Here is a 57,054-nt window from a genome sequence, read left to right as displayed (position 1 = left end):
TTGTTTATTATTGGCTCAATCCGATAAATCCGATTGAGCCGCGCTACCTGCGCAACGAAGATACGACTTGTGCTGTTTGTTTGAACTTCTGGGGTCGTACCGTCCATGCGCTATCGCATTTTCCTTCTCTTTTTTTTCGCTTTGTTGCCGACGTCTTTGGTGTGGGCGGCACCAGCGCAACGGGCATTTTCCGACTGGCAGGTCACCTGTAATAATCAAAATTTCTGTGTGGCGCGCAATACGGGCAATCATAATGGACTGGTGATGACCCTGAGCCGCAGCGCCGGGGCGCATACCGATGCCGTTTTACGTATTGAGCGCGGCGGGTTGAAGTCGCCGGGTGCGTCGGAAGGGGAGATAGCGCCACGGCTGCTGTTAGATGGCGAGCCGTTGGCGTTGAGTGGTAACACGTGGCGGATTTCACCATGGTTATTAGTAACCGATGATACGACAACCATCACCGCGTTTTTGCAGATGATTCAGGAAGGGAAAGCGATCACCTTACGCGACGGCGATCAGACCATTTCACTGAGTGGCTTAAAAGCAGCGTTGTTGTTTATTGATGCCCAGCAAAAGCGCCTCGGCAGTGAAACCGCGTGGATCAAGAAAGGGGACGAACCGCCGCTCAGCGTACCGCCAGCGCCTGCGCTAAAAGAGGTCGCCGTAGTGAACCCGACGCCGACCCCGCTTTCTCGTGAAGAACGTAACGATTTGCTGGATTACGGTAACTGGCGGATGAATGGTCTGCGCTGTTCGCTTGATCCGTTGCGTCGTGAAGTGAATGTGACTGCGCTGACCGACGATAAAGCGTTGATGATGATTAGCTGTGAAGCAGGCGCGTATAACACCATTGATCTTGCGTGGATTGTGTCGCGTAAAAAGCCACTGGCCTCGCGCCCGGTACGGTTGCGTTTACCGTTCAACAACGGTCAGGAGACCAATGAACTCGAACTGATGAACGCAACATTCGATGAAAAATCGCGTGAACTGGTGACCTTAGCGAAAGGGCGAGGATTAAGCGATTGTGGCATTCAGGCGCGCTGGCGCTTTGACGGTCAGCGTTTTCGCCTGGTGCGTTACGCTGCAGAACCTACCTGCGATAACTGGCATGGACCAGACGCCTGGCCCACGTTGTGGATCACCCGTTAAACATAATAGCGGGAACATGTCAGCCTGATAAGACGCGTCAGGCCGGATAAGACGCGGTAGGCCGGATAAGACGCGTCAGCGTCGCATCCGGCAATCAGCATCCGGCAATCAGCATCCGGCAATCAGCATCCGGCGATCACCATCAGGCACCTTTCACTCCCAGTACCTTATGCGCTTTTGCCACAATATTCTCGGCGGTAAAGCCAAAGAACGGGAACAGCTTATCCGCAGGAGCAGATTCCCCATAACCCGTCATCCCGACAATTGCCCCTTTCAGACCAACATATTTGTACCAGTAATCGGCGATGCCTGCTTCCACCGCCACGCGAGCCGCAACGTTAGAAGGCAACACAGACTCCCGATATTCCTCATCCTGGGCGTCGAAAATATCGGTCGAGGGCAGGGAAACTACGCGTACATTGCGACCTTCTCCCGCTAATTTCTCCGCTGCTTGCAAGGTGATTTCCATCTCTGAACCAGTGGCAATCAAAATAATATCCGGCTTGCCGCCGCTGTCTTTCAACACATAACCACCGCGGGCAATCTCTTTTACCTGATCTGGCGTACGTTCCACCTGGGCCAGATTCTGTCTTGAGAGGATCAGCGCCGTCGGCCCGTTGTGACGCTCGACCGCCAGCTTCCAGCCCACCGCAGCTTCCACCTGATCACACGGTCGCCAGGTGCTGAAATTCGGCGTTAAGCGCAGACTTGCAAGTTGTTCAACCGCCTGGTGCGTCGGACCATCCTCCCCCAGACCAATTGAGTCGTGGGTATAAACCATAATTTGCCGCGCTTTCATCAGTGCCGCCATCCGCGCGGCGTTACGGGCGTATTCAACAAACATCAGGAACGTCGCGGTATACGGCACAAAGCCGCCGTGGTGCGCGATGCCGTTGGCGATGGCGGTCATGCCAAATTCACGTACCCCGTAGTGAATATAATTCCCCGCTGGATCTTCCTTCAGCGACACAGAACCTTTCCAGATGGTGAGGTTGCTGGGAGCCAGATCCGCCGAACCGCCAAGCAGTTCAGGCAGCATGGGCCCGTAAGCGTTAAGCGTATTTTGCGAAGCCTTACGAGTAGCGATTTTCGCCGGATTCGCCTGCAACTCATTGATATATTTCTGCGTCGTTTTTTCCCAGTCTTTTGGTAAACCACCGCTCATCCGGCGAGTAAACTCTTCTGCCAGTTGCGGATGAGCCTTTTTATACGCGGCAAACTTCTCATTCCAGCTCTGCTGTGCTTTTTCGCCTTTTTCGCGAGCGTCCCAGGCGTGATAAATCTCTTTGGGGATCTCAAATGGCGGATGATGCCAGCCCAGTTTTTGCCGTGCCAATGCCACTTCTTCTTCCCCCAGTGGTGCGCCATGCGCCTCTTCCTTACCTGCTTTATTCGGCGAACCAAAGCCAATCACCGTACGGCAGATAATCAACGACGGCTTATCTTTTACGCTTTGCGCTTCAAGAATCGCTTCCTTCACCGCCTGCGGATCGTGACCGTCGATTTCATGGATCACATGCCAGTGATAGGCTTCAAAACGTTTTGCCGTATCGTCGGTAAACCAGCCTTCGGTTTCACCGTCGATGGAAATACCATTGTGATCGTAAAAACCAATCAGCTTGCCCAGCCCCAGCGTGCCCGCCAGCGAACAGACTTCGTGAGAAATACCTTCCATCAGGCAGCCGTCGCCCATAAACACATAGGTGAAGTGATCGATAATTTCATGATCCGGCTGGTTAAACTGCGCCGCTAGTGTACGTTCTGCTATCGCCAGTCCGACCGCGTTCGCCAAACCTTGTCCAAGTGGACCGGTGGTGGTTTCAACACCAGGCGTATAGCCAATCTCCGGGTGACCAGGGGTTTTCGAATGCAACTGACGGAAGTTCTTCAGCTCTTCCAGCGGCAGGTCGTAACCGGTCAGATGAAGCAAACTGTAGAGCAGCATCGACGCGTGACCGTTGGAGAGAATAAAGCGGTCGCGATCATACCAGGTTGGATCGGTGGGGTTATGTTTAAGAAAATCGTTCCACAGCACTTCGGCAATATCAGCCATGCCCATCGGCGCGCCGGGATGACCAGAATTGGCTTTTTGTACCGCATCCATACTGAGCGCGCGAATCGCATTGGCAAGGTCTTTTCGGGACATATAACACTCCGTGGCTGGTTTATAGTTTGACGGCAAGAAGATCTTCCAGTTTGCGTTGATCAACGGCGAACAGGCGGATGCCTTCAGAGAGTTTTTCTACCGCCATTGCATCCTGATTGTGCTCCCAACGGAACTCCGCTTCGCTCATCGGGGCTGGGCGTGGGAACGTCTGAGAAGGCGGGATTAATTTACGCACTACTGGAGAAACTTTTTCCTGCAGCTCCTTCAGCAAATTCGGCGCAATAGTCAGTCGATCGCAGCCGGTTAAGGCGAGGATTTGTTCGGTGCGACGGAAGCTCGCGCCCATTACAATGGTTTCGTAGTGGTGTTGCTTATAGTAGTCGTAGATATTGCGCACTGACTTAACGCCCGGATCTTCTTCCACCACATACGGGTCCATCGGCTTACGCGCCTGATACCAGTCATAAATACGCCCGACAAACGGCGAAATCAGAAAAACGCCTGCTTCTGCACAGGCCCGCGCCTGAGCAAAAGAAAACAGTAGCGTCAGGTTGCAGTTAATACCTTCTTTTTCCAGTTCTTCTGCCGCGCGAATTCCTTCCCAGGTTGAAGCCAGCTTGATCAGAATACGTGATTTCTCAACGCCTTGTTGCTGATACAAGTCCACCAAATGGCGCGCCTTCTCAATACTTTTTTCTTTATCAAAAGAGAGGCGTGCATCAACTTCTGTTGACACGCGACCGGGTACGATTTTGAGAATTTCAGTACCGAAATTGACCGCCAGTTTGTCACATGCAGCGACCACCTGTTGTTCCTGGGTCTTGCCATTTTTTTTACCCCAGGCGATAGCATCGTCTATTAAATGCTCATATTGTGATAATCCGGCAGCCTTGAGTAACAGCGAAGGATTGGTGGTGGCATCCTGGGGATGATAATGGCGAATGGATTCAATATCGCCGCTGTCTGCCACGACAGTGGTGAACTGTTTGATGCCGTCTAACTCGTTCATAGGAAATACTCCTTGAAAAGTAAAGTGTTAGATGAGTGCGTTAATTCACACTTCTGAGAAATTTCGCTAAACGCATCAAAAAAGCATAGCAGACAGGCATGGTATTGCTGGATTAAGCAGGTAACATCAGTGTTATAGGATTATTACCAAAACATTATGTTAATGGTGAGAGTTTGGACTTGCTCAAAGTCTGTAGACTCCGGCAAGGTAATAATGTGCGCCACGTTGTGGGCAGGGGCTGTTGCCCACACACTTTATTTGTGAACGTTACGTGAAAGGAACAACCAAATGGATGACCAGTTAAAACAAAGTGCACTTGATTTCCATGAATTTCCAGTTCCAGGGAAAATCCAGGTTTCTCCAACCAAGCCTCTGGCAACGCAGCGCGATCTGGCGCTGGCCTACTCACCAGGCGTTGCCGCACCTTGTCTTGAAATCGAAAAAGACCCGTTAAAAGCCTACAAATATACCGCTCGTGGTAACCTGGTGGCGGTGATCTCTAACGGTACGGCGGTGCTGGGGTTAGGCAACATTGGCGCGCTGGCAGGCAAACCGGTGATGGAAGGCAAGGGCGTTCTGTTTAAGAAATTCGCCGGGATTGATGTATTTGACATTGAAGTTGATGAACTTGACCCGGACAAATTTATTGAAGTTGTCGCTGCGCTCGAACCGACCTTCGGCGGCATCAACCTCGAAGACATTAAAGCGCCAGAATGTTTCTATATTGAACAGAAACTGCGCGAGCGGATGAATATTCCAGTATTCCACGACGATCAGCACGGCACGGCAATTATCAGCACTGCAGCCATCCTCAACGGATTGCGCGTGGTGGAGAAAAACATCTCCGACGTGCGGATGGTGGTTTCCGGCGCGGGTGCAGCAGCAATTGCCTGTATGAACCTGCTGGTGGCGCTGGGGCTGCAAAAACATAACATCGTGGTTTGTGATTCAAAAGGCGTTATCTATCAGGGCCGTGAGCCAAATATGGCGGAAACCAAAGCCGCATATGCGGTGGTAGATGACGGCAAACGTACCCTCGATGATGTAATTGAAGGCGCGGATATTTTCCTGGGCTGTTCCGGCCCGAAAGTGCTGACCCAGGAAATGGTTAAGAAAATGGCTCGTGCGCCGATGATCCTGGCGCTTGCGAACCCGGAACCAGAAATTCTGCCGCCGCTGGCGAAAGAAGTGCGTCCGGATGCCATCATCTGTACCGGCCGTTCCGACTACCCGAACCAGGTTAATAACGTGCTTTGCTTCCCATTCATCTTCCGTGGCGCGTTGGACGTTGGTGCAACTGCCATCAACGAGGAAATGAAACTGGCGGCGGTACGCGCGATTGCAGAACTGGCCCATGCGGAACAGAGCGAAGTCGTTGCTTCGGCGTATGGCGATCAAGATCTGAGCTTCGGCCCGGAATACATCATTCCAAAACCGTTTGATCCGCGTTTGATCGTTAAGATCGCTCCTGCGGTCGCTAAAGCGGCGATGGAGTCGGGTGTGGCGACGCGTCCGATTGCTGATTTCGACGTCTACATCGACAAGCTGACTGAGTTCGTTTACAAAACCAACCTGTTTATGAAGCCGATTTTCTCCCAGGCCCGCAAAGCGCCGAAGCGCGTTGTTTTACCGGAAGGGGAAGAGGCACGCGTTCTGCATGCTACTCAGGAACTGGTGACTCTGGGACTGGCGAAACCGATCCTTATCGGTCGTCCGAACGTGATCGAAATGCGCATTCAAAAACTGGGCTTGCAGATCAAAGCGGGCGTTGATTTTGAGATCGTCAATAACGAATCCGATCCGCGTTTTAAAGAATACTGGACCGAATACTTCCAGATCATGAAGCGCCGTGGTGTAACTCAGGAGCAGGCGCAGCGGGCACTGATCAGTAACCCGACAGTGATCGGCGCGATCATGGTTCAGCGTGGCGAAGCCGATGCAATGATTTGCGGTACGGTGGGCGATTATCATGAACACTTCAGCGTGGTGAAAAATGTCTTTGGTTATCGCGATGGCGTTCACACCGCAGGCGCAATGAACGCGCTGCTATTGCCGAGTGGTAACACTTTTATTGCCGATACCTACGTCAATGACGAGCCAGACGCAGAAGAGTTGGCGGAGATCACCTTGATGGCGGCAGAAACTGTTCGTCGTTTTGGTATTGAGCCGCGTGTGGCTCTGTTGTCACACTCCAACTTTGGTTCTTCTGACTGCCCGTCGTCGAGCAAAATGCGTCAAGCGCTGGAACTGGTCAGAGAGCGTGCGCCAGAACTGATGATTGATGGTGAAATGCACGGCGATGCAGCGCTGGTGGAAGCGATTCGCAGCGATCGTATGCCGGACAGCCCTTTGAAAGGTTCCGCCAATATTCTGGTGATGCCGAACATGGAAGCTGCCCGTATTAGTTACAACTTACTGCGCGTTTCCAGCTCGGAAGGTGTGACTGTCGGTCCGGTGCTGATGGGTGTGGCGAAACCGGTTCACGTGTTAACACCAATCGCATCCGTACGTCGTATCGTCAACATGGTGGCGCTGGCCGTGGTTGAAGCGCAAACCCAACCGCTGTAATTCATTCTTAACTCTCACGCTTACCCTGAATATTCAGGGTAAGCGGTTTTACTGCAATATATTAGTAAAGCTTATTACTAAGTTTTCGAGTAATAAAAAAGCAGCATATAAACTATCTCGATATTATTTTATTTATATTCATGCGTCGCATATGAAAGTTTATTCATAACAGTAAATATCTCTCCATTCTTAGTGATCTATCTCACCTTTTAAACGCGCTTGCCGAATTTTGTTATTTACTCTGACGAAAAATTGTCACGATACACGAAAGTTTTTCACAGGCGGCGACTCATGGATAAAGAACGCATCATTCAGGAATTTGTGCCCGGCAAACAGGTCACGCTGGCGCATCTCATCGCGCATCCCGGCGAGGAACTGGCGAAGAAAATCGGCGTTCCGGATGCGGGCGCAATCGGCATTATGACGCTAACTCCCGGCGAAACGGCGATGATCGCCGGTGATTTAGCGCTGAAAGCTGCCGATGTGCATATCGGTTTCCTCGACCGTTTTAGCGGCGCACTGGTGATTTATGGTTCGGTGGGCGCAGTAGAAGAAGCGTTATCACAAACCGTCAGCGGTTTAGGACGCTTATTAAATTATACGCTGTGTGAAATGACCAAAAGTTAATACGAGGCATTCATGAAACGAATTGCGTTTGTGGGTGCCGTCGGGGCAGGAAAAACAACGTTATTTAATGCGTTGCAGGGGAATTATACCCTCGCCAGAAAAACACAGGCCGTGGAATTTAATGATAAGGGCGATATTGATACGCCGGGTGAATATTTTAGCCATCCCCGCTGGTATCACGCCTTAATTACCACGCTACAGGATGTGGACATGCTGATTTATGTCCACGGCGCGAATGACCCGGAAAGCCGATTGCCTGCCGGGTTGCTGGATATTGGTGCCAGCAAACGGCAAATCGCCGTCATCAGTAAAACGGACATGCCGGATGCTGACGTCGCAGCAACGCGAAAGTTATTGCTTGAAACTGGTTTTGAAGAGCCGATTTTCGAGCTAAACAGCCACGACCCGCAAAGCGTGCAGCAACTGGTGAATTATCTGGCATCTCTCACCGAACAGGAGGAAGCAGGTGAAAAAACTCATCACAGCGAATGATATTCGTGAAGCACATGCGCGCGGCGAACAGGCAATGTCTGTGGTTCTGCGCGCCAGCATTATTACCCCGGAAGCCCGCGAAGTGGCGGACTTGCTGGGGTTTACCATCACCGAATGCACTGAATCGACGCCAGTAGCGGCATCTGTTCCCGTCAGCGTGCCTGCCGATAAAACTGAAAGCCAGCGTATCCGCGAAACCATCATCGCCCAGCTGCCGGAAGGCCAGTTTACCGAAAGCCTGGTCGCGCAGCTGATGGAAAAAGTGATGAAGGAAAAACAGTCGCTGGAGCAGGGGGCAATGCAGCCGAGTTTTAAATCGGTGACCGGCAAAGGCGGCATCAAAGTTATTGATGGCAGCAGCGTGAAGTTTGGTCGTTTCGATGGCGCGGAACCGCACTGCGTAGGCTTGACTGATCTCGTGACCGGAGACGACGGCAGCAGCATGGCCGCCGGTTTTATGCAGTGGGAGAACGCCTTCTTCCCGTGGACCCTGAACTACGACGAAATCGACATGGTACTGGAAGGGGAGCTTCATGTTCGCCATGAAGGCGAAACCATGATCGCCAAAGCGGGCGACGTGATGTTTATCCCGAAAGGCTCCAGCATCGAATTTGGTACGACATCCAGCGTGAAATTCCTGTATGTCGCCTGGCCGGCTAACTGGCAATCCCTATGAAAGATTTCATCACCGAAGCATGGCTAAGAGCGAACCATACGCTCAGCGAAGGCGCAGAGATCCATCTCCCTGCGGACAGTCGCCTGACGCCCTCTGCCCGGGAGTTACTGGAAAGCCGCCATCTGCGCATCAAGTTTATTGACGAGCAGGGCCGCCTGTTTGTTGACGATGAACAGCAGCAGCTACAGCCCGTTCACGTGCTGACCAGTAGTGATGAACATCCGCAGGCGTGCTGCGAACTGTGTCACCAGCCAGTGGCGAAAAAGCCGGACACGCTGACTCACCTGTCGGCGGAAAAAATGGTCGCCAAAAGCGATCCGCGCCTGGGTTTTCGCGCTGTTCTCGACAGCACCATTGCGCTGGTAGTGTGGCTGCAAATTGAACTGACAGAACCGTGGCAGCCGTGGCTGGCGGATATCCGTTCGCGTCTTGGCAACATTATGCGTGCCGATGTGTTGGGCGAACCGCTGGGCTGCCAGGCGATTGTCGGGTTTTCTGACGAAGATCTGCATCGACTTTCTCACCAGCCACTACGTTATCTCGACCACGATCATCTGGTGCCGGAAGCCAGCCACGGACGTGATGCGGCGTTGCTGAATCTGCTACGCACCAAAGTGCGGGAAACCGAAACCGTAGCGGCGCAGGTGTTTATCACCCGCAGTTTTGAAGTATTACGCCCGGACATCTTACAGGCGCTGAACCGCCTTTCCAGCACGGTCTACGTGATGATGATTTTGAGCGTAACGAAGCAGCCGCTAACGGTGAAACAGATCCAACAACGACTGGGAGAGACGCAATGATTATTGAACGTTGTCGTGAACTGGCGTTGCGAGCGCCCGCCAGAGTAGTTTTTCCGGATGCGTTAGATCAACGTGTGCTGAAAGCTGCGCAATATTTACATCAACAAGGTCTGGCAACGCCCATTCTGGTCGCCAATCCGTTTGAACTTCGTCAGTTTGCGCTCAGCCACGGCGTGGCGATGGACGGGCTACTGGTGATTGATCCTCATAGCAACCTCGCAATGCGGGAAGAATTTGCTCATCGCTGGCTGGCCCGCGCGGGCGAAAAAACGCCGCCGGATGCGCTGGAAAAACTTACCGATCCGCTGATGTTCGCCGCCGCAATGGTCAGCGCCGGTAAAGCGGATGTCTGTATCGCGGGCAACCTCTCTTCCACGGCGAATGTGCTGCGTGCCGGATTACGCATTATCGGCTTGCAGCAAGGCTGTAAAACGCTCTCCTCCATTTTCCTGATGCTGCCACAGTACAGCGGTCCAGCGTTGGGCTTTGCCGATTGCAGCGTAGTGCCACAGCCGACGGCGGCACAACTGGCGGATATCGCGCTTGCCAGCGCCGAAACCTGGCGAGCCATCACCGGAGAAGAGCCGCGGGTGGCGATGTTGTCGTTCTCCAGTAACGGCAGCGCCCGTCACCCCTGCGTTGCCAACGTCCAGCAAGCGACAGAAATCGTCCGTGAGCGCGCACCGCAGCTGGTCGTCGATGGCGAGTTGCAGTTTGACGCCGCCTTTGTGCCAGAAGTGGCGGCGCAAAAAGCGCCAGCCAGCCCGCTACAGGGCAAAGCCAATGTGATGGTTTTTCCGTCGCTGGAGGCGGGAAATATTGGCTACAAAATCGCACAACGACTTGGCGGATATCGTGCCGTCGGGCCATTGATACAAGGACTTGCCGCGCCGATGCACGATCTTTCTCGTGGTTGTAGCGTGCAGGAAATTATCGAGCTGGCGCTGGTGGCAGCTGTGCCGCGTCAGACAAAAGTGAACCGCGAAAGCAGTTTACAAACACTGGTTGAATGAACGGTCCCGTTCTGGACCCCTATAAAGAGGAAAACACAATGGAAGCATTAGGAATGATCGAAACCCGGGGCCTGGTTGCACTGATTGAGGCTTCTGACGCGATGGTGAAAGCTGCGCGCGTCAAGCTGGTTGGTGTTAAGCAGATTGGCGGCGGCCTGTGTACTGCCATGGTTCGTGGTGATGTTGCAGCCTGTAAAGCCGCAACCGATGCCGGTGCCGCAGCGGCACAGCGTATCGGTGAACTGGTATCCGTACATGTTATTCCGCGTCCGCACGGCGATCTGGAAGAGGTCTTCCCGATCGGCCTGAAAGGCGATAGCAGCAACCTGTAATCACCCTGTGTGACGTCGATCCGGGCGTCACGCTCTCTCCTTTTTCAGTTTACCTTCCGCGGAGGGTAGGGGGAGCTTTTACCTGAAATACGCCACGGAGGCGGGTATGAAACTGGCAGTCGTCACTGGACAAATTGTTTGTACCGTACGCCATCACGGACTGGCGCATGACAAATTGCTGATGGTGGAAATGATTGATCCACAAGGTAATCCTGACGGGCAATGCGCCGTCGCCATCGACAATATTGGCGCGGGAACCGGGGAGTGGGTGTTGCTGGTGAGTGGCAGTTCCGCCCGCCAGGCGCATAAAAGCGAAACGTCACCGGTCGATCTGTGCGTAATTGGCATTGTCGATGAGGTGGTCTCTGGCGGTCAGGTAATTTTCCACAAATAAGGCAGAACATCATGAATCAACAGGATATTGAACAGGTGGTGAAAGCGGTACTGCTGAAAATGCAAAGCAGTGACACGCCGCCCGCCGCCGTTCATGAGATGGGCGTTTTTGCTTCCCTGGATGACGCCGTTGCGGCAGCCAAAATTGCCCAGCAAGGGTTAAAGAGCGTGGCAATGCGCCAGTTAGCCATTGCCGCTATTCGTGAAGCAGGCGAAAAACACGCCAGAGATTTAGCGGAACTTGCCGTCAGTGAAACGGGTATGGGCCGCGTAGAAGATAAATTTGCCAAAAACGTCGCTCAGGCACGCGGTACGCCAGGCGTTGAGTGCCTCTCTCCACAGGTGCTGACCGGTGACAACGGCCTGACTTTAATTGAAAACGCGCCCTGGGGCGTGGTGGCTTCGGTGACGCCTTCCACTAACCCGGCGGCAACCGTAATTAATAACGCCATCAGCCTGATTGCCGCGGGCAACAGCGTCATTTTTGCCCCGCATCCGGCGGCGAAAAAAGTCTCTCAACGGGCTATTACGCTGCTCAACCAGGCGATTGTTGCCGCAGGCGGGCCGGAAAACTTACTGGTTACTGTGGCCAATCCGGATATCGAAACCGCGCAACGTTTGTTCAAGTTCCCGGGTATCGGCCTGCTGGTGGTGACCGGCGGCGAAGCGGTAGTGGAAGCGGCGCGTAAACACACCAATAAACGTCTGATTGCCGCAGGCGCTGGCAACCCACCGGTAGTGGTGGATGAAACCGCCGACCTCGCCCGTGCCGCTCAGTCTATCGTCAAAGGCGCTTCTTTCGATAACAACATCATTTGTGCCGATGAAAAGGTGCTGATTGTTGTTGATAGCGTAGCCGATGAACTAATGCGTCTGATGGAAGGCCAGCATGCGGTGAAACTGACCGCAGAACAGGCACAGCAGTTACAACCGGTGTTGCTGAAAAATATCGATGAGCGCGGAAAAGGCACCGTCAGCCGTGACTGGGTGGGTCGCGATGCGGCGAAAATCGCGGCGGCAATCGGCCTGAACGTGCCGCAAGAAACGCGCTTGCTGTTTGTAGAAACCCCCGCAGAACATCCGTTTGCCGTGACCGAACTGATGATGCCAGTGCTGCCGGTCGTGCGCGTCGCCAACGTGGCGGATGCCATTGCGCTGGCGGTGAAACTGGAAGGCGGTTGCCACCACACGGCGGCAATGCACTCGCGCAATATCGAGAACATGAACCAAATGGCGAACGCCATTGATACCAGTATTTTCGTTAAGAACGGACCGTGCATTGCCGGGCTGGGGCTGGGCGGGGAAGGCTGGACCACGATGACCATCACCACGCCAACCGGTGAAGGGGTAACCAGCGCGCGTACGTTTGTCCGTCTGCGTCGCTGTGTATTAGTCGATGCGTTTCGCATTGTTTAAGGAGTAACCGATGGCGCACGACGAACAATGGCTTACCCCGCGTCTGCAAACGGCGGCAACGCTGTGTAACCAGACGCCCGCCACCACGGAGTCTCCGTTGTGGTTAGGGGTGGATCTGGGCACCTGCGATGTGGTGTCGATGGTTGTCGACGGCGACGGTCAGCCGGTGGCGGTATGCCTCGACTGGGCCGATGTGGTCCGCGACGGCATCGTCTGGGATTTCTTCGGTGCAGTTACGATTGTTCGTCGCCATCTCGATACCCTCGAGCAGCAATTTGGTCGCCGTTTTAGCCGTGCGGCGACTTCATTTCCACCAGGTACGGATCCGCGTATTTCCATCAATGTGCTGGAGTCTGCCGGGCTGGAAGTGAGCCATGTGCTGGATGAGCCAACCGCAGTCGCGGATCTACTGCAACTGGACAACGCCGGTGTAGTGGATATTGGCGGCGGCACTACCGGAATTGCCATCGTGAAAAAGGGCAAGGTGACTTATTCAGCGGATGAAGCGACCGGCGGACATCACATTTCTCTGACTCTCGCCGGAAATCGCCGTATTTCGCTGGAAGAGGCAGAGCAGTACAAGCGCGGTCACGGTGACGAGATTTGGCCTGCGGTGAAGCCGGTGTACGAAAAAATGGCGGACATTGTTGCCCGGCATATTGAAGGGCAGGGCATTACTGATTTATGGCTGGCGGGCGGCTCCTGTATGCAACCGGGCGTGGCGGAACTGTTTTGCAAACAATTCCCGGCGTTACAGGTGCATCTACCGCAGCACAGTTTGTTTATGACCCCGCTGGCGATCGCCAGTAGCGGGCGAGAGAAAGCGGAGGGGATCTATGCAAAATGAATTGCAGACCGCGCTCTTTCAGGCGTTCGATACCCTGAATCTGCAACGGGTAAAAACATTTAGCGTTCCACCGGTGACGCTTTGCGGTCCGGGCGCGGTGAGCAGTTGCGGACAGCAAGCGCAAACGCGTGGGCTGAAACATCTGTTCGTGATGGCAGACAGCTTTTTGCATCAGGCAGGGATGACCGCCGGGCTGACGCGTAGCCTGGCCGTTAAAGGTATCGCCATGACGCTCTGGCCATGTCCGGTGGGCGAACCGTGCATCACTGACGTGTGTGCCGCCGTGGCGCAGTTGCGTGAATCAGGCTGTGATGGGGTGATCGCGTTTGGCGGTGGCTCGGTGCTGGATGCGGCAAAAGCCGTGGCGTTGCTGGTAACGAATCCCGATAGCACGCTGGCAGAAATGTCAGAAACCAGCGTTCTGCAACCGCGCCTGCCGTTGATTGCCATTCCAACTACCGCCGGAACCGGCTCTGAAACCACCAATGTAACGGTGATTATCGACGCGGTGAGCGGGCGCAAGCAGGTGTTAGCACATGCCTCGTTGATGCCGGATGTGGCGATTCTCGACGCCGCGCTGACCGAAGGTGTGCCGTCGCATGTCACGGCAATGACCGGTATCGACGCGTTAACTCATGCCATTGAAGCGTACAGCGCGCTGAACGCTACACCGTTTACAGACAGCCTGGCGATTGGCGCAATTGCGATGATTGGTAAATCACTGCCGAAAGCAGTGGGTTACGGTCATGACCTTGCCGCGCGCGAGAGTATGTTGCTGGCTTCATGCATGGCGGGAATGGCATTTTCCAGTGCCGGACTTGGGTTATGTCACGCGATGGCGCATCAGCCGGGGGCGGCGCTGCATATTCCGCACGGTCTGGCGAACGCCATGCTGCTGCCCACGGTGATGGAGTTTAACCGGATGGTCTGTCGCGAACGGTTTAGTCAGATTGGTCGGGCGCTGCGAACTAAAAAATCCGACGATCGTGACGCTATTAACGCGGTAAGTGAGCTGATTGCGGAAGTCGGGATTGGTAAACGACTGGGCGATGTTGGTGCGGCATCTGCGCATTACGGCGCATGGGCGCAGGCCGCGCTGGAAGATATTTGTCTGCGCAGCAACCCGCGTACCGCCAGCCTGGAGCAGATTGTCGGCTTGTACGCAGCGGCGCAATAAATGCCGGATGCGACGCCTGTCGCGTCTTATCCGACCTGGGGGATTGCACATGTAGGGCGGATAAGGCGTTCACGCCGCATCCGCCAATGGCGCGGTGCAAGTGCCGGATGCGACGCTTGCCGCGTCTTATCCGACCTGGGGGATTACACATGTAGGGCGGATAAGGCGTTCACGCCGCATCCGGCAATTAATTACAACTAACAGGGAGTAAAGGCGATGGGAATTAACGAAATCATCATGTACATCATGATGTTCTTTATGCTGATAGCTGCCGTAGACAGGATCTTGTCGCAGTTCGGCGGTTCGGCTCGTTTCCTCGGTAAGTTTGGTAAAAGTATCGAAGGATCGGGCGGCCAGTTCGAAGAAGGCTTTATGGCAATGGGCGCACTGGGCCTGGCGATGGTCGGTATGACCGCACTGGCACCAGTACTGGCCCACGTACTTGGGCCGGTGATTATCCCGGTTTACGAAATGCTCGGCGCAAACCCGTCAATGTTCGCTGGAACACTGCTGGCGTGCGACATGGGCGGCTTCTTCCTCGCGAAAGAGCTGGCGGGCGGCGATGTGGCAGCGTGGCTATACTCTGGGTTAATTCTCGGATCGATGATGGGGCCAACGATTGTGTTTTCCATTCCGGTGGCGCTCGGCATTATCGAACCTTCTGACCGTCGTTATCTGGCGCTCGGCGTGCTGGCGGGCATTGTGACCATTCCGATTGGCTGTATTGCTGGTGGTCTGGTGGCTATGTACTCCGGTGTGCAGATCAACGGTCAGCCGGTGGAATTCACCTTTGCCCTGATCCTGATGAACATGATCCCGGTACTTATCGTTGCGGTGCTGGTGGCGCTGGGGCTGAAATTCATCCCGGAAAAAATGATCAACGGCTTCCAGATCTTCGCCAAATTCCTCGTTGCATTGATCACCCTCGGTCTTGCTGCCGCGGTAGTGAAATTCCTCCTTGGCTGGGAACTGATCCCCGGTCTGGATCCTATCTTTATGGCCCCTGGCGATAAACCCGGTGAAGTGATGCGCGCCATTGAAGTTATCGGTTCTATCTCCTGCGTGCTGTTAGGGGCGTATCCGATGGTGCTGCTGCTGACCCGCTGGTTTGAAAAACCGCTGATGAGCGTCGGTAAAGTGCTGAATATGAACAACATCGCGGCAGCCGGCATGGTGGCAACGCTTGCCAACAACATCCCGATGTTCGGCATGATGAAGCAGATGGATACCCGCGGCAAAGTGATCAACTGTGCCTTCGCCGTTTCCGCTGCTTTCGCCCTGGGTGACCATTTAGGCTTCGCCGCTGCCAACATGAACGCCATGATCTTCCCGATGATTGTCGGCAAGTTGATCGGCGGCGTTACGGCGATTGGCGTGGCGATGATGCTGGTGCCAAAAGAAGACGCGACCGCGGCTAAAACCGAAGCGGAGGCACAATCGTGAACACTCGCCAGCTACTGAGCGTCGGTATCGATATCGGCACTACCACCACCCAGGTGATCTTCTCCCACCTGGAGCTGGTTAACCGTGCGGCGGTGTCGCAGGTGCCGCGCTACGAATTCATCAAACGCGAAATTAGCTGGCAAAGCCCGGTGTTCTTTACCCCTGTCGATAAACTGGGCGGTTTAAAAGAAGCGGAACTGAAAACCTTAATCCTCGAGCAATATCAGGCTGCGGGCATTGCGCCGGAAAGCGTTGATTCTGGTGCCATCATCATCACCGGTGAAAGCGCGAAAACCCGCAATGCTCGCCCGGCGGTGATGACGCTCTCCCAGTCGCTTGGCGATTTTGTCGTCGCCAGCGCCGGGCCGCATCTCGAATCCGTGATCGCCGGTCACGGTGCCGGGGCGCAAACCCTTTCTGAACAACGGCTGTGTCGGGTACTGAATATCGATATTGGCGGTGGCACCGCGAACTACGCTTTGTTCGATGCCGGAAAAATCAGCGGCACCGCTTGCCTCAACGTCGGCGGTCGCCTGCTGGAAACCGACAGCCAGGGGCGCGTGGTTTACGCTCATAAACCGGGGCAGATGATAGTGGATGAGTGCTTCGGTGCAGGCACTGACGCCCGTTCGCTGACCGGCGCGCAGCTGGTGCAGGTTACCCGGCGGATGGCGGAACTGATTGTCGAAGTGATTGACGGAACGCTCTCGCCGCTCGCGCAGGCATTGATGCAAACCGGTTTGCTGCCCGCAGGTGTTACGCCCGAAATCATTACGCTTTCTGGCGGCGTGGGCGAATGTTATCGCCACCAGCCCGCCGACCCGTTCTGTTTTGCCGATATCGGCCCGCTTCTGGCAACGGCGCTGCATGAGCATCCTCGTCTGCGTGAGATGAACGTGCAGTTTCCGGCGCAAACCGTACGCGCCACGGTGATTGGCGCGGGTGCACATACCCTTTCGCTCTCTGGCAGCACAATCTGGCTGGAGGGCGTACAACTGCCGCTGCGCAATTTGCCGGTGGCGATCCCAATTGATGAAACGGATCTGGTGAGTGCCTGGCAACAGGCGCTGATTCAGCTGGATCTTTGCCCCAAAACTGACGCGTACGTGCTGGCGCTTCCCGCCTCGCTGCCTGTGCGTTACGCCGCGGTACTGACGGTCATCAACGCGCTGGTCGATTTCGTCGCGCGTTTTCCGAATCCGCATCCCCTGCTGGTGGTGGCCGGGCAGGATTTTGGTAAAGCTCTGGGCATGTTGTTGCGCCCACAGCTACAACAACTCCCGTTGGCAGTCATTGACGAAGTGATTGTCCGCGCGGGGGACTATATCGACATTGGTACGCCTCTTTTTGGCGGATCGGTTGTGCCGGTGACGGTGAAATCACTCGCATTTCCTTCCTGAGGGAACGACTTATGAAACTAAAGACCACATTGTTCGGCAATGTATATCAGTTTAAGGATGTAAAAGAGGTGCTGGCTAAAGCCAACGAACTGCGTTCGGGGGATGTGCTGGCGGGCGTTGCAGCGGCAAGCTCACAGGAGCGCGTGGCTGCAAAGCAGGTGTTGTCGGAAATGACCGTAGCGGACATCCGCAATAATCCGGTGATTGCCTATGAAGATGACTGCGTGACGCGACTGATTCAGGACGACGTTAACGAAACGGCCTACAACCAGATTAAAAACTGGAGCATCAGCGAACTGCGTGAGTATGTGCTGAGTGATGAAACCAGCGTTGACGACATTGCTTTTACCCGCAAAGGGCTGACCTCGGAAGTGGTCGCGGCGGTAGCGAAGATTTGCTCTAACGCGGACCTGATCTACGGCGCGAAGAAAATGCCGGTAATCAAAAAAGCCAATACAACTATTGGTATTCCGGGCACCTTCAGCGCCCGTTTGCAGCCAAACGATACCCGCGACGACGTGCAAAGTATCGCCGCGCAAATCTACGAAGGGCTTTCTTTCGGGGTGGGCGATGCGGTGATCGGCGTTAACCCGGTGACTGACGACGTGGAAAACTTAAGCCGCGTGCTGGATACCATCTATGGCGTGATCGACAAATTCAACATTCCAACCCAGGGCTGCGTGCTGGCGCACGTCACCACCCAGATCGAAGCGATTCGTCGCGGTGCGCCGGGCGGGCTGATTTTCCAGAGTATCTGCGGCAGTGAAAAAGGGCTGAAAGAGTTTGGCGTAGAGCTGGCGATGCTCGATGAAGCACGCGCAGTGGGCGCAGAGTTTAACCGTATCGCCGGGGAAAACTGCCTCTACTTCGAAACCGGGCAGGGTTCTGCGCTATCGGCGGGCGCTAACTTCGGTGCAGATCAGGTAACGATGGAAGCGCGTAACTACGGGCTGGCACGTCATTACGATCCGTTTATCGTCAACACCGTAGTGGGCTTTATTGGGCCAGAGTATCTCTACAACGACCGGCAGATTATCCGTGCGGGCTTAGAAGATCACTTTATGGGCAAACTGAGCGGCATTTCTATGGGCTGTGACTGCTGCTACACCAACCACGCTGACGCTGACCAGAACCTCAACGAAAACCTGATGATCCTGCTCGCCACCGCAGGCTGCAACTACATCATGGGGATGCCGCTGGGCGATGACATCATGCTCAACTATCAGACTACGGCCTTCCACGACACCGCCACTGTGCGTCAGTTACTCAACCTGCGCCCGTCACCGGAGTTTGAACGCTGGCTGGAAAGCATGGGCATTATGGCAAACGGTCGCCTGACCAAACGGGCGGGCGATCCGTCACTGTTCTTCTGATGACGCGGAGATAACACATCATGGATCAAAAACAGATTGAAGAAATTGTACGCAGCGTGATGGCGTCAATGGGACAAGCGGCCCCCGCGCCGTCAGAAGCAAAATGCGCCACTACCACCTGTGCGGCACCGGTGACCTCGGAAAGCTGCGCGCTGGATTTAGGTTCCGCGGAAGCAAAAGCGTGGATTGGCGTTGAAAACCCGCATCGCGCAGACGTATTAACAGAACTGCGCCGCAGCACCGTGGCTCGCGTCTGTACCGGTCGTGCTGGTCCGCGTCCGCGTACCCAGGCGCTGTTGCGTTTCCTGGCCGATCACTCTCGTTCGAAAGACACCGTACTGAAAGAAGTGCCGGAAGAGTGGGTGAAAGCGCAGGGCTTGCTGGAAGTCCGCTCTGAAATTAGCGACAAAAATCTCTATCTGACTCGCCCGGATATGGGCCGCCGCTTGTGTGCAGAGGCTGTTGAAGCGCTGAAAGCGCAGTGTGTTGCCAATCCGGACGTACAGGTGGTTATTTCCGATGGTCTGTCTACTGATGCGATCACCGTGAACTATGAAGAGATTCTGCCACCGCTGATGGCGGGCCTGAAACAGGCCGGGTTGAAAGTCGGCACACCGTTCTTTGTGCGTTACGGTCGCGTGAAGATTGAAGATCAGATTGGCGAACTTCTTGGCGCGAAAGTGGTGATCCTGCTGGTGGGTGAACGTCCGGGGTTGGGGCAGTCAGAAAGTCTCTCCTGCTACGCCGTTTACTCGCCGCGTATGGCAACCACCGTTGAGGCCGACCGTACCTGTATCTCTAACATTCACCAGGGCGGCACGCCGCCGGTTGAAGCCGCAGCCGTCATTGTGGATTTGGCGAAACGTATGCTGGAGCAGAAAGCATCCGGCATCAACATGACCCGATAAGGAGGCATCATGCCAGCTTTAGATTTGATTCGACCGTCGGTAACCGCCATGCGGGTGATTGCCTCTGTTAACGCCGAATTTGCGCGTGAACTGAAATTGCCGCCGCATATTCGTAGCCTCGGGCTGATTTCTGCTGATTCCGATGACGTCACCTACATTGCGGCTGACGAAGCGACCAAGCAGGCGATGGTTGAAGTCGTGTATGGTCGCTCGCTGTATGCGGGAGCCGCACACGGCCCGTCACCGACTGCCGGTGAAGTGCTGATTATGCTCGGGGGGCCAAACCCGGCGGAAGTGCGTGCTGGTCTGGATGCGATGGTTGCGCATATTGAAAATGGCGCGGCTTTCCAGTGGGCTAACGACGCGCAAGATACGGCATTCCTGGCACATGTAGTTTCGCGTACCGGTTCTTATCTCTCATCAACCGCCGGGATCACGCTTGGCGATCCGATGGCGTATTTGGTGGCACCGCCGCTGGAAGCGACCTACGGCATTGATGCAGCGTTGAAATCTGCCGACGTGCAGCTGGTGACCTATGTCCCGCCACCGTCTGAAACCAACTACTCGGCAGCATTTTTAACCGGTAGCCAGGCCGCGTGTAAAGCAGCCTGTAACGCCTTTACCGATGCAGTGCTGGAAATCGCGCGTAATCCAATCCAGCGTGCGTAACGGAGGTTGCCGATGATCAATGCACTGGGATTGCTGGAAGTGGACGGCATGGTCGCCGCGATAGATGCAGCTGATGCCATGCTCAAAGCAGCTAACGTTCGTCTGCTCAGTCACGAAGTGCTTGACCCTGGTCGCCTAACGCTGGTGGTGGAAGGCGATCTGGCGGCGTGTCGTGCGGCGCTGGACGCAGGTTGTGCTGCCGCGATGCGTACCGGGCGTGTCATCAGCCGTAAGGAGATCGGTCGGCCAGACGATGACACCCAGTGGCTGGTTACTGGCTTTAACCGCCAGCCGAAGCAATCCGTAAAGGAACCCGACGCGCCAGTTATCGTCGCGGAATCTGCTGACGAGTTGTTGGCGCTGTTAACATCAGTACGTCAGGGAATGACGGCAGGAGAAGTGGCTGCCCACTTTGGCTGGCCGCTGGAAAAAGCCAGAAATGCGCTCGAACAGCTCTTTTCTGCCGGGACGTTACGTAAACGCAGTAGTCGTTATCGTCTCAAGCCCCATTAACCTGTCGGAGGTGCCGGGTGTCCTACAACACCCGGCATTAACATCATGAAAAAGACCCGTACAGCCAATTTGCACCATCTTTATCATGAACCCTTACCCGAAAACCTGAAGCTCACGCCGAAGGTCGAAGTGGATAATGTTCATCAACGGCAAACAACGGATGTCTATGAACATGCTTTGACGATTACCGCCTGGCAGCAGATTTACGATCAGCTGCATCCGGGCAAGTTTCATGGTGAATTTACGGAAATTCTACTCGATGATATTCAGGTTTTTCGTGAATACACCGGTCTGGCGCTGCGTCAGTCGTGCCTGGTCTGGCCGAACTCGTTCTGGTTTGGCATTCCGGCGACACGCGGTGAGCAGGGATTTATCGGTTCGCAATGTCTGGGAAGCGCAGAAATAGCGACGCGCCCTGGAGGAACCGAGTTTGAATTAAGTACGCCGGACGATTACACGATCCTTGGCGTGGTGCTTTCTGAAGATGTCATCACCCGTCAGGCTAACTTTTTGCATAACCCGGAAAGGGTGCTGCATATGTTACGTAACCAGTCGGCGCTGGAAGTGAAAGAGCAGCATAAAGCCGCGCTGTGGGGCTTTGTCCAACAGGCTCTGGCGACATTTTGCGAGAACCCGGAAAATCTCCATCAGCCTGCAGTGCGAAAAGTGCTGGGGGATAATTTGCTAATGGCGATGGGGGCGATGCTGGAAGAAGCGCAGCCAATGGTGACGGCGGAAAGTATCAGCCACCAGAGTTACCGTCGCTTGTTGACCCGCGCGCGTGAATATGTGCTGGAGAATATGTCCGAACCGGTAACCGTGCTGGATTTGTGCAATCAACTGCATGTCAGCCGCCGCACGCTACAAAACGCGTTTCACGCTCTTTTAGGCATTGGCCCAAACGCGTGGCTGAAACGCATTCGCCTGAACGCCGTGCGCCGCGAACTGATAAGCCCGTGGTCGCAAAGTACAACGGTCAAAGATGCCGCCATGCAGTGGGGATTCTGGCATCTGGGGCAATTCGCCACGGATTACCAGCAACTGTTTGCCGAGAAGCCGTCTCTGACGCTACATCAGCGGATGCAGGAACTGGAGTGAGGGTGAGGGCCGGATGAGGATGGTGTTTGATCCGGTCCATAGTGAAGTTACAAATTACGTTGAATTGCTATGTATTTTATTGCCCAACGGGATAGGCGATAAACAAACCGACAATTGTCAGAATACACGCCAGCAGGAATACCAACATACAATTTACGCGCTTTCGCGAAATTTTAAATAAATAGCAAAATAGTGTTGTTACCACGATCACTACCGGGATAGTCATAAAATTAATAACGATGAGTGCTATCAATCCAAAACTTGCTCCTCCACCGTGGGGAATAAAAATGTGTTCTTCAAAATAAACTTCTATAGCAAATGCCAGCACACATCCCAGAAAACTCATATCCAGATGAGGGTGCCATTTACTTTCTTTATTTGATGTGTCTGACATTCTTAAATGCTCCCGTGAGCAAACTGGCGCAAAATAATTTCTAAGATTGCTGATAAGACGTCGCTGTTGTCCGGCACTCCGGGCAGATAAACGCGTAAATTATCCCTTCGCCATATTGTTCAATATCGGCATAATCCAGTTGCGCAAGAAACATCATTGTGTGGGAACATTGCGGACAGAGAGGATATTCCGCGTCCTGAATCCAGGTTGGATGCCCGCCAAGTTGCGAGAAAGAGACAGGTAAAAATGGGTCTGCGGCAAATAACGGTGACCTAAGGTTTCCCTGTCTCATGCTGTTTACAGGGAGTCGACGCCATTCCGATACATCATCCGGCAGCCAGGCAGGCGGGATATTTTTTGCAGACAAATGAGCGTTACCCTTTGAGTCCATGTAGCCGAAAATGGTGCTGTAGGCGGTGCAACATTCGCAAGTCACGACGCGAAAACTGCCGTTATCGCTAAGACCCGTTGCCTTCAGGTCAACGTCGAAAAGATTTGTTAGGGGCAATGCGCACTTTGGACAGGTATCGCTGCGTTCATCAACAACACGCAAAGCTTCGCAAGACCCGGTGCTTTTCATCTCCAGATGAAAACATTGAGGAAAATAGAGATTACGCCTTTGATCTTCAGCGGTTAACTCCCAACCGGCCTCATGCGCATATTCTTCTGGCGCGATGTAAAGTGAACTGCGCCACAGCGGCGGGTTATTGCGCCAGTAGGCAAAACGTTCAACAACAACGTCATCCCCAATCCATGCCAGACATTGCAGAATACAATTTCTGTTTTCTGCATCATCCTCAACCCGTTCTAACAGCGTATCGCGAACATCCGCTGGGGCGCGGTGGAAAGGCAGAGGAGAATAAGCGTCTAAATCATCATAAGAGATCCACTCTCGTAAATATGCATCCAGATTTGCCTGGGTAAACGCCGCCAGACAAAGACAAATCTCCTGAGCGTGTTCATATTCACCAGACGCAAAGCGTTCTGTGGCGTAATCAGCCATCAGCTGCGCTTGATCGGCGGTCAACTGTTGATACAGGGCATCGGTGGGAGCGGGGCAGGGAGTCCAGTCGATTAACGCATCGAATTTCCGTGGCTGGTGAACTAATTTCAGCATGGCAATCGGATCGCTTAGCCCAGCAAACACATTCACGGTCTTTTTATTTTTCCTGATATATTCATCGTGCTCACGCTGCTGTTGTGCCTGAACGCAGGGCATACAGTATCCGTCAGTACGCGCAGCGGTTTCCGGAAGAATGGTTGATGTACAAGCGGGGCTTTTACAGGGAATACGGTGAGTCATAGAGGCGCTCCTTGCCTGAGGATATTAAGTCGAAAGAGATTATTATTAGATATTAGGGTGTCACTATGGCACACAAATTAAACAGAATTAATTTCAAGCCACAAACATAGGGTTATTTTTCTTTTATTTTCATGATATTAAACCCAATCCCTGACCTTAATAAACTCACTTAACGCCGCTTCCAGGCTGCCTGCTTCCGGTTGATAATCATACTCCCAGCGTACCAGTGGCGGCATTGACATCAGGATAGACTCGGTGCGCCCGCCAGTTTGCAGGCCAAACAGCGTTCCGCGATCCCAGACCAGGTTGAACTCGACATAGCGACCGCGACGGTAGAGCTGGAAATTGCGCTCGCGCTCGCCGTATTCCATCGCTTTGCGTCGTTCAACAATCGGTAAATAAGCGTCAGTGTAGCCTTGACCTACCGCCTGCATAAAGGCGAAACAGTGATCAAAGTCTGGCGTGTTCAGGTCATCAAAGAACAGCCCGCCAATACCGCGTTGTTCGTTACGATGTTTGAGGTAGAAGTATTCGTCGCACCACTTTTTGTAACGCGGATAAACGTCTTCGCCAAATGGCAGGCACAGGTCACGGGCGGTGCGGTGCCAGTGAATAGCATCGTCTTCAAAGCCATAGAAAGGGGTTAAGTCGAATCCACCGCCAAACCACCAGACGGGATCGGCACCCGGTTTTTCGGCAATAAAAAAGCGCACATTCGCGTGGCTGGTGGGAACGTACGGATTATGCGGATGCACTACCAGCGAAACGCCCATCGCTTCGAAACTGCGTCCGGCAAGTTCCGGGCGATGAGCAGTGGCGGAAGCAGGCATCGCCTCACCGTGGACATGTGAAAAGTTGACGCCCGCCTGTTCGAAAACACCACCATTACGCAACACCCGGCTACGTCCGCCGCCGCCAGCTTCGCGCTGCCAGCTATCTTCGACAAATTCTGCGCCATCGACGGCGCTCAGCTGCTGACAAATTGTATCCTGAAGGTTGAGCAGAAACTGTTTAACCTGGTGTGCGTTGGGTTTCATCTCTTACCGCTTTCTCGAGTGTGCTTTCTGGTTGTCAAACCAGTGGAAATAACTGATCACGCCTTCGGCAATGGCTGTGGCGATTTTCTGGCGAAATGCCGCCGTGCCTAACAGCCGCTCTTCTTCCGGGTTGGTGATAAAAGAAGTTTCCACCAGCACCGAAGGAACAGATGGCGATTTCAACACTACAAACGCGGCTTGTTCGGTGTTGCGACTGTGCAGCTTATGCACCGGCTTAATCTTCTTCAGAATATGTGAGCCGAGCGTCAGGCTGTTTTTAATAGTATCGGTTTGTACCAGATCAAACAGCACTTGTTGCAATAGGTGATCCTTGTCAGTCGCTTTTTTACCGGCAACTTCATCAGCGCGGTTTTCGCGTTCAGACAAGTATTTCGCCATTGCGCTACTTGCGCCGCGGTTCGAGAGAGCAAATACCGAAGCACCGGCAGCTTTCGGGTTAGTAAAGCCGTCGGCGTGAATTGACATAAACAGGTCAGCGCCATGTTTATGGGCGATTTCAACGCGATCGTACAGCGGGATAAACGTATCGCCAGAACGCGTTAAACGCGCATCAATGCCATGATTACGCAAAATGGAACGGACGTTTTTGGCAATCGCCAGCACCACATGTTTTTCTTTCGATCCATTGCGACCAATCGCTCCGGTATCAATTCCGCCGTGGCCTGGATCGAGAACAACGACACGTTTGCCGCCGCTTTTTTTGGCTTTCGGCTTACTGTGTCCGTTACTGGTTTTTAAAGGTTCTTCTTTGGCGATGGCTTGCGACATTCCTGACAACGTCAGGGCAGCCAATCCGGCTTTCAGCACCTGGCGGCGCGAAGTGAGTGTTTTTAGTGGTTTAAAAGTGCTCATACGGCCTGAGTTGTAATAATAAAGTTCCAGATGTTATATCGTATCGCGTAATCCGTTACGACCGTTTGCTGTTGAGAATTGTTTTACTTTTCATTTCAATAGTTGACAACTCCCCATTATGCCACTTTTTCAACCGATTTTCGTCAGATATTGGCTAATTCGACCGTTCACGCCATAATCAGCCTTTTAATCCGCAAAAAGGTAACCAATACCATGGAGATACGCGTATTTCGCCAGGAAGATTTCGAAGAGGTCATTACCCTTTGGGAGCGTTGCGACTTGCTGCGTCCGTGGAACGATCCGGAAATGGACATCGAGCGCAAAATGAACCATGACGTCAGTCTGTTTCTGATCGCTGAGGTGAACGGTGAAGTGGTCGGAACGGTGATGGGCGGTTATGACGGGCATCGCGGATCCGCTTATTATCTTGGCGTGCATCCTGAGTTTCGTGGGCGTGGCATTGCCAATGCGTTGCTTAATCGGCTGGAGAAAAAACTGATTGCTCGCGGCTGTCCGAAAATTCAGATCAATGTGCCGGAAGATAACGACATGGTGCTCGGAATGTATGAACGCCTTGGATATGAACACGCCGACGTGCTGAGTCTGGGCAAGCGTTTGATTGAAGATGAAGAGTACTGAGTTTCATCCTGCCCATTATGATGCGCACGGACGCCTGCGTTTACCTTTTCTCTTCTGGCTTGTGCTGTTGCTTCAGGCGCGAACCTGGGTGCTGTTTGTCATTGCCGGTGCGTCGCGCGAGCAGGGTACTGCGCTGCTAAATCTGTTTTATCCCGATCACGATAATTTCTGGCTGGGGTTGATTCCCGGTATTCCGGCGGTGCTGGCGTTTTTGCTGAGTGGTCGGCGGGCTTCATTTCCCCGTATCTGGCATGTACTCTATTTTCTGTTGCTGTTGGCGCAGCTTGTTTTGCTTTGCTGGCAACCGTGGCTGTGGCTGAACGGTGAATCCGTTAGCGGTATCGGTCTGGCGCTGGTAGTGGCGGATATTGTGGCGTTAATCTGGCTGCTGACCAATCGACGTTTACGCGCTTGTTTTAATGAAGAAAAAGAATAACGGCACTTTTTGGTGAATTTGCACTCCAAGCAACGTTATTGAATAACCAAAGGAAGTGACATGAAATCGCTGCGTTTAATGTTATGCGCTATGCCGTTGATGCTGACCGGCTGTTCAACGATGTCGTCAGTTAACTGGTCTGCCGCTAATCCGTGGAACTGGTTTGGGTCGTCCACCAAAGTGAGCGAGCAGGGCGTGGGTGAATTAACGGCGTCCACACCACTGCAAGAACAAGCTATTGCCGATGCGCTTGATGGTGATTATCGCCTGCGCAGCGGAATGAAAACCGCGAACGGCAACGTGGTGCGCTTTTTTGAAGTGATGAAAGGCGACAACGTGGCGATGATAATTAACGGCGATCAGGGCACGATCAGCCGCATTGATGTGCTGGATAGCGATATTCCTGCTGACACCGGTGTTAAAATCGGTACACCGTTTAGCGACCTTTACAGCAAAGCATTTGGCAATTGCCAAAAAGCTGATGGTGATGATAATCGTGCCGTCGAATGTAAAGCTGAAGGCAGTCAACATATTAGCTACCAGTTCAGCGGGGAATGGAGTGGTCCTGAAGGGTTAATGCCTTCGGACGATACCTTGAAAAACTGGAAAGTCAGTAAAATTATCTGGCGGCGTTAATTTGCGTCTGAACAAACCGCCGCCGCAAAAAAACACGTAAAATAGCGCCCAACAATGCCACGGATTGCGTGGCATTCTTATTTTCAGGAGGAACAATGTCTCAGGTTCAGAGTGGCATTTTGCCAGAACATTGCCGCGCGGCGATTTGGATCGAAGCCAACGTTAAAGGGGAAGTTGACGCCCTGCGTGCGGCCAGTAAAACATTTGCCGACAAACTGGCAACTTTTGAAGCGAAATTCCCGGACGCGCATCTTGGTGCGGTGGTTGCCTTTGGTAACAACACCTGGCGCGCTCTGAGCGGCGGCGTTGGGGCCGAAGAGCTGAAAGATTTTCCGGGCTACGGTAAAGGCCTTGCGCCGACGACCCAGTTCGATGTGTTGATCCACATTCTTTCTCTGCGTCATGACGTAAACTTCTCTGTCGCTCAGGCGGCAATGGAAGCCTTTGGTGACTGCATTGAAGTGAAAGAAGAGATCCACGGCTTCCGTTGGGTTGAAGAGCGTGATCTGAGCGGCTTTGTTGACGGTACAGAAAACCCGGCGGGTGAAGAGACGCGTCGCGAAGTGGCGGTTATCAAAGACGGCGTGGATGCAGGCGGCAGCTATGTATTTGTGCAGCGTTGGGAGCACAACCTGAAGCAACTCAACCGGATGAGCGTTCACGATCAGGAGATGATGATCGGGCGTACCAAAGAGGCTAACGAAGAGATTGACGGCGATGAGCGTCCGGAAACTTCTCACCTGACCCGTGTTGATCTGAAAGAAGATGGCAAAGGACTGAAGATTGTTCGCCAGAGCCTGCCATACGGCACTGCCAGCGGCACTCACGGTCTGTACTTCTGCGCCTACTGCGCGCGTCTGCATAACATTGAGCAGCAACTGCTGAGTATGTTTGGCGATACCGATGGTAAGCGTGATGCGATGTTGCGTTTCACCAAACCAGTCACTGGCGGCTATTATTTCGCGCCGTCGCTGGACAAACTGATGGCGCTGTAAGCGCTTCTGATTCGATGATTAAAGGCCAGCCAGTAACACAACTGGCTGGCCTTTTTATTACTTCTGCTTTAACGCCGCATACACCTGATCCACCACCCAACCATAAGTTGCAATCGGTAACTGACCGCTTTCGAACATATTGGGATTTTTTTGTGGATCGGCAACTGGCGAATGTGGCTTGTTGCTTAACATCACAATCGCCATATGATTCACCGGATCGATAACGGTCACCGTCCCGGTCCAGCCAGTGTGACCGTAGGTTTGCGGGCTTGCCAACGTGCCAAACGTCGGCGTCATGATGGCATTACCATTCACGCGCCAGCCGAGGCCAAAAGTGGCGTCTTCCTTTGAGCTGGTGGTGAACATCTTAACCGTTTCCGCACTGAACAGCGTCACATCACCATAGCCGCCGCCGTTCAGCATCGTTTGCATTAACACCGCAATATCACCGGTATTGGAAAACAAACCTGCGTGCCCGGAAACGCCGCCCATCGAATAGAATGCTTTTTCATCGTGCACCTGACCCCAGAGAGTGGAGGTGCGGATATTCGGGAAGTGAATCACGCCATCGCGGGTATTGCCGTTCAGTTCCGTGGCGGCAATTTGCTGTGGTTTAAAGCCTTTCAGCAGCGGATTAAACACCGTATGCGTCAGGCCGAGCGGGCGATAAATCGACTCTTCAACATAGCGGTCAAGCGGCTGACCGGTGACCGACTCGACGATAAATCCAAGCAGCATATAATCGACATCGCTGTAGATATGCTTGCTGCCGGGCTGATACTCCAGCGGCGTGCGCTTGATCATCTCCAGCGTCTGGCCTTTATCCTGGGAATATAACGCGCCCGCGACCGCTTTATTCGGATATTGCGGATCTGCCGGGAAACCGCCGCTGTGATGCAGCAGATCAGAAATCCGCAGCGTGTTTTTGCCTTTGATCGCATCGTTCGGGCTGTCGGCAAACCCTGGGATATATTTCGCAATCAGATCGTCAGGATGTAGTTTGCCTTCGCTCATCAGCTTTTGCAGGGCGAAGTTAGTGGCGTACATCTTGGTGTTTGAGGCCAGATCATACAGCGTCCCGGTGGTGGCTTTTAACGGCTGCGCCATTAACGCGCTGCCATCGTACTTTTTCGCCGCGCCCCAGGCTTTGCGATAAACAATCTGATTATCTTTTATAATCAGCAGGTTTACGCCGGGATAACCATCATCAACTTGCTGGCTAATCCAGCGATCCATCTGATTAAGCCGTTCGACGTTAAACCCTGCTTTCTCTGGCGAACTTTCTGTCAGAACAGGGTATTTTGCGGCGCTGACGCTACAGCTGACAGCCAGCAGAGAAAAATAGAGCATTGTCCGTTTCATAATCAGTCCAGATTGACGTTACGGCAGCCAAAGAGTGTGGTGAAAATAAACCCACAAACCCATGCCACCAGAATCCCGCCAGCGTAAACCGCCATTGCCGGAAGGATGCCTTGCGCGGATGTCATCAGCGGCAGCGCCACCAGGCCAGACGGCCCAAAGGCGCTGTTTAAGCCCATCGGCAGACCCCACCAGGCTATCAGGCCGATAAACAAACCGCCCGCCGCGCCACCTAAACAGGCGGTAACAAACGGTTTCATGCGGGGTAGGGTGACGCCGTAAATTAACGGTTCGCCAACGCCCAGCAGGCCGGGAATAATTGCCCCGCGGACCTGACTGCGTAATGCACTGTGCGGTTGCGCCCGCCAGTAGAGTGCCAGCGCCGCACCCACCTGGCCCGCGCCTGCCATTGAAAGGATGGGGAACAGGCTGTTGAATCCCTGGCTGTCCATTAACGCCAGGTAAACAGGAATAAAGCCTTGATGCACGCCAAACACCACGGCGATCAGGAATAGCCCTGCTAAAACTGCACAACCGAGCGGATTACTGTTCAGATGCATAAACAGCCACGACATGCCTTCGAATAACCAGCCACCCAGCGGCATAATGATCAAATACGCCAGTGTGGCGGTGATCAGCAGAGTGATTAACGAGGTCAACAGCATGTCGAGATCGTCTGGCATAAAGCGGCGCACCATGCCTTCGATGCGGGCGCAGGCCCAGGCGGCAATCAACACGCCGATAATATTGCCACGCGGATCGATGGGCAGACCGAAGAAATCGTGAAAACCGGCGTAGTAACCGGTGGTGGCAGCAGGGTTATAACCGAGCAAAAAGAGCGCGGCGATGATTGCGCCATTGACGCCCGTGCCGCCAAATGCCTGGGCAGCGTTATAGCCCACCAGAATCACCAGGAAAGTGAACAAACCTTTGCTGAACACCTTCATAAAATTCAGCGCATCGGGTAGCGTTCCCTGAGCATCTGCCGGAACGTGCATCACGGTGGCAATTAACGTCGCTATCCCCAGCAACAGACCCGCAGCAATAAAACCGGGGATCAGCGGCGTGAAGATAGTGGCGAATTTGGCAAGAAACTGTTGCACGCCGGAGGTCTGTTTGGCTTTTAACTGGCGTTTATTCTGAGCGGCGATTTCTGCGGCATCCTGTACCGGGGCTTCGCCCAGCAGTTCGCTCATCGCTTTGGCGGCACGATGCGCTTTACCTGGTCCAAAAACGACCTGTACCTGATCGCTGGTCAAAATGACGCCCTTCACGCCTTCCAGCGTTTTGATATTGGGATCAACCAGTGAACTGTCATGTACACCCAGACGCAGGCGCGTCATACAGTTACCACAACTGGCGATATTCCCCGGTCCGCCGACACGGGTAAGGATGGTGTTCAGAAGTTCACTGCTGATCTCTTTGGCCATGGGTTATTCCTTGTCTAAAACCTGACGAATAAAGCCGCCGTGTTGATCCAGGCGTTTTTTTGCTTCTGCGGCATCGAGATTTTTCAGCACCATCACAATGGCCGTTTTACAGTTGCGCTCGCAAGCAATTAACGCCGCTTCCGCTTGTTCGGCGTTACATCCGGTGGCGTTTTTAACGATATTGACCTGGCGCACATGCAATTTTTCGTTGGTGGCGACCACATCGACCATCAGGTTGCCGAACACTTTGCCGGATTTAATCATCAGCCCGGTAGAGAGCATATTGAGCACCAGTTTCTGCGCTGTGCCTGCTTTCATTCGCGAAGAACCGGTAACCACTTCGGCACCAACCACCGGAGTAATAGCAAACTCAGCGGTGGTTGAAACGGCGCTCCCCGGATTACAGGAAATGCCCACTGTGCGGCAACCGAGTTGGCGTGCGTATTCCAGCCCGGCAATCACATACGGTGTGCGACCGCTGGCAGCAATACCAACCACCACATCCTGTGCGGTTAAGCCGATATTTTTTAGATCGTTAACGCCACCTTCCCGGCTATCTTCTGCGCCTTCCACCGCGTGCTGAATGGCATATTCACCGCCAGCAATCAAACCAACCACCAGGCCCGGTTTGACGCCGTAGGTCGGCGGACATTCGCTGGCATCAAGAATACCCAGACGACCGGAAGTCCCCGCACCGATGTAAATCAGTCGACCGCCGCCGCTTACCTGGGCGTGGATAACATCGATCGCTGCGGCGATATCCGGCAGTACACGCTCAACGGCAAGTGGTACGGTTTTATCTTCATTGTTGATAATCCGGCACATTTCCAGCGTTGATACGCGGTCAATTTCAGCCGAAGCGGCATTCGAGCCTTCGGTAATCATCTTTTCAAGTTGCATCGGTGGTGACCTTACTATTTACGATCAAATAATTGCAGATGGATGGAATCATATATCCCGAATTGACAGACTTAAAGGAATCATTGAGTCTACACTCGCAGAGTGTGAAGAGCGTCATAAGAACTTAAGCGGAATTTTTGCTGCCAGCCCAGGAGAGTGGAAGATGTTGTACCTGACGAAAATACGCAATGCAGAAAGTGAATTTACCGAGAACGAGCAAAAAATAGCTGACTTTCTGCAGGCTAAAGTGAGTGAGCTGAAATCCGTCTCTTCGCGCAAGATGGCGAAACAGCTCGGCATCAGCCAGTCGAGTATTGTGAAGTTTGCCCAGAAGCTCGGCGCGCAAGGATTTACTGAATTGCGTATGGCGTTAATTGGCGAATACAGTGCCAGCCGGGAGAAAACGAATGCCACGGCGCTGCACTTGCACAGTTCGATTACCAGTGACGATTCGCTGGAAGTGATTGCCCGCAAACTGAATCGCGAAAAAGAGCTGGCACTGGAGCAAACCTGCGCCTTACTCGATTACGCGCGGCTGCAAAAAATCATTGAGGTCATCAGTAAAGCGCCGTTTATCCAGATAACAGGCCTGGGCGGGTCGGCGCTGGTGGGGCGCGATCTTTCATTCAAACTGATGAAAATTGGTTATCGCGTGGCCTGTGAAGCCGACACGCACGTACAAGCTACCGTTTCCCAGGCGTTGAAAAAAGGTGATGTACAAATCGCTATCTCTTACAGCGGCAGTAAAAAAGAGATTTTGCTATGCGCCGAGGCAGCGCGAAAGCAGGGGGCAACGGTGATTGCCATTACTTCACTGACTGACTCTCCGCTGCGGCGGTTGGCACATTTCACCCTCGATACCGTTTCTGGTGAAACCGAATGGCGTAGCTCGTCGATGTCCACCCGCACGGCGCAAAATTCGGTTACCGATTTACTGTTTGTTGGGCTGGTACAACTTAATGATGTCGAGTCATTGAAAATGATTGAGCGCAGCAGTGAGCTAACACAACGCCTGAAATGATGCATAAAGCAGCGACTGGATTGAGATTTTCCTGAATTAGTGAGCTGATCCGCAGCAATATTTTGTTTATCCTGTATTTTCAGAGGGAATGGAGTGTAACGCTCTGTATTAACAAGGAGAGCATTAAAATGGGTAAACTCACGGGCAAGACAGCACTGATTACGGGCGCATTGCAGGGAATTGGCGAAGGAATTGCCAGAACTTTTGCGCGTCATGGCGCAAACCTAATCTTGCTGGATATCTCCCCTGAGATCGAAAAGCTGGCGGACGAACTGTGTGGTCGTGGTCATCGCTGTACGGCGGTTGTCGCCGATGTGCGTGACCCGGCATCGGTAGCCGCAGCTATCAAGCGCGCAAAGGAAAAAGAAGGGCGCATTGATATCCTGGTGAATAACGCAGGCGTTTGTCGTCTGGGCAGTTTCCTCGATATGAGCGATGAAGATCGCGATTTCCATATTGATATCAATATAAAAGGCGTATGGAACGTCACAAAGGCGGTGCTGCCGGAGATGATTGCCCGCAAAGATGGTCGCATTGTGATGATGTCTTCGGTCACTGGCGATATGGTGGCCGATCCGGGCGAAACGGCGTATGCCTTAACGAAAGCGGCGATTGTTGGCCTGACTAAATCGCTGGCGGTGGAGTACGCGCAGTCTGGTATTCGCGTTAACGCCATCTGCCCAGGATATGTTCGCACGCCAATGGCGGAAAGCATCGCGCGTCAGTCGAACCCGGAGGATCCGGAATCGGTGCTGACTGAAATGGCGAAAGCAATCCCGTTGCGTCGCCTCGCCGATCCGCTGGAAGTTGGCGAACTGGCGGCCTTCCTCGCATCCGATGAATCCAGCTATTTAACCGGTACACAGAATGTGATTGATGGCGGCAGCACACTGCCGGAGACGGTTAGCGTCGGCATCTGATTCACCTCTGTTTCCTCCCTGCATGTGTGGGGAGGATTTCGTCTTGAACTAAGTTCACCAGGCTATTTTATTTGTCATTTTGGCCCCGGGCAGTGCTCGAAATCCTCACGTACTATGTGTACGCTCCGGTTTCTCCGCGCTGTTCGTGTCCAAACTGACTGCAACAATTACGCCTGTTGAACCAAGTTCTTATTCCCTTTTCAACTTCCAAATCACCAAACGGTATATAAAACCGTTACTCCTTTCACGTCCGTTATAAATATGATGACTAATAGAAAGTCATTTAATTAATAAGGGTGCGCAATGGCCGTTAACTTACTGAAAAAGAACTCACTCGCGCTGGTCGCTTCTCTGCTGCTGGCGGGCCATGTACAGGCAACGGAACTGCTGAACAGTTCTTATGACGTCTCCCGCGAGCTGTTTGCTGCCCTGAATCCGCCGTTTGAGCAACAATGGGCCAAAGACAACGGCGGCGATAAACTGACGATAAAACAATCTCATGCCGGGTCATCAAAACAGGCGCTGGCGATTTTGCAGGGCTTAAAAGCGGACGTTGTCACTTATAACCAGGTGACCGACGTACAAATCCTGCATGATAAAGGCAAGCTGATCCCGGCTGACTGGCAGTCGCGCCTGCCGAATAACAGCTCGCCGTTTTACTCCACCATGGGCTTCCTGGTGCGTAAGGGCAACCCGAAGAATATCCATGACTGGAACGATCTGGTGCGCTCCGACGTGAAGCTGATTTTCCCGAACCCAAAAACCTCCGGTAACGCGCGTTATACCTATCTGGCGGCATGGGGCGCAGCGGATAAAGCTGACGGTGGCGATAAAGCCAAAACCGAACAGTTTATGACCCAGTTCCTGAAAAACGTGGAAGTGTTCGATACCGGCGGTCGTGGCGCAACTACCACCTTTGCCGAGCGCGGGCTGGGCGATGTGCTGATTAGCTTCGAATCGGAAGTGAACAACATCCGCAAGCAGTATGAAGCGCAGGGCTTTGAAGTGGTGATTCCGAAAACCAACATTCTGGCGGAATTCCCGGTGGCGTGGGTCGATAAAAACGTGCAGGCCAACGGCACGGAAAAAGCGGCAAAAGCTTACCTGAACTGGCTCTACAGCCCACAGGCGCAAACGATCATTACCGATTATTACTACCGCGTGAATAACCCGGAAGTCATGGACAAACTGAAAGACAAATTCCCGCAGACCGAGCTGTTTCGCGTGGAAGATAAATTTGGCTCCTGGCCGGAAGTGATGAAAACCCACTTCAACAGCGGCGGCGAGTTAGACAAGCTGTTAGCGGCGGGGCGTAACTAATGTTTGCAGTTTCTTCCAGACGCGTGCTGCCGGGCTTTACCTTAAGCCTCGGCACCAGTCTGCTGTTTGTGTGCCTGATTTTGCTGCTGCCGCTCTCCGCGCTGGTGATGCAACTGGCTCAGATGAGCTGGGCGCAGTACTGGGAGGTGATCACCAACCCGCAGGTGGTCGCGGCCTATAAAGTGACGCTGCTGTCGGCGTTTGTGGCATCGATTTTTAACGGCGTTTTCGGCCTGCTGATGGCGTGGATTTTAACCCGCTATCGCTTTCCGGGCCGCACGCTGCTTGATGCGCTGATGGATTTACCGTTTGCGCTACCAACGGCGGTAGCAGGTTTAACGCTGGCCTCGCTCTTTTCCGTGAACGGTTTTTACGGTGAATGGCTGGCGAAGTTTGATATCAAAGTCACCTATACGTGGCTTGGAATCGCGGTGGCGATGGCCTTTACCAGCATTCCATTTGTGGTGCGTACCGTTCAGCCGGTGCTGGAAGAGTTAGGCCCGGAATATGAAGAAGCGGCGGAAACGCTCGGCGCAACGCGCTGGCAGAGTTTCTGCAAAGTGGTGCTGCCGGAGCTTTCTCCGGCGCTGGTGGCGGGCGTGGCGCTGTCGTTTACCCGTAGTCTCGGTGAGTTTGGTGCGGTGATTTTTATCGCCGGGAACATCGCCTGGAAGACGGAAGTGACGTCGCTGATGATTTTTGTTCGCTTACAGGAGTTTGATTACCCGGCGGCGAGCGCAATTGCTTCGGTGATACTCGCGGCATCACTGCTGCTGCTGTTCTCAATTAACACTCTGCAAAGTCGCTTTGGTCGGCGTGTGGTAGGTCATTAATGGCGGAAGTGACACAGTTGAAGCGTTATGACGCGCGCCCGATTAACTGGGGCAAATGGTTTCTGATTGGCATCGGGATGCTGGTTTCGGCGTTCATCCTGCTGGTGCCGATGATTTACATCTTCGTGCAGGCATTCAGCAAAGGGCTGATGCCGGTGTTACAGAATCTTGCTGACCCGGACATGCTGCACGCTATTTGGCTGACGGTGATGATCGCGCTGATTGCCGTCCCGGTAAACCTGGTGTTCGGGATTCTGCTGGCGTGGCTGGTGACGCGCTTTAACTTCCCCGGACGCCAGTTATTGCTGACGCTGCTGGACATTCCGTTTGCCGTGTCGCCGGTGGTTGCCGGTCTGGTCTATCTGCTGTTCTACGGCTCTAATGGCCCGCTCGGCGGCTGGCTGGATGAACATAATCTGCAAATTATGTTCTCCTGGCCGGGAATGGTGCTGGTCACCATCTTCGTGACCTGTCCGTTTGTGGTGCGCGAGCTGGTGCCAGTGATGTTAAGCCAGGGCAGCCAGGAAGACGAAGCGGCGATTTTGCTTGGCGCGTCTGGCTGGCAGATGTTCCGCCGCGTCACGCTGCCGAACATCCGCTGGGCGCTGCTTTATGGCGTGGTGCTGACCAACGCCCGCGCGATTGGCGAGTTTGGCGCGGTGTCGGTGGTTTCCGGCTCGATTCGCGGTGAAACACTTTCGCTGCCGTTACAGATTGAATTGCTGGAGCAGGACTACAACACCGTCGGCTCCTTTACCGCCGCGGCGCTGTTGACGCTGATGGCGATTATCACCCTGTTTTTAAAGAGTATGTTGCAGTGGCGCCTGGAGAATCAGGAAAAACGCGCGCAACAGGAGGAACATCATGAGCATTGAGATTGCCAATATTAAGAAGTCGTTTGGTCGCACCCAGGTGCTGAACGATATCTCACTGGATATTCCTTCTGGTCAGATGGTCGCGTTGCTGGGGCCGTCCGGTTCCGGGAAAACCACGCTGCTGCGGATTATCGCCGGGCTGGAGCATCAAACCAGCGGGCATATTCGTTTCCACGGCACCGACGTCAGCCGCCTGCATGCACGCGATCGCAAAGTCGGTTTTGTGTTCCAGCACTATGCGCTGTTCCGCCATATGACGGTATTCGACAATATCGCCTTCGGCCTGACGGTGCTGTCGCGTCGCGAGCGCCCGAATGCCGCAGCCATCAAAGCGAAAGTGACAAAATTGCTGGAAATGGTGCAGCTTGCGCATCTGGCGGATCGTTATCCGGCCCAGCTTTCCGGCGGGCAGAAACAGCGTGTGGCACTGGCGCGCGCGCTGGCTGTGGAACCGCAAATTCTGCTGCTTGATGAACCGTTTGGTGCGCTGGATGCGCAGGTGCGTAAAGAGCTGCGTCGCTGGCTGCGTCAACTCCATGAAGAGCTGAAATTCACCAGCGTGTTCGTGACCCATGACCAGGAAGAAGCGATGGAAGTCGCCAACCGCGTGGTGGTCATGAGCCAGGGCAATATCGAACAGGCCGATGAACCGGATCAGGTTTGGCGCGAGCCGGCGACCCGTTTTGTGCTGGAGTTTATGGGCGAAGTGAACCGCTTGCAGGGAACGATTCGCGGTGGGCAGTTCCACGTTGGTGCGCACCGCTGGCCGCTGGGATACACCCCTGCGTATCAGGGGCCGGTGGATCTCTTCCTGCGCCCGTGGGAAGTGGATATCAGCCGCCGCACAAGCCTCGATTCGCCGCTGCCGGTGCAGGTGCTGGAAGCCAGCCCGAAAGGTCACTACACCCAATTAGTCGTGCAGCCGCTGGGGTGGTATGAAGATCCGCTCACCGTAGTAATGCGTGGTGATGATGCGCCGGTGCGCGGCGATCGTTTGTTCGTCGGGCTACAACATGCTCGACTGTATAACGGCGACGAGCGTATTGAAACACGCGATGAGGAACTTGCTCTCGCACAAAGCGCCTGATAGGTTGAGTTAATGTTAAACGCCCGGAGGCGCTTCCCGCGATCCGGGCTTTTTAATGGCAAGGTTTTGTAACCTGTAGGCCTGATAAGACGCGTAAACGTCGCATCAGGCAACACCACGTATGGACAGAGATCGTGAGTACATTAGAACAAACAATAGGCAATACGCCTCTGGTGAAATTACAACGAATGGGGCCGGATAACGGCAGTGAAGTGTGGTTAAAGCTGGAAGGCAATAATCCGGCCGGTTCGGTGAAAGATCGTGCGGCGCTTTCGATGATCGTCGAGGCGGAAAAGCGCGGGGAAATTAAACCGGGTGATGTGTTAATCGAAGCCACCAGTGGTAACACCGGGATTGCGCTGGCAATGATTGCCGCGCTAAAAGGCTATCGCATGAAATTGCTGATGCCCGATAACATGAGCCAGGAGCGTCGCGCGGCGATGCGTGCCTACGGTGCGGAGCTGATTCTGGTCACCAAAGAGCAGGGCATGGAAGGTGCGCGCGATCTGGCGCTGGAGATGGCGAATCGTGGCGAAGGCAAGCTGCTCGATCAGTTTAATAATCCCGATAATCCTTATGCGCATTACACCACCACCGGGCCGGAAATCTGGCAGCAAACCGGCGGTCGCATTACCCATTTTGTCTCCAGCATGGGGACGACCGGTACGATTACCGGCGTGTCGCGCTTTATGCGCGAGCAATCCAAACTGGTGACCATTGTTGGTCTGCAGCCGGAAGAGGGCAGCAGCATTCCCGGCATTCGTCGCTGGCCTGAGGAATATCTGCCAGGCATCTTCAACGCTTCGCTGGTGGATGAGGTGCTGGATATTCATCAGCGTGATGCGGAAAACACCATGCGCGAACTGGCAGTGCGGGAAGGGATTTTCTGCGGTGTAAGTTCCGGTGGCGCGGTTGCCGGAGCACTGCGGGTGGCAAAAGCCAACCCCGGCGCTGTAGTGGTGGCGATCATCTGCGATCGCGGCGATCGCTACCTTTCTACCGGGGTGTTTGGGGAAGAGCACTTTAGTCAGGGGGCGGGGATTTAAGATTATTGTGCAGGCACCGTTTTATCCGTCTGCGCAATTAACGCATGTAAAAAAGGTTGCGCGTTTTCATCGCTCTTACCAGGCATCTTCACGATATACGGCTTCCCGGTAATCGATGATGACGAAGCAACCTTATCAATAAATTGCTCAGCAGTATCAATGCGATTACGGGTATTGCCCAGCTTCAGACGCAAATGGGAAACCGCTTCATCGCAGGTATGTTCATCGCCGTTGCGCACAAATATCAAATCCTTTTTCTGTGCTAATCCCTCCAGCATGGCGTTGATGCGGGCTTCTTCGTGGGCGGTTAACTTCGCGTAAGCGGGGAGTGTCATTAGCAGTGTAATGACCAGACAAATGATTTTCTTCACTGAATTACCTTATCCTTGTTTTGTGATAGCCGATTTGACTGCCAGAATCAGGTAAAGTTTCGGTTGGGATGCGATGAGGATCATCGGCAAGGAGAAAAATTAAATGAGTAGTTTGTTGTTGTTTAACGATAAGAGCAGAGCGTTGCAGGCGGATGTTGTCGCGGTGCAGTCGCAGGTGGTGTATGGCAGCGTAGGCAACAGCATCGCCGTGCCTGCTATTAAACAGAACGGCCTGAATGTCTTTGCCGTGCCGACCGTGTTGCTGAGCAATACGCCGCATTATCACACGTTCTACGGTGGTGCGATTCCGGACGAATGGTTTAGCGGCTATTTGCGTGCGCTTCAGGAGCGTGATGCGCTGCGCCAGCTGCGCGCTGTCACCACGGGCTATATGGGAACGGCATCGCAAATCAAAATCCTTGCCGAGTGGCTGACTGCGCTACGCAAAGACCATCCTGACTTATTGATTATGGTCGATCCGGTGATTGGCGATATTGATAGCGGAATTTATGTCAAACCTGACCTTCCTGAGGCATACCGACAATATTTACTGCCTCTGGCGCAGGGTATTACGCCTAATATCTTTGAGCTGGAAATCCTGACCGGTAAAGATTGCCGCGATCTCGACAGTGCCATTGCCGCAGCAAAAAGTTTGCTTTCAGACACCTTAAAATGGGTGGTCATTACCAGCGCCTCCGGTAACGAAGAAAATCAGGAGATGCAGGTGGTGGTGGTCAGTGCCGACAGCGTGAATGTCATTTCCCATTCCCGGGTTAAAACTGACCTGAAAGGGACTGGCGACCTGTTTTGTGCTCAGCTTATCAGTGGTTTGCTGAAAGGGAAGGCGTTAACCGATGCGGTGCACCGCGCGGGGTTGCGCGTACTGGAAGTGATGCGCTATACCCAGCAGCATGAGAGCGATGAATTGATTTTGCCGCCGCTGGCTGAAGCATAAAAAAATGGCGCCGATGGGCGCCATTTTTCTCTGCGGCAAGAATTACTTCTTGATGCGGATAACCGGGGTTTCACCCACAGTCACGCTACCGGACAGTTTGATCAGTTCTTTGATTTCGTCCATGTTGGAGATAACAACCGGAGTCAGGGTAGACTTGGCTTTCTCTTCCAGCAGCGGCAGATCGAATTCAATCACGGTATCACCAACTTTCACGCGCTGACCTTCTTCAGCAATACGCTTGAAGCCTTCGCCTTTCAGTTCAACGGTGTCGATACCGAAGTGGACGAACAGTTCAACGCCGCTATCAGATTCGATAGAGAACGCGTGGTTGGTCTCAAAGATTTTACCAATGGTGCCGTCTACAGGCGCGACCATTTTGTTTCCAGTTGGTTTGATAGCAATGCCATCACCAACGATTTTTTCCGCAAAAACGACATCCGGCACGTCTTCGATATTGACGATCTCGCCAGAGAGCGGAGCAATGATCTCAATAGTTCCGGTATCCTTCTTGTCGTCGGAAACCAGAGATTTCAGTTTATCGAACAAACCCATGATCTTCTCCTAAGCAGTAAATTGGGCCGCATCTCGTGGATTAGCAGATTGTTTTTTCTTCAATGAACTTGTTAACCAGCGTCATTAACTCGTCCGTTGTCGGTTGAGCAAGAGCCTGCTCTGCTAACACCTTCGCATCTTCGAAGTTCGTGTTACGGATAATCTTCTTAATGCGCGGGATAGAAATGGCGCTCATAGAGAATTCGTCCAGACCCATCCCCAGCAACAGAAGTGTAGCACGTTCATCGCCAGCAAGCTCACCACACATGCCAGTCCATTTGCCTTCAGCATGAGAAGCATCAATAACTTGCTTGATCAAGTTCAGCACGGACGGTGACATTGGCTGGTAAAGGTGTGAAATCATATCATTACCACGGTCAACTGCCAGAGTGTACTGCGTTAAATCATTGGTGCCGATACTAAAGAAATCAACTTCTTTGGCTAAATGACGTGCAATTGTTGCGGCAGCCGGTGTTTCCACCATTACGCCGATTTCAATTGACTCGTCAAACGCTTTACCTTCGTCGCGCAGTTCCTGTTTGTAGATTTCGATCTCTTTGCGCAGTGCACGCACTTCTTCAACAGAGATGATCATCGGGAACATGATGCGCAATTTACCGAAAGCAGAGGCACGCAGGATAGCGCGGAGCTGATCGCGCAGGATCTCTTTACGATCCATCGCGATACGGATAGCGCGCCAGCCGAGGAACGGGTTCTCTTCTTTCGGGAAGTTCATGTATGGCAGCTCTTTGTCGCCGCCGATGTCCATGGTACGAACGATAACCGCCTGAGAGCCACACGCTTCAGCTACTGCTTTGTAAGCAGCAAACTGTTCTTCTTCAGTGGGCAGCGTGTCGCGGTCCATGAACAGGAACTCAGTACGATAAAGACCAACGCCTTCAGCGCCGTTACGCTCAGCACCTTCAACGTCACGAACCGTACCGATGTTAGCGCACACTTCTACCTGGTGACCGTCCAGCGTAATAGCTGGCAGATCTTTCAGTTTAGCAAGCTCTGCTTTTTCAGAAGCTACTTGCTCCTGAACAGCGCGCATTTTATCAATAACTTCGTTGGTTGGATTGACGTAAACCTGATTATTTACGGCATCCAGAATCAGATAGTCGTCATTTTTCACCTGAGAGGTGACGCTACCGGTACCCACGATAGCAGGCAGTTCCAGAGAACGCGCCATGATAGAGGTGTGGGAAGTACGGCCACCCGCGTCGGTGATGAAACCCAGCACCTTCTTCAGGTTCAGCTGTGCGGTTTCGGACGGCGTCAGGTCAGCGGCAACCAGAATGACTTCATCCTGAATAGCGCTCAGGTCGATAATCTTCAGGCCCAGGATGTTGCGCAGCAGGCGCTTACCGATATCACGTACGTCAGCCGCACGCTCTTTCAGGTATTCATCATCCAGCTCTTCCAGGGCAGAAGCCTGACCTTCGATAACTTCATGAGCAGCTGCGTCAGCTGTCATGTGCTTATCTTTAATCAGGGCTATGATTTCCTGCTCCAGCTCCTCATCTTCGAGCAGCATAATATGCCCTTCAAAGATGGCTTCTTTTTCTTCACCGAACGTTTCACCAGCTTTCGTTTTGATCGTTTCCAGCTGGGCTGATGCCTTGGCACGACCGCTCAGAAAACGTTCAACTTCCTGATCAACCTGGTCGGCAGAAATTTTTTTCCGGTCAATGACAATTTCGTCTTCTTTCAGAAGCAGAGCTTTACCGAAAGCGATACCCGGGGATGCTAAAATGCCTGAAATCATAACCCTACCTTACTTGTGACTGATTTTTAAAAGAACCCGGGAAATTACTCGAGTTCCGCCATCAGTTTAACCAGATGTTCAACCGCTTTCTGTTCGTCTTCGCCTTCTGCGGAGATAGTCACAACGGTACCTTGAGTCAGGCCCAGAGTCTGCAGTTTAAACAGGCTTTTCGCGCTGGCGCTTTTGCCGTTGGAAGTCACAGTAATTTCAGAAGTGAAGCCCTTAGCTTCTTTTACAAACTGGGCAGCAGGGCGGGTGTGCAGACCGTTCGGAGCGGTAATGGTAACTTCTTGCTGGAACATTGTATTTCCCCAACTTATAGGTTTAGTGTTGTGGAACTAAAGTCTAGCCTGGCGGTTCGACTTTAGCCTGTATTGTTAGCGCCAGTTTTTAACAGACGCGACGCACGAAGAGCGCAATACAGTCCTTTGCTGGCGGGTGTTGACCGCTGACGTTTCGTACGTCATTAAACATTATGCCGCTAAAGGAAGAATTGAACCAAATCATAAAATCGATTCAGCTATGGCTTTTCCTGTAACGATTAATTTCGCGCATCAAAATAATTAGTCTGGTTAAATACCAGTTCCGACAGGCTGAATCAATGCCAGGAGGGGCGAAAGTTTGAAGCAGGCCACAAAAAAGCACCTGAAAAGGTGCTTTTTTACGCATTTTTAACAAGCTGGCATTACTGTTGCAATTCTTTCTCAGTGAAGAGATCGGCAAACAATGCGGTGCTTAAATAACGCTCACCCGATGACGGTAGAATAACCACAATATTCTTGTTGGTAAAGCTTTCATCTTCTTGTAGTTTCAACGCTGCAGCAACAGCTGCTCCAGAAGAGATACCTGCAAGAATACCTTCCTCTTCCATCAGACGACGCGCGGTAGAAATAGCTTCTTCATTGGTGATGCCAATGACTTTATCGACCAGCTTGAGATCAAGGTTAGCCGGGATAAAACCAGCGCCAATCCCCTGAATTTTATGCGGGCCAGGTTTAATCTCTTCACCTGCCAGCGCCTGGGCGATAACCGGAGAATCGGTTGGCTCCACGGCGACAGAGATGAGATCAGTCTTGCCTTTGGTGCCTTTAATGTAGCGGCTGACGCCGGTCAGCGTACCGCCAGTCCCAACACCAGCAATAAATACATCAACCTGACCGTCGGTATCTTCCCAGATCTCCGGACCGGTGGTTTTTTCGTGAATTTCAGGGTTTGCCGGATTGCTGAATTGTTGCAGCAGTAGGTATTTCTCTGGATTGCTGGCGACAATTTCTTCTGCTTTTTGGATTGCGCCTTTCATGCCTTTAGCACCTTCGGTCAGCACCAGGTTTGCACCTAACGCTTTCAGCAGCTTGCGGCGTTCAATACTCATGGTTTCTGGCATGGTCAGGGTGAGTTTGTAACCGCGAGCGGCAGCCACATAGGCCAGTGCAATCCCGGTATTACCGCTGGTTGGTTCAACCAGTTCAACGCCTGGTTTCAGCACGCCGCGCTTTTCGGCATCCCAAATCATATTGGCACCGATACGGCACTTAACGCTGAAGCTGGGGTTACGAGATTCCACCTTCGCCAGAATGCGTCCGTTACCGATGCGATTCAGGCGAACCAGCGGTGTGTGACCGATAGTCAGCGAGTTATCTTCAAAAATCTTACTCATGGCCTGTCCTTAACTGTATGAAATTGGGATACAACAGGTAGCATACCCGCTCAGAGAATATGCGGAAGTAAGGATTTAGCATATCTATATGCAGAAGGGAAATAATGACATGCAAGATGGAATAAGGGGTGGCATAAGCCACCCCTGTTTCACACAAACGGTTTACAAAATAACCGGTAGATTGTTACCGCCACATCGCGTGTTTATCGCGATAGCAATCGACCCACATCGCCGTCGCGCCACAAACGGCAACGGGCATAATGAACAGATTAAGCAGCGGGATCATCGTAAACAGGCTGGTTAAAGCACCAAACTGCATATTGGTGATTTTGCGTGTGCGCAGGGCGGTGCGCATCTCTTTAAACGGCACTTTGTGGTTATCGAAGGGGTAATCGCAATACTGGATGGCTAACATCCAGGCACTAAACAGGAACCACAGTACCGGCGCGACGGTTTGCCCAATGCCAGGGATGAAGTAAAGAATTAGCAATACAATCGCCCGTGGCAGATACCAGGCAAATTTTTGCCATTCGCGTTTCATGATTCGCGGCACATCTTTCATGATACCGAAAATTCCGGTATCTGGCGGTGTAGCGCCAGTCAGTCTTGCTTCCAGTTGTTCAGCCAATAAGCCGTTGAACGGAGCAGCAATCCAGTTAGCAATCGTTGAGAAGAAATAGCCAAACACTAACAGCACAGAGATGACAGCCAGGGGCCACAACAGATAGCTCAGCCATTGTAACCAGTCCGGAACATAACTCATGAGAGTCGGGATCCAGACATCGAGTTGCGTAAAGAGCCACCAGAATGCGCCCCCCATCAACAAAATATTGACCAACAGCGGTAAAATAACAAAACGCCGAATCCCAGGTTGCGAGACGAGCTTCCAGCCTTGCGCAAAATAGTAAAAACCGCTGCGTGGGGCAGATGTGAATGATGAAACCATAATCAGGATGAGCTCCTTTTGACCAATCCCAGGAAAATTCTGCGTATTTTACCGGGTAATTGCGCAATGGACAGTTAGGATATGTTCGAAAAAACAGCAAAAAGCACGATTTCATCTATCTTTGTGCTGTGAAAGTTAATAGTGCACTTGCACTTGAGGTAATCGGCAAATACTCTTAGTGAGTAAATGTTTGCCGTGGTGGCAAGGTGTTAGAACAACAGAGAATATAATGATGCAGGATTTGCGTCTGATATTAATCATTGTTGGCGCGATCGCCATAATCGCTTTACTGGTACATGGTTTCTGGACCAGCCGTAAAGAACGATCTTCTATGTTCCGCGATCGGCCATTAAAACGAATGAAGTCAAAACGTGACGACGATTCTTATGACGAGGATGTCGAAGATGATGAGGGCGTTGGTGAGGTTCGTGTTCACCGCGTGAATCATGCCCCGGCTAACGCCCAGGAGCATGAGGCTGCTCGTCCGTCGCCGCAACACCAGTACCAACCGCCTTATGCGTCTGCGCAGCCGCGTCAACCGGTCCAGCAGCCGCCTGAAGCGCAGGTACCGCCGCAACATGCTCCGCGTCCAACGCAGCCGGTGCAGCAACCCGTGCAGCAGCCTGCCTATCAGCCTCAGCCTGAACAGCCGTTGCAGCAGCCAGTTTCGCCACAGGTCGCGTCAGCGCCGCAGCCAGTGCATTCAGCACCGCAACCGGCACAACAGGCTTTCCAGCCTGCAGAACCTGTAGCGGCACCACAGCCTGAGCCTGTAGCGGAACCGGCTCCAGTTATGGATAAACCGAAGCGCAAAGAAGCGGTGATTATCATGAACGTCGCGGCGCATCACGGTAGCGAGTTAAACGGTGAACTGCTTCTTAACAGCATTCAACAAGCGGGCTTCATTTTTGGCGATATGAACATTTACCATCGTCATCTTAGCCCGGATGGCAGCGGCCCGGCGTTATTCAGCCTGGCGAATATGGTGAAACCGGGAACCTTCGATCCTGAAATGAAGGATTTCACTACTCCGGGTGTCACTATCTTTATGCAGGTACCGTCTTACGGTGACGAGCTGCAGAACTTTAAGCTGATGCTGCAATCTGCGCAGCATATTGCCGATGAAGTGGGCGGTGTAGTGCTTGACGATCAGCGCCGTATGATGACTCCGCAGAAATTGCGCGAGTACCAGGACATCATCCGCGAAGTCAAAGACGCCAACGCCTGATACACTTAAGGCAAATTAACTCCTCTTCGAACCCCCGCTTGTCGGGGGTTTTTAGCATTGATGGTGCGATATGGAATCAATCGAACAACAACTGACAGAACTGCGAACGACGCTTCGCCATCATGAATATCTTTATCATGTGATGGATGCGCCGGAAATTCCCGACGCTGAATACGACAGGCTGATGCGCGAACTGCGCGAGCTGGAAGCCAAACATCCAGAGCTGATTACACCTGATTCACCTACCCAACGTGTAGGTGCTGCGCCGCTGGCGGCTTTCAGCCAGATCCGCCATGAAGTGCCCATGTTGTCGCTGGATAACGTCTTTGATGAAGAAAGCTTTCTTGCTTTCAACAAACGCGTACAGGATCGTCTGAAAAGCAACGAAAAAGTGACCTGGTGCTGTGAGCTGAAACTGGATGGTCTTGCCGTCAGCATTCTGTATGAAAATGGCGTTTTAGTCAGTGCCGCGACCCGTGGCGATGGCACGACCGGCGAAGACATTACATCAAACGTGCGTACTATTCGCGCCATTCCGCTGAAGCTTCACGGCGAGAATATCCCGGCGCGTCTGGAAGTTCGTGGTGAAGTGTTCCTGCCGCAGGCCGGCTTCGAAAAGATCAACGAAGATGCGCGACGCACAGGCGGGAAAGTGTTTGCTAACCCGCGTAATGCGGCTGCAGGTTCACTGCGTCAGCTTGATCCGCGTATTACAGCGAAGCGACCGCTCACTTTTTTCTGCTATGGCGTCGGTGTTCTGGAAGGTGGCGAGCTACCGGATACTCATCTTGGCCGTTTACTGCAATTTAAAAAGTGGGGATTACCGGTCAGCGATCGGGTAACGCTTTGTGAATCGGCGGAAGAGGTGCTGGCGTTCTACCACAAAGTGGAAGAAGACCGCCCGACGCTGGGCTTTGATATCGACGGCGTGGTAATTAAGGTCAACTCACTGGCACAGCAGGAACAGCTTGGCTTTGTCGCGCGTGCCCCGCGCTGGGCAGTAGCGTTTAAATTTCCGGCGCAGGAACAGATGACCTTTGTGCGTGACGTCGAGTTTCAGGTTGGGCGTACTGGCGCGATTACGCCTGTTGCGCGTCTTGAACCAGTCCATGTTGCTGGTGTGCTGGTGAGTAACGCCACACTGCATAATGCTGACGAAATCGAACGTCTTGGTTTACGCATTGGCGATAAAGTGGTGATTCGCCGCGCTGGCGACGTGATCCCGCAGGTGGTTAACGTCGTGCTTTCTGAACGCCCGGAAGATACCCGTGAGGTTGTATTCCCGACGCATTGTCCGGTATGTGGTTCTGACGTCGAGCGTGTGGAAGGTGAAGCGGTTGCCCGCTGTACCGGTGGCCTGATTTGCGGTGCTCAGCGTAAAGAGTCGCTGAAACACTTTGTTTCCCGCCGTGCGATGGACGTTGACGGTATGGGCGACAAAATCATCGATCAACTGGTTGAAAAAGAATATGTCCATACCCCGGCGGATCTGTTCAAACTCACCGCAGGCAAACTGACCGGACTGGAGCGCATGGGGCCGAAATCGGCACAAAATGTGGTTAACGCGCTGGAAAAAGCGAAAGAAACCACCTTTGCCCGCTTCCTCTATGCACTTGGCATCCGTGAAGTCGGCGAGGCCACCGCAGCAGGTCTGGCGGCATATTTCGGCACGCTGGAAGCGCTGGAAGCCGCTTCGATTGAAGAGCTGCAAAAGGTGCCTGATGTTGGCATTGTCGTTGCCTCCCACGTTCACAACTTCTTTGCCGAAGAAAGCAACCGCAATGTCATCAGCGAGCTGTTGGCGGAAGGCGTTCACTGGCCTGCGCCGGTGGTGATTAACGCGGAAGAGATTGACAGCCCGTTTGCTGGTAAAACCGTGGTGCTCACGGGCAGCTTAAGCCAGATGTCGCGTGATGACGCTAAAGCTCGACTGGTCGAACTGGGCGCGAAAGTCGCGGGCAGCGTGTCGAAGAAAACCGATCTGGTGATAGCGGGTGAAGCTGCAGGATCTAAACTGGCGAAGGCGCAGGAACTGGGCATTGAAGTCATCGACGAAACGGAAATGCTGCGTTTGCTGGGTAGCTGAGATGGAAAAAGAGCAGCTGATTGAAATAGCCAATACGATAATGCCGTTTGGCAAATACAAAGGGCGTCGCTTAATCGACCTGCCGGAGGAGTATCTTCTGTGGTTTGCCCGCAAAGATGAGTTCCCGGCAGGGAAGCTCGGTGAGCTAATGCAAATCACGCTGCTGATTAAAACCGAGGGGCTGACGCAACTGGTCCAGCCCCTGAAACGCCCACTTTAAGCTTTATCGGCGCTGCTTTCCTGCTGCGCCTGTAACTGTTCGGTCTGGCGTTTGTATCGACGCGCCAGCACCGCACAGACCATCAATTGGATCTGATGGAAAATCATCAGAGGCAGCACCATCATACCGATCACCGATGTGGGGAACAGAATGTTTGCCATCGGGATGCCATTTGCCAGACTCTTTTTCGAACCACAAAAGACGATAGTAATTTCATCTGCCTTATTGAAGCCCAGTCGGCGTGCCATAAAGACGTTAACTACAATCACGATAGCCAGAAGAACGCAGCTAACCACCACGATAAATAGCAATGATCCCCAGCCAACTTTATGCCAGATGCCGTTAACGACGGCTTCGCTGAACGCAGTATAAACCACCAACAGAATGGACGTCTGGTCAGTTTTCGCAATCCATTTTTTATTTCGTGACACCCAGTTGCCAATCCAAGGGCGAGAAAGATGTCCCAGCACAAACGGCAGCAGCAGTTGCAGCATTATCTTACCTACCTGCTCAAGGCTGCCCCCTGCACCGTGAACATTCATCACCAGGCCAACCAGCAACGGTGAAAGGAAAATCCCCAGTAGGCTGGATGCTGACGCAGAACAAACCGCCGCCGCGACGTTACCGCCCGCCATTGACGTGAAGGCGATTGCAGACTGCACGGTCGCGGGGAGAATGCACAAGTAGAGAAAACCGGAGTAGAGCATCGGGTCGACATTTACCGGTTTCCACCAGGCAAACAGCACGCCCAGAATTGGAAACAGCACGAAGGTGCTGCACATTACCCACAAATGCAGTCGCCAGTGACCACCGCCAGCAATAATCGCCTCACGCGACAACTTCGCGCCGTGCATAAAGAACAGCAGAGCAATAGCTGCGGTAGTCAGATTTTCAAAGAAGGGAACGAAATCGCCCCTGGCCGGAAAGAAAGAGGCCAGCAACACCACCGTGATCAGGGTTAAGGTGAAAGGATCGAGGATACGAAAAAGTTTCATAAAGACTCCAGATGAACGATGCTTTCATTGTGCGTTCTTCTGATTGATAAATAAAACTGAATTGCTTAACAATTTGTGCGCGATAATGGAGAGTGAGTGGGGGCTCGCTTCGACTGGCGGGCTGAGTTGGGCAAGCAAATCCGAACGAATCAAATAAGGGCGGTCAATGAGTGCGCTTGATGACCGCTGTAATATTATTGCTGACGACCGTAGCCGTTTTAGTGTTATCAACGCAGGCTTAGAACTGATATTTTATTGAATAAATAATGCCATCCTGGAGGAAGGCTTCACCCAGTTTATTATCTGCGTAGCGATATTGAATCCCTGCCGTAAAATGCGGTGTCGCATTCCACCAAAACGCTACTGCTCCGTTTATACCTTCTTTTCCGCCATTACCTGCTGCATATGTAGCGTCGCGGTCAAATTCGTATTCATTCCAGTTAGTCAGGCTGAATTTTTCGCTACCAAGCGTGAAACTGTATCCGGCAACCCAGCCCAAAACATAGCCATTGTCACCGGTATAATAGGTTTGATCGGTGTAACGTTTCGCGAAGAATGGCTTAAACCAGTAACCATTTCCCGTAAAATTGTATCCAAGCCCGTAAAGGAATGTATCATCATAGAAGTTAACACGTTCAGGTGAACCGTAAGTCCCGTAAGCGTGAAGATAAAGATTCAGTCCTGTATCACCAAGATAAATGCGGTTGGTACTTTTAAAAGTATAACGTTGTTCACTGCCAGATTTTGAATGTCGGCCATTATAGAAGTTCTCCCAATCGAAGAACCCGTACATTTCTCCCCAACTAAAGTTAGCACCACCTTCTAATTCCAGATAGCCAAAATCATCTTTATGGGACTTATTACTGGTTTTCTCTGTCGTGCGGGATGTCCAGTCAAGATAATGCAGACCAATGTCAGCAAAGCCCCCTTTAAACTCGGCATAAGACATTTGCGGAAAAGCCATGGGAACCAGACCAAGGCTTAATGCAAGAAGCTGTTTTTTCATAGTATGTTCCACTTAAGTAATAAATTTAATGAATGTGATATGCTTACATATTTATGCTGTAATTATTTGGCATGTCTATTTTATTAGATTTATGACAGCTCTAACCAATACATAATTATCACGTAATGATAGGGTGTCGATCTGAATGTCTTCAGGATTGATATCAAATTGCAATTGATATCCGTGGTAAAAAGTATTGGTAAATGTGATGAATTTCCGGTTATTTAAAGGGGGCTCAAAGTCGAAGGAGAAGATGGTGAATCTAAAACTACAATTAAAAGTACTTTCATTTCTGCAATTCTTTTTGTGGGGAAGTTGGCTCAATACATTCGGTTCCTATATGTTTATCACGCTGCGTTTTAAAGGCGAGGATATTGGTGCAGTCTATAGTACCTTGGGTATTGCAGCATTAATAACATCAACGTTATTTGGTATCGTGGCCGATAAATGGATTAGTGCTAAATGGATATATGCCGCTTGTCATTTATTTGGCGCGATAACATTATTTGTCGCTGCATCGGTTACCACGCCTTCGGCAATGTTCATTGTCATTTTACTTAACTCTCTCGTGTATATGCCAACGCTCGGTTTGAGTAATACAATTTCCTATTACCGCATACAAACTGCGGGGATGGATATTGTGACAGAATTTCCACCAATCCGTATTTGGGGCACGATTGGATTTATTGTCGCGATGTGGGCGGTGAGTTTGGCAGGTTTTGAATTAAGTCATATGCAATTGTATATCGGCGCGGCAGCTTCGTTAGGCTTGAGCCTGTTCACGTTGACATTACCGACTGTACCAGTGGCGAAATCTAACCAGGCGCAAGGAATGATAGACGTGCTCGGACTGCGTGCATTTGCACTGTTTAAGAACAGCAAAATGGCGATTTTCTTTATCTTTGCCATGCTGCTCGGGGCAGAACTACAAATTACCGGGATGTTTGGTAATACATTTCTCCACAGTTTTGAGAGTGTTCCAGAGTTTGCCAATAGCGTTGTTGTAACTCATGCTTCTATTTTGTTATCAATTTCTCAGATATCCGAAGTCTGCTTCATTCTTGCCATTCCCTTTTTCCTGAAAAAATACGGTATCAAAAATGTCATGCTGATGAGCATGGTGGCCTGGACGCTGCGTTTTGGTTTATTCGCTTATGGCGATCCTTCATTCGGCGGTACCATTCTGTTAATTCTTTCGATGATTGTTTATGGCTGTGCTTTTGACTTCTTCAATATATCTGGCTCGGTATTTGTTGAACAAGAAGTTGATCCATCGATTCGTAACAGCGCTCAGGGCGTTTTCCTGATGATGGCCAATGGTTTTGGTTGTATTCTGGGCGGTTTTATCAGTGGTAAAGTCGTCGATTATTTAACAACGGATGGCAATCCACAGTGGTCAACCATTTGGCTGGTATTTGCCGGATATTCACTGGTTCTGGCTCTCGCATTTATGGTGTTGTTTAAATATAAACACAACAGTAACCCGACAACATCCGGTCATTTCGCCTGATACGGAATTTATCAAAATTAATAATGTTTTATAGGATTAGCAAAGGAGGATATTATGGCAAATCAATTGTATAACCAGTGTCGGGTTTATTGTGCACCCTGGCGATTAGATGCTTTGAATTTAAATGATATCATTGATCAATGGATTGACGAGGGGCTGTTGCCGCCCCTGATCCATACTTTTCTTCCATATCGTGATGATGCCGGTGCCTCCAGTGAAGAAGAGATTTTTGTTAATGATGTCGCGAATATGGACAATAGTGTTGGGGTTATCGGTTATTTCGATGGTGGAACCTATGATTCCGGTTGTGCATGGGAAGTAGGCTATGCATGGGCTTTAGGGATGCCTGTTCACTTGGTAACGACAGACTTTCTTATATGGGCAGCGGGGAATTCTTCAGAGTTTTACCCTATAAGTAAGCTGATGAATTATGTGGCAAAAGTGGTTTCGGTGTCAGATTCCGATGCTAGCATCAGCAACTATCGTGAACAAACCAACGATATCATCAAGCGTGCGTTGCAAATTCTTCAACAAAATTTAATCGCCGACTTCGGCACGACGATTACTCCCGCTGTACCGATTACGCCATTTCCGATTGAGTATGACTATTATCTTGATCCTAACTTTATGTATACCGAACCCTCTCGGGGCTTACTGGAGAAAATCAAAGATGCGATCATTAGTGCAGGTAAGACTTTCATCGTTGGCGACAATATGAATGATATTGCGACTGATATTGATAACTTAAGAAAATCCAGACAGGCCATCTTTTATTCCGATACCTTTGAGCCGAATGTCGACACCGGTATTATGAATGGTATTGCCTATGCATTAGGACAGCAATCGATAGTTTATTGTAGCAAGCAACAAAAGTATCAATCTGCGCTCGCGACAGATTATTTGAATTTAATGATTACCTGGTCGTCAACGGTGGCGCATTCATTTGCGGAGCTTGAAACATTGATTGGTAACACAGAAAAATAATAGTTAATTTTACTGATTATCAGGTGAGTGATTGCCTGATAATCAGCTTTTGGTTAACCTCCAAAGATAATTATACGGCCGTTATATTTCTCTGCTGGGGAACGATATGATCGATTTCATAATCATATTGAATATCACAGAAAAATGTATTGGTCACTCGCGACTTTTTCTAGTTATAAAAAGATGCGACTCATATCTTACGAATAATGCATATTATAAGGACTTTCCATGACCCAACCTCATTTTTCACAAAACCCGTGGTATTGCGCAGATATCATTCGTCGACATAAACCAGATTTTACCCCACGCGTGGTGTTTATTTTGGGATCGGGGCTGGGAGCGTTAGCTGAACAAATAGAAGATGCTGTTGCCATTTCTTATAGCGATTTGCCGGGGTTTCCGGTGAGCACCGTACATGGCCATGCAGGAGAGTTGGTCCTCGGAGTGCTCTCTGGTGTGCCTGTAGCCTGCATGAAAGGTCGCGGTCATTTTTATGAGGGCCGGGGAATGACAGTCATGACTGATGCTATTCGCACGTTCAAGTTGTTGGGCTGTGAATTGTTGTTCTGCACCAACGCTGCAGGTTCGCTTCGTCCAGAAGTCGGTGCGGGTAGTCTGGTTGCGCTGAAAGATCACATTAATACGATGCCAGGCACACCGATGACAGGCCTTAATGATGAGCGTTTTGGCGAACGCTTTTTTTCATTAGCGAATGCTTACGATGCTGATTACCGCGCCGTTTTACAAACCGTCGCGCAGGAAGAAGGTTTTCCGCTGACAGAAGGGGTTTTTGTTTCTTATCCGGGCCCGAACTTCGAAACGGCGGCAGAAATTCGCATGATGCAGCTGATTGGTGGCGATGTTGTGGGTATGTCTGTAGTGCCTGAAGTGATTAGCGCACGTCATTGCGAAATGAAAGTCGTTGCCGTGTCCGCAATAACCAATATGGCAGAAGGCTTAAGTGATGTGAAATTGTCGCATGCCCAAACCCTGGCTGCAGCAGAGTTATCACGGCAAAACTTTATTAATCTGATTTGCGGATTCTTACGCAAAATCGCCTGAAAACAATAAAAATGGCCTCGCGGATGGGGCCATCTCACTGCGATAAGGAAATAAAACATGAATATCGCAACGCGTTTAAAGGTAATGTCTTTCTTACAATACTTTATCTGGGGGAGTTGGTTAGTTACCCTCGGCTCTTACATGATTAACACCTTACATTTTACCGGGGCTGATGTCGGTATGGCATACAGTTCTAAAGGTATTGCGGCCATTATTATGCCAGCCGTTATGGGCATTATTGCCGATAAATGGTTACGGGCTGAACGTACCTATATGCTGTGTCACTTAATTTGTGCCGGGGTGCTTTTTTATGCCGCCTCTGTAACTGAACCGAATATGATGTTCTGGGTGATGTTGCTTAACGCGATGGCTTTCATGCCCACGATTGCGTTATCCAACAGTGTTTCCTATTCGTGTTTGGCGCAGGCCGGATTAGATCCGGTCACCAGTTTTCCGCCAATCCGTGTTTATGGTACCGTGGGATTTATTGTCGCAATGTGGCTGGTGAGTTTATTGCATCTGGAGTTAAGCAGTGTGCAATTGTATATCGCCTCCGGAGCATCTCTAGTGCTAGCGGTCTATGCGTTAACGTTACCGAAAATTCCAGTGGCGGAACATAAGGCCAGTACGACGCTTTCCAGTAAATTAGGTCTGGATGCGTTTGTGTTATTTAAAAATCCACGTATGGCGATTTTCTTTTTATTTGCCATGTTATTAGGGGCGGTCCTGCAAATTACTAACGTTTTTGGTAATCCTTTTCTGCATGATTTTGCCCGCAACCCTGAGTTTGCTGATAGCTTCGTGGTGAAATATCCTTCCATTCTGCTCTCGGTATCACAAATGGCGGAAGTCGGCTTCATTCTGACTATTCCTTTCTTTCTGAAGCGTTTTGGCATCAAAACCGTCATGTTGATGAGTATGGTAGCGTGGACATTACGTTTTGGATTCTTTGCTTTTGGAGATCCGTCACCAGGTGGCTTTGTATTATTGCTGCTGTCGATGATTGTGTATGGCTGCGCGTTCGACTTTTTCAATATTTCCGGTTCAGTGTTTGTCGAGCAAGAAGTGGACTCCAGGATTCGCGCCAGCGCCCAGGGATTATTTATGACCATGGTCAATGGCGTTGGGGCGTGGGTTGGTTCTCTTCTGAGTGGCATGGCGGTTGACTATTTCACGGTTGATGGTGTTAAAGACTGGCAAACCATCTGGCTGGTATTTGCTGCGTATGCACTGGCCTTGGCGGTGATTTTTGCCCTGTTCTTCCGTTATAAACATGAACCTGAAAAAATGGCACAGAAATCATTGGCTCACTGATGTAAACAGGGTTTTCCTTGATTGCAATGTGCTAAGTTTGCAGCCTTACCCATACCGTATGGAGCGCAATAATTATGGAAAGTACACATCGTATTGATCTCAAGTTATTGCGCTATTTTCTTGCGGTCGCAGAAGAACTTCACTTTGGGCGGGCCGCTGCGCGGCTGAATATGTCGCAACCGCCATTAAGTATTCATATCAAAGATCTGGAACAACAGTTGGGCACTTTGCTGTTCGTTCGGCATTCGCGCAGTGTGGCGCTCACTCATGCAGGAAAAATTTTATTGGAAGAGTCACGTCGATTGCTGGCTAACGCCAGCCAGGCGCTGGCTCGAGTAGAACAGATTGGTCGTGGTGAAGCAGGGCGTATTGAGCTGGGCGTGGTGGGAACCGCGATGTGGGGGCGAATGCGTCCGGCAATGCGGCGGTTTTTGAAAGAGTGCCCTAATGTTCATGTCTCATTTCGTGAAAAATCCCCAGGGATGCAAATGGCGTTGCTTGAGCGGCGGGAACTGGACGCTGGTATCTGGCGGATGGCGATTGAACCAACAGTAGGATTTACCAGCCTGCGATTACACGAATCATCGTTTCTGGTAGCAATACCGGAAGATCATTATCTGGCTTGCGAAAACGCTATCCCGTTAATGGCATTACGCAATGAATACTTTGTGACGCTGCCATCGGTCCATTCCGACTGGGCGTTTTTACAGCGTGTCTGTCAGCAGGCGGGGTTTTCACCGATGATCGTCCGCGAGGCCGTAGAGCCGCAAACCGTACTGGCGATGATCAGTATGGGGCTGGGTGTAACATTAATGGCAGATAGCTATGCCCAAATGAGCTGGCCGGGGGTGGTATTTCGTCCACTCGAGGAACGTATTCCAGCAGACTTGTATATTGTTTATGAACAGCAACAGGCAACACCAGCGCTGGAGAGATTAGTTAATGCTTTGATAGCATGAAAGAAAATATCGCAGATAGCAAAAAAGCGCCTTTAGGGCGCTTTTTTACATTGGTGGGTCGTGCAGGATTCGAACCTGCGACCAATTGATTAAAAGTCAACTGCTCTACCAACTGAGCTAACGACCCGAAGTGGTGGGTGATGACGGGATCGAACCGCCGACCCCCTCCTTGTAAGGGAGGTGCTCTCCCAGCTGAGCTAATCACCCACTTCGGTACTTCACATTGTTACAAGAAATCTAGCTGGCGAGAAAGTGGTGGGTGATGACGGGATCGAACCGCCGACCCCCTCCTTGTAAGGGAGGTGCTCTCCCAGCTGAGCTAATCAC

Annotated in this window: 56 protein-coding genes and 2 tRNA genes; 39 read left to right on the top strand and 19 right to left on the bottom strand. The window is 52.1% G+C overall.

The genetic code is table 11. The annotated features are described in order from the left end of the window. Window positions 1-105: 105 nt before the first annotated feature. Window positions 106-1,149, top strand: a complete 1,044-nt coding sequence (locus BGE37_RS14865; RefSeq protein ID WP_105288160.1) for a DUF1176 domain-containing protein — start codon at window positions 106-108, stop codon at window positions 1,147-1,149. A 142-nt stretch (window positions 1,150-1,291) separates the two neighbouring features. Here BGE37_RS14865 and tkt read toward each other — a convergent pair whose 3' ends face one another. Both tkt and tal read right to left on the bottom strand, forming a co-directional pair. Continuing rightward, a complete protein-coding gene (gene tkt / locus BGE37_RS14860) occupies window positions 1,292-3,295 on the bottom strand; it encodes a transketolase (RefSeq protein ID WP_032184853.1) in 2,004 nt (667 codons plus the stop codon). 19 nt (window positions 3,296-3,314) lie between these two features. After that, a complete protein-coding gene (gene tal, locus BGE37_RS14855; protein WP_001003725.1) occupies window positions 3,315-4,265 on the bottom strand; it encodes a transaldolase in 951 nt (316 codons plus the stop codon). 288 nt (window positions 4,266-4,553) lie between these two features. On the opposite strand from tal, the gene maeB reads away from it, so the two are divergent. The 18 genes from maeB (at window position 4,554) to eutR (ending at window position 22,010) form a co-directional block, all read left to right on the top strand. Further along, on the top strand, window positions 4,554-6,833 hold the full coding sequence (gene maeB / locus BGE37_RS14850) for an NADP-dependent oxaloacetate-decarboxylating malate dehydrogenase (protein WP_000342645.1): 2,280 nt from the start codon (window positions 4,554-4,556) through the stop codon (window positions 6,831-6,833). Window positions 6,834-7,124: 291 nt separating this feature from the next. Further along, a complete protein-coding gene (gene eutS / locus BGE37_RS14845; RefSeq protein WP_000356956.1) occupies window positions 7,125-7,460 on the top strand; it encodes an ethanolamine utilization microcompartment protein EutS in 336 nt (111 codons plus the stop codon). A 12-nt stretch (window positions 7,461-7,472) separates the two neighbouring features. Next, window positions 7,473-7,952, top strand: coding sequence for an ethanolamine utilization acetate kinase EutP (eutP, locus tag BGE37_RS14840; RefSeq protein ID WP_105288159.1), 480 nt, complete (start codon window positions 7,473-7,475; stop codon window positions 7,950-7,952). Continuing rightward, complete coding sequence (gene eutQ / locus BGE37_RS14835; RefSeq protein WP_000733930.1) at window positions 7,927-8,628, top strand: ethanolamine utilization acetate kinase EutQ; 702 nt, start codon at window positions 7,927-7,929, stop codon at window positions 8,626-8,628. The genes eutP and eutQ overlap by 26 nt, the downstream gene beginning before the upstream one ends. Beyond that, entirely contained in the window at window positions 8,625-9,428 is an 804-nt protein-coding gene (gene eutT, locus BGE37_RS14830) for an ethanolamine utilization cob(I)yrinic acid a,c-diamide adenosyltransferase EutT (protein WP_000651275.1), read from the top strand. The genes eutQ and eutT overlap by 4 nt, the downstream gene beginning before the upstream one ends. Continuing rightward, window positions 9,425-10,441 carry a phosphate acetyltransferase gene (gene pta / locus BGE37_RS14825; protein WP_105288158.1) on the top strand — a complete coding sequence of 339 codons (1,017 nt, stop codon included), beginning with the start codon at window positions 9,425-9,427 and terminating at the stop codon, window positions 10,439-10,441. Before eutT ends, pta begins: the two co-directional genes overlap by 4 nt. Window positions 10,442-10,479: 38 nt before the next feature. Then, window positions 10,480-10,773: an ethanolamine utilization microcompartment protein EutM gene (gene eutM, locus BGE37_RS14820; RefSeq protein ID WP_000387713.1), complete on the top strand. Its 294-nt coding sequence runs from the start codon at window positions 10,480-10,482 to the stop codon at window positions 10,771-10,773. A gap of 106 nt (window positions 10,774-10,879) precedes the next feature. After that, the gene (gene eutN / locus BGE37_RS14815) at window positions 10,880-11,167 is read left to right on the top strand and encodes an ethanolamine utilization microcompartment protein EutN (RefSeq protein ID WP_000762196.1); all 288 of its coding nucleotides are present in this window, start codon (window positions 10,880-10,882) and stop codon (window positions 11,165-11,167) included. A gap of 11 nt (window positions 11,168-11,178) precedes the next feature. Beyond that, window positions 11,179-12,582 carry an aldehyde dehydrogenase family protein gene (locus BGE37_RS14810; protein ID WP_105288157.1) on the top strand — a complete coding sequence of 468 codons (1,404 nt, stop codon included), beginning with the start codon at window positions 11,179-11,181 and terminating at the stop codon, window positions 12,580-12,582. A gap of 10 nt (window positions 12,583-12,592) precedes the next feature. Further along, on the top strand, window positions 12,593-13,429 hold the full coding sequence (eutJ, locus tag BGE37_RS14805) for an ethanolamine utilization protein EutJ (RefSeq protein WP_088541225.1): 837 nt from the start codon (window positions 12,593-12,595) through the stop codon (window positions 13,427-13,429). Further along, entirely contained in the window at window positions 13,419-14,606 is a 1,188-nt protein-coding gene (eutG, locus tag BGE37_RS14800; RefSeq protein WP_047643791.1) for an ethanolamine utilization ethanol dehydrogenase EutG, read from the top strand. The genes eutJ and eutG overlap by 11 nt, the downstream gene beginning before the upstream one ends. Window positions 14,607-14,822: 216 nt before the next feature. Further along, a complete protein-coding gene (gene eutH / locus BGE37_RS14795; protein ID WP_000512386.1) occupies window positions 14,823-16,049 on the top strand; it encodes an ethanolamine utilization protein EutH in 1,227 nt (408 codons plus the stop codon). Continuing rightward, window positions 16,046-17,449, top strand: coding sequence for an ethanolamine ammonia-lyase reactivating factor EutA (eutA, locus tag BGE37_RS14790; RefSeq protein WP_001097435.1), 1,404 nt, complete (start codon window positions 16,046-16,048; stop codon window positions 17,447-17,449). The genes eutH and eutA overlap by 4 nt, the downstream gene beginning before the upstream one ends. An 11-nt stretch (window positions 17,450-17,460) precedes the next feature. Further along, window positions 17,461-18,822, top strand: coding sequence for an ethanolamine ammonia-lyase subunit alpha (eutB, locus tag BGE37_RS14785; RefSeq protein WP_000769961.1), 1,362 nt, complete (start codon window positions 17,461-17,463; stop codon window positions 18,820-18,822). A 20-nt stretch (window positions 18,823-18,842) separates the two neighbouring features. Then, on the top strand, window positions 18,843-19,730 hold the full coding sequence (eutC, locus tag BGE37_RS14780) for an ethanolamine ammonia-lyase subunit beta (RefSeq protein WP_000372324.1): 888 nt from the start codon (window positions 18,843-18,845) through the stop codon (window positions 19,728-19,730). A 9-nt stretch (window positions 19,731-19,739) separates the two neighbouring features. Then, the gene (eutL, locus tag BGE37_RS14775) at window positions 19,740-20,399 is read left to right on the top strand and encodes an ethanolamine utilization microcompartment protein EutL (RefSeq protein ID WP_001111043.1); all 660 of its coding nucleotides are present in this window, start codon (window positions 19,740-19,742) and stop codon (window positions 20,397-20,399) included. 12 nt (window positions 20,400-20,411) lie between these two features. Then, a complete protein-coding gene (gene eutK, locus BGE37_RS14770) occupies window positions 20,412-20,912 on the top strand; it encodes an ethanolamine utilization microcompartment protein EutK (protein WP_105288156.1) in 501 nt (166 codons plus the stop codon). Between the two features lie 45 nt (window positions 20,913-20,957). Then, a complete protein-coding gene (eutR, locus tag BGE37_RS14765) occupies window positions 20,958-22,010 on the top strand; it encodes an HTH-type transcriptional regulator EutR (protein ID WP_000753720.1) in 1,053 nt (350 codons plus the stop codon). Between the two features lie 76 nt (window positions 22,011-22,086). On the opposite strand, the gene BGE37_RS14760 is transcribed toward eutR, so the two are convergent. The 4 genes from BGE37_RS14760 to amiA all read right to left on the bottom strand — a co-directional run bounded on the left by BGE37_RS14760 (window position 22,087) and on the right by amiA (window position 25,617). Continuing rightward, window positions 22,087-22,404 carry a hypothetical protein gene (locus BGE37_RS14760; RefSeq protein ID WP_001285748.1) on the bottom strand — a complete coding sequence of 106 codons (318 nt, stop codon included), beginning with the start codon at window positions 22,402-22,404 and terminating at the stop codon, window positions 22,087-22,089. A gap of 40 nt (window positions 22,405-22,444) precedes the next feature. After that, window positions 22,445-23,707, bottom strand: a complete 1,263-nt coding sequence (locus BGE37_RS14755; RefSeq protein WP_105288155.1) for a DUF1963 domain-containing protein — start codon at window positions 23,705-23,707, stop codon at window positions 22,445-22,447. A gap of 137 nt (window positions 23,708-23,844) precedes the next feature. Continuing rightward, window positions 23,845-24,744, bottom strand: a complete 900-nt coding sequence (gene hemF, locus BGE37_RS14750; protein ID WP_105288154.1) for an oxygen-dependent coproporphyrinogen oxidase — start codon at window positions 24,742-24,744, stop codon at window positions 23,845-23,847. Window positions 24,745-24,747: 3 nt separating this feature from the next. After that, on the bottom strand, window positions 24,748-25,617 hold the full coding sequence (amiA, locus tag BGE37_RS14745; RefSeq protein ID WP_000102907.1) for an N-acetylmuramoyl-L-alanine amidase AmiA: 870 nt from the start codon (window positions 25,615-25,617) through the stop codon (window positions 24,748-24,750). A gap of 213 nt (window positions 25,618-25,830) precedes the next feature. Between amiA and BGE37_RS14740 the strand changes: the two genes are divergently transcribed. The 4 genes from BGE37_RS14740 to yfeX all read left to right on the top strand — a co-directional run bounded on the left by BGE37_RS14740 (window position 25,831) and on the right by yfeX (window position 28,323). Beyond that, on the top strand, window positions 25,831-26,256 hold the full coding sequence (locus tag BGE37_RS14740; RefSeq protein WP_105288153.1) for a GNAT family acetyltransferase: 426 nt from the start codon (window positions 25,831-25,833) through the stop codon (window positions 26,254-26,256). After that, window positions 26,243-26,692 (top strand): DUF2919 domain-containing protein, encoded by a 450-nt coding sequence (locus BGE37_RS14735; protein WP_105288152.1) that lies wholly within the window; start codon window positions 26,243-26,245, stop codon window positions 26,690-26,692. Before BGE37_RS14740 ends, BGE37_RS14735 begins: the two co-directional genes overlap by 14 nt. Before the next feature lie 60 nt (window positions 26,693-26,752). Beyond that, window positions 26,753-27,328, top strand: coding sequence for an RpoE-regulated lipoprotein (locus tag BGE37_RS14730; RefSeq protein ID WP_032184833.1), 576 nt, complete (start codon window positions 26,753-26,755; stop codon window positions 27,326-27,328). A 95-nt stretch (window positions 27,329-27,423) separates the two neighbouring features. Continuing rightward, window positions 27,424-28,323, top strand: coding sequence for a porphyrinogen peroxidase (yfeX, locus tag BGE37_RS14725; protein ID WP_000084590.1), 900 nt, complete (start codon window positions 27,424-27,426; stop codon window positions 28,321-28,323). Between the two features lie 57 nt (window positions 28,324-28,380). On the opposite strand, the gene pbp4b is transcribed toward yfeX, so the two are convergent. The 3 genes from pbp4b to murQ are packed head-to-tail and all read right to left on the bottom strand — an operon-like array spanning window position 28,381 to window position 32,012. Next, entirely contained in the window at window positions 28,381-29,685 is a 1,305-nt protein-coding gene (gene pbp4b, locus BGE37_RS14720) for a penicillin binding protein PBP4B (protein WP_032184832.1), read from the bottom strand. A 2-nt stretch (window positions 29,686-29,687) separates the two neighbouring features. Next, entirely contained in the window at window positions 29,688-31,112 is a 1,425-nt protein-coding gene (gene murP, locus BGE37_RS14715; protein ID WP_001040487.1) for a PTS N-acetylmuramic acid transporter subunit IIBC, read from the bottom strand. A gap of 3 nt (window positions 31,113-31,115) precedes the next feature. Continuing rightward, the gene (gene murQ / locus BGE37_RS14710) at window positions 31,116-32,012 is read right to left on the bottom strand and encodes an N-acetylmuramic acid 6-phosphate etherase (protein WP_046081661.1); all 897 of its coding nucleotides are present in this window, start codon (window positions 32,010-32,012) and stop codon (window positions 31,116-31,118) included. A gap of 163 nt (window positions 32,013-32,175) precedes the next feature. Here murQ and murR point away from each other — a divergent pair, with 163 nt between their 5' ends. The 7 genes from murR (at window position 32,176) to cysM (ending at window position 39,114) form a co-directional block, all read left to right on the top strand. Next, complete coding sequence (gene murR, locus BGE37_RS14705) at window positions 32,176-33,033, top strand: HTH-type transcriptional regulator MurR (protein WP_000966432.1); 858 nt, start codon at window positions 32,176-32,178, stop codon at window positions 33,031-33,033. Window positions 33,034-33,161: 128 nt separating this feature from the next. After that, a complete protein-coding gene (gene ucpA / locus BGE37_RS14700; RefSeq protein WP_000517442.1) occupies window positions 33,162-33,953 on the top strand; it encodes an SDR family oxidoreductase UcpA in 792 nt (263 codons plus the stop codon). Window positions 33,954-34,256: 303 nt separating this feature from the next. Beyond that, window positions 34,257-35,273 (top strand): thiosulfate/sulfate ABC transporter substrate-binding protein CysP, encoded by a 1,017-nt coding sequence (cysP, locus tag BGE37_RS14690; RefSeq protein ID WP_000290221.1) that lies wholly within the window; start codon window positions 34,257-34,259, stop codon window positions 35,271-35,273. Beyond that, the gene (gene cysT, locus BGE37_RS14685) at window positions 35,273-36,106 is read left to right on the top strand and encodes a sulfate/thiosulfate ABC transporter permease CysT (RefSeq protein ID WP_000458406.1); all 834 of its coding nucleotides are present in this window, start codon (window positions 35,273-35,275) and stop codon (window positions 36,104-36,106) included. Before cysP ends, cysT begins: the two co-directional genes overlap by 1 nt. After that, on the top strand, window positions 36,106-36,981 hold the full coding sequence (gene cysW / locus BGE37_RS14680; RefSeq protein WP_000852686.1) for a sulfate/thiosulfate ABC transporter permease CysW: 876 nt from the start codon (window positions 36,106-36,108) through the stop codon (window positions 36,979-36,981). Before cysT ends, cysW begins: the two co-directional genes overlap by 1 nt. Continuing rightward, on the top strand, window positions 36,971-38,068 hold the full coding sequence (gene cysA / locus BGE37_RS14675) for a sulfate/thiosulfate ABC transporter ATP-binding protein CysA (protein WP_105288151.1): 1,098 nt from the start codon (window positions 36,971-36,973) through the stop codon (window positions 38,066-38,068). The genes cysW and cysA overlap by 11 nt, the downstream gene beginning before the upstream one ends. 134 nt (window positions 38,069-38,202) lie before the next feature. Continuing rightward, window positions 38,203-39,114 (top strand): cysteine synthase B, encoded by a 912-nt coding sequence (cysM, locus tag BGE37_RS14670; protein WP_105271485.1) that lies wholly within the window; start codon window positions 38,203-38,205, stop codon window positions 39,112-39,114. 2 nt (window positions 39,115-39,116) lie between these two features. On the opposite strand, the gene BGE37_RS14665 is transcribed toward cysM, so the two are convergent. Next, a complete protein-coding gene (locus BGE37_RS14665; protein WP_000719945.1) occupies window positions 39,117-39,485 on the bottom strand; it encodes a YfeK family protein in 369 nt (122 codons plus the stop codon). Window positions 39,486-39,588: 103 nt separating this feature from the next. Here BGE37_RS14665 and pdxK point away from each other — a divergent pair, with 103 nt between their 5' ends. Next, window positions 39,589-40,440 (top strand): pyridoxine/pyridoxal/pyridoxamine kinase, encoded by an 852-nt coding sequence (pdxK, locus tag BGE37_RS14660; protein ID WP_105288150.1) that lies wholly within the window; start codon window positions 39,589-39,591, stop codon window positions 40,438-40,440. Between the two features lie 42 nt (window positions 40,441-40,482). Here pdxK and crr read toward each other — a convergent pair whose 3' ends face one another. From crr to cysZ, 5 genes are all read right to left on the bottom strand, one after another. Then, window positions 40,483-40,992, bottom strand: a complete 510-nt coding sequence (gene crr, locus BGE37_RS14655; protein ID WP_000522247.1) for a PTS glucose transporter subunit IIA — start codon at window positions 40,990-40,992, stop codon at window positions 40,483-40,485. A 40-nt stretch (window positions 40,993-41,032) separates the two neighbouring features. Continuing rightward, entirely contained in the window at window positions 41,033-42,760 is a 1,728-nt protein-coding gene (gene ptsI / locus BGE37_RS14650; protein ID WP_000623142.1) for a phosphoenolpyruvate-protein phosphotransferase PtsI, read from the bottom strand. Window positions 42,761-42,804: 44 nt separating this feature from the next. After that, window positions 42,805-43,062 carry a phosphocarrier protein Hpr gene (gene ptsH, locus BGE37_RS14645; protein ID WP_000487600.1) on the bottom strand — a complete coding sequence of 86 codons (258 nt, stop codon included), beginning with the start codon at window positions 43,060-43,062 and terminating at the stop codon, window positions 42,805-42,807. Window positions 43,063-43,445: 383 nt separating this feature from the next. Further along, entirely contained in the window at window positions 43,446-44,417 is a 972-nt protein-coding gene (gene cysK / locus BGE37_RS14640) for a cysteine synthase A (protein WP_000034402.1), read from the bottom strand. A 184-nt stretch (window positions 44,418-44,601) separates the two neighbouring features. Continuing rightward, complete coding sequence (gene cysZ / locus BGE37_RS14635) at window positions 44,602-45,363, bottom strand: sulfate transporter CysZ (RefSeq protein ID WP_000254839.1); 762 nt, start codon at window positions 45,361-45,363, stop codon at window positions 44,602-44,604. Window positions 45,364-45,592: 229 nt separating this feature from the next. On the opposite strand from cysZ, the gene zipA reads away from it, so the two are divergent. The 3 genes from zipA to BGE37_RS14620 all read left to right on the top strand — a co-directional run bounded on the left by zipA (window position 45,593) and on the right by BGE37_RS14620 (window position 48,897). Then, complete coding sequence (zipA, locus tag BGE37_RS14630) at window positions 45,593-46,591, top strand: cell division protein ZipA (RefSeq protein ID WP_001305210.1); 999 nt, start codon at window positions 45,593-45,595, stop codon at window positions 46,589-46,591. 70 nt (window positions 46,592-46,661) lie between these two features. Then, window positions 46,662-48,677, top strand: a complete 2,016-nt coding sequence (ligA, locus tag BGE37_RS14625) for an NAD-dependent DNA ligase LigA (protein ID WP_000443657.1) — start codon at window positions 46,662-46,664, stop codon at window positions 48,675-48,677. 1 nt (window position 48,678) lies between these two features. Further along, complete coding sequence (locus tag BGE37_RS14620; protein WP_000410201.1) at window positions 48,679-48,897, top strand: DUF3820 family protein; 219 nt, start codon at window positions 48,679-48,681, stop codon at window positions 48,895-48,897. Here the strand turns inward: BGE37_RS14620 and BGE37_RS14615 are convergent. Further along, complete coding sequence (locus BGE37_RS14615; protein ID WP_000765612.1) at window positions 48,894-49,892, bottom strand: bile acid:sodium symporter family protein; 999 nt, start codon at window positions 49,890-49,892, stop codon at window positions 48,894-48,896. The two genes, BGE37_RS14620 and BGE37_RS14615, sit on opposite strands and share 4 nt — an antisense overlap. A gap of 238 nt (window positions 49,893-50,130) precedes the next feature. Continuing rightward, window positions 50,131-50,898, bottom strand: coding sequence for a nucleoside-specific channel-forming Tsx family protein (locus BGE37_RS14610; RefSeq protein WP_000744400.1), 768 nt, complete (start codon window positions 50,896-50,898; stop codon window positions 50,131-50,133). Between the two features lie 256 nt (window positions 50,899-51,154). Between BGE37_RS14610 and BGE37_RS14605 the strand changes: the two genes are divergently transcribed. From BGE37_RS14605 to BGE37_RS14585, 5 genes are all read left to right on the top strand, one after another. Beyond that, window positions 51,155-52,408 carry a nucleoside permease gene (locus BGE37_RS14605; protein ID WP_021521569.1) on the top strand — a complete coding sequence of 418 codons (1,254 nt, stop codon included), beginning with the start codon at window positions 51,155-51,157 and terminating at the stop codon, window positions 52,406-52,408. A gap of 54 nt (window positions 52,409-52,462) precedes the next feature. Next, a complete protein-coding gene (locus BGE37_RS14600) occupies window positions 52,463-53,392 on the top strand; it encodes a nucleoside 2-deoxyribosyltransferase (RefSeq protein ID WP_105288149.1) in 930 nt (309 codons plus the stop codon). 228 nt (window positions 53,393-53,620) lie between these two features. Beyond that, entirely contained in the window at window positions 53,621-54,454 is an 834-nt protein-coding gene (xapA, locus tag BGE37_RS14595; RefSeq protein WP_000193344.1) for a xanthosine phosphorylase, read from the top strand. A 57-nt stretch (window positions 54,455-54,511) separates the two neighbouring features. Then, the gene (locus BGE37_RS14590) at window positions 54,512-55,768 is read left to right on the top strand and encodes a nucleoside permease (protein ID WP_105271492.1); all 1,257 of its coding nucleotides are present in this window, start codon (window positions 54,512-54,514) and stop codon (window positions 55,766-55,768) included. A gap of 74 nt (window positions 55,769-55,842) precedes the next feature. Continuing rightward, a complete protein-coding gene (locus BGE37_RS14585) occupies window positions 55,843-56,727 on the top strand; it encodes a LysR family transcriptional regulator (RefSeq protein ID WP_032184818.1) in 885 nt (294 codons plus the stop codon). Between the two features lie 51 nt (window positions 56,728-56,778). On the opposite strand, the gene BGE37_RS14580 is transcribed toward BGE37_RS14585, so the two are convergent. Further along, window positions 56,779-56,854, bottom strand: a tRNA-Lys gene (locus tag BGE37_RS14580). Between the two features lie 4 nt (window positions 56,855-56,858). Next, window positions 56,859-56,934, bottom strand: a tRNA-Val gene (locus BGE37_RS14575). Window positions 56,935-57,054 lie beyond the last annotated feature (120 nt).

This window comes from Escherichia sp. MOD1-EC6300 (genome assembly GCF_002965045.1).
Taxonomy (GTDB): domain Bacteria; phylum Pseudomonadota; class Gammaproteobacteria; order Enterobacterales; family Enterobacteriaceae; genus Escherichia; species Escherichia coli_F.
Note: the sequence above shows the minus strand (reverse complement) of the source record. Positions and strands in the feature narration are given on the sequence as shown.

What these genes read in the sequence shown, in the direction of transcription:
- BGE37_RS14865 (WP_105288160.1), top strand. Translation starts at nt 106, where the DNA reads ATGCGCTATCGCATTTTCCTTCTCTTTTTTTTCGCTTTGTTGCCGACG.
- tkt (WP_032184853.1), bottom strand. Translation starts at nt 3,295, where the DNA reads ATGTCCCGAAAAGACCTTGCCAATGCGATTCGCGCGCTCAGTATGGAT.
- tal (WP_001003725.1), bottom strand. Translation starts at nt 4,265, where the DNA reads ATGAACGAGTTAGACGGCATCAAACAGTTCACCACTGTCGTGGCAGAC.
- maeB (WP_000342645.1), top strand. Translation starts at nt 4,554, where the DNA reads ATGGATGACCAGTTAAAACAAAGTGCACTTGATTTCCATGAATTTCCA.
- eutS (WP_000356956.1), top strand. Translation starts at nt 7,125, where the DNA reads ATGGATAAAGAACGCATCATTCAGGAATTTGTGCCCGGCAAACAGGTC.
- eutP (WP_105288159.1), top strand. Translation starts at nt 7,473, where the DNA reads ATGAAACGAATTGCGTTTGTGGGTGCCGTCGGGGCAGGAAAAACAACG.
- eutT (WP_000651275.1), top strand. Translation starts at nt 8,625, where the DNA reads ATGAAAGATTTCATCACCGAAGCATGGCTAAGAGCGAACCATACGCTC.
- pta (WP_105288158.1), top strand. Translation starts at nt 9,425, where the DNA reads ATGATTATTGAACGTTGTCGTGAACTGGCGTTGCGAGCGCCCGCCAGA.
- eutM (WP_000387713.1), top strand. Translation starts at nt 10,480, where the DNA reads ATGGAAGCATTAGGAATGATCGAAACCCGGGGCCTGGTTGCACTGATT.
- eutN (WP_000762196.1), top strand. Translation starts at nt 10,880, where the DNA reads ATGAAACTGGCAGTCGTCACTGGACAAATTGTTTGTACCGTACGCCAT.
- BGE37_RS14810 (WP_105288157.1), top strand. Translation starts at nt 11,179, where the DNA reads ATGAATCAACAGGATATTGAACAGGTGGTGAAAGCGGTACTGCTGAAA.
- eutJ (WP_088541225.1), top strand. Translation starts at nt 12,593, where the DNA reads ATGGCGCACGACGAACAATGGCTTACCCCGCGTCTGCAAACGGCGGCA.
- eutG (WP_047643791.1), top strand. Translation starts at nt 13,419, where the DNA reads ATGCAAAATGAATTGCAGACCGCGCTCTTTCAGGCGTTCGATACCCTG.
- eutH (WP_000512386.1), top strand. Translation starts at nt 14,823, where the DNA reads ATGGGAATTAACGAAATCATCATGTACATCATGATGTTCTTTATGCTG.
- eutB (WP_000769961.1), top strand. Translation starts at nt 17,461, where the DNA reads ATGAAACTAAAGACCACATTGTTCGGCAATGTATATCAGTTTAAGGAT.
- eutC (WP_000372324.1), top strand. Translation starts at nt 18,843, where the DNA reads ATGGATCAAAAACAGATTGAAGAAATTGTACGCAGCGTGATGGCGTCA.
- eutL (WP_001111043.1), top strand. Translation starts at nt 19,740, where the DNA reads ATGCCAGCTTTAGATTTGATTCGACCGTCGGTAACCGCCATGCGGGTG.
- eutK (WP_105288156.1), top strand. Translation starts at nt 20,412, where the DNA reads ATGATCAATGCACTGGGATTGCTGGAAGTGGACGGCATGGTCGCCGCG.
- eutR (WP_000753720.1), top strand. Translation starts at nt 20,958, where the DNA reads ATGAAAAAGACCCGTACAGCCAATTTGCACCATCTTTATCATGAACCC.
- BGE37_RS14760 (WP_001285748.1), bottom strand. Translation starts at nt 22,404, where the DNA reads ATGTCAGACACATCAAATAAAGAAAGTAAATGGCACCCTCATCTGGAT.
- BGE37_RS14755 (WP_105288155.1), bottom strand. Translation starts at nt 23,707, where the DNA reads ATGACTCACCGTATTCCCTGTAAAAGCCCCGCTTGTACATCAACCATT.
- hemF (WP_105288154.1), bottom strand. Translation starts at nt 24,744, where the DNA reads ATGAAACCCAACGCACACCAGGTTAAACAGTTTCTGCTCAACCTTCAG.
- amiA (WP_000102907.1), bottom strand. Translation starts at nt 25,617, where the DNA reads ATGAGCACTTTTAAACCACTAAAAACACTCACTTCGCGCCGCCAGGTG.
- BGE37_RS14740 (WP_105288153.1), top strand. Translation starts at nt 25,831, where the DNA reads ATGGAGATACGCGTATTTCGCCAGGAAGATTTCGAAGAGGTCATTACC.
- BGE37_RS14735 (WP_105288152.1), top strand. Translation starts at nt 26,243, where the DNA reads ATGAAGAGTACTGAGTTTCATCCTGCCCATTATGATGCGCACGGACGC.
- BGE37_RS14730 (WP_032184833.1), top strand. Translation starts at nt 26,753, where the DNA reads ATGAAATCGCTGCGTTTAATGTTATGCGCTATGCCGTTGATGCTGACC.
- yfeX (WP_000084590.1), top strand. Translation starts at nt 27,424, where the DNA reads ATGTCTCAGGTTCAGAGTGGCATTTTGCCAGAACATTGCCGCGCGGCG.
- pbp4b (WP_032184832.1), bottom strand. Translation starts at nt 29,685, where the DNA reads ATGAAACGGACAATGCTCTATTTTTCTCTGCTGGCTGTCAGCTGTAGC.
- murP (WP_001040487.1), bottom strand. Translation starts at nt 31,112, where the DNA reads ATGGCCAAAGAGATCAGCAGTGAACTTCTGAACACCATCCTTACCCGT.
- murQ (WP_046081661.1), bottom strand. Translation starts at nt 32,012, where the DNA reads ATGCAACTTGAAAAGATGATTACCGAAGGCTCGAATGCCGCTTCGGCT.
- murR (WP_000966432.1), top strand. Translation starts at nt 32,176, where the DNA reads ATGTTGTACCTGACGAAAATACGCAATGCAGAAAGTGAATTTACCGAG.
- ucpA (WP_000517442.1), top strand. Translation starts at nt 33,162, where the DNA reads ATGGGTAAACTCACGGGCAAGACAGCACTGATTACGGGCGCATTGCAG.
- cysP (WP_000290221.1), top strand. Translation starts at nt 34,257, where the DNA reads ATGGCCGTTAACTTACTGAAAAAGAACTCACTCGCGCTGGTCGCTTCT.
- cysT (WP_000458406.1), top strand. Translation starts at nt 35,273, where the DNA reads ATGTTTGCAGTTTCTTCCAGACGCGTGCTGCCGGGCTTTACCTTAAGC.
- cysW (WP_000852686.1), top strand. Translation starts at nt 36,106, where the DNA reads ATGGCGGAAGTGACACAGTTGAAGCGTTATGACGCGCGCCCGATTAAC.
- cysA (WP_105288151.1), top strand. Translation starts at nt 36,971, where the DNA reads ATGAGCATTGAGATTGCCAATATTAAGAAGTCGTTTGGTCGCACCCAG.
- pdxK (WP_105288150.1), top strand. Translation starts at nt 39,589, where the DNA reads ATGAGTAGTTTGTTGTTGTTTAACGATAAGAGCAGAGCGTTGCAGGCG.
- crr (WP_000522247.1), bottom strand. Translation starts at nt 40,992, where the DNA reads ATGGGTTTGTTCGATAAACTGAAATCTCTGGTTTCCGACGACAAGAAG.
- ptsI (WP_000623142.1), bottom strand. Translation starts at nt 42,760, where the DNA reads ATGATTTCAGGCATTTTAGCATCCCCGGGTATCGCTTTCGGTAAAGCT.
- ptsH (WP_000487600.1), bottom strand. Translation starts at nt 43,062, where the DNA reads ATGTTCCAGCAAGAAGTTACCATTACCGCTCCGAACGGTCTGCACACC.
- cysK (WP_000034402.1), bottom strand. Translation starts at nt 44,417, where the DNA reads ATGAGTAAGATTTTTGAAGATAACTCGCTGACTATCGGTCACACACCG.
- cysZ (WP_000254839.1), bottom strand. Translation starts at nt 45,363, where the DNA reads ATGGTTTCATCATTCACATCTGCCCCACGCAGCGGTTTTTACTATTTT.
- zipA (WP_001305210.1), top strand. Translation starts at nt 45,593, where the DNA reads ATGATGCAGGATTTGCGTCTGATATTAATCATTGTTGGCGCGATCGCC.
- ligA (WP_000443657.1), top strand. Translation starts at nt 46,662, where the DNA reads ATGGAATCAATCGAACAACAACTGACAGAACTGCGAACGACGCTTCGC.
- BGE37_RS14620 (WP_000410201.1), top strand. Translation starts at nt 48,679, where the DNA reads ATGGAAAAAGAGCAGCTGATTGAAATAGCCAATACGATAATGCCGTTT.
- BGE37_RS14615 (WP_000765612.1), bottom strand. Translation starts at nt 49,892, where the DNA reads ATGAAACTTTTTCGTATCCTCGATCCTTTCACCTTAACCCTGATCACG.
- BGE37_RS14610 (WP_000744400.1), bottom strand. Translation starts at nt 50,898, where the DNA reads ATGAAAAAACAGCTTCTTGCATTAAGCCTTGGTCTGGTTCCCATGGCT.
- BGE37_RS14600 (WP_105288149.1), top strand. Translation starts at nt 52,463, where the DNA reads ATGGCAAATCAATTGTATAACCAGTGTCGGGTTTATTGTGCACCCTGG.
- xapA (WP_000193344.1), top strand. Translation starts at nt 53,621, where the DNA reads ATGACCCAACCTCATTTTTCACAAAACCCGTGGTATTGCGCAGATATC.
- BGE37_RS14590 (WP_105271492.1), top strand. Translation starts at nt 54,512, where the DNA reads ATGAATATCGCAACGCGTTTAAAGGTAATGTCTTTCTTACAATACTTT.
- BGE37_RS14585 (WP_032184818.1), top strand. Translation starts at nt 55,843, where the DNA reads ATGGAAAGTACACATCGTATTGATCTCAAGTTATTGCGCTATTTTCTT.